The sequence below is a fragment of the Wenyingzhuangia sp. 2_MG-2023 genome, assembly GCF_030548295.1.
In the GTDB taxonomy this organism is placed as follows: domain Bacteria; phylum Bacteroidota; class Bacteroidia; order Flavobacteriales; family Flavobacteriaceae; genus Wenyingzhuangia.
Genome location: NZ_JAUOSB010000011.1, coordinates 57,672 through 115,342, shown reverse-complemented (window position 1 = coordinate 115,342; position 57,671 = coordinate 57,672). Strand labels below are relative to the sequence as shown.

General features: G+C 32.8%; 54 protein-coding genes and 1 riboswitch (2 of these 55 cut by a window edge). Of the genes, 33 read left to right on the top strand and 21 right to left on the bottom strand.

The features are described 5' to 3' along the window. The 4 genes from Q4548_RS12480 to Q4548_RS12465 form a co-directional block, all read left to right on the top strand. On the top strand, positions 1-238 hold the 3' portion of the coding sequence (locus Q4548_RS12480) for a hypothetical protein (RefSeq protein ID WP_303455551.1). It extends 614 nt beyond the left edge of the window; the window shows 238 of its 852 coding nt (coding positions 615-852); the start codon falls outside the window, past its left edge; it ends in the stop codon at positions 236-238. A 106-nt stretch (positions 239-344) separates the two neighbouring features. After that, positions 345-1,751, top strand: coding sequence for a pyridoxal-dependent decarboxylase (locus tag Q4548_RS12475; RefSeq protein WP_303455550.1), 1,407 nt, complete (start codon positions 345-347; stop codon positions 1,749-1,751). Positions 1,752-1,912: 161 nt separating this feature from the next. Beyond that, the gene (locus Q4548_RS12470; protein ID WP_303455549.1) at positions 1,913-3,541 is read left to right on the top strand and encodes a M1 family metallopeptidase; all 1,629 of its coding nucleotides are present in this window, start codon (positions 1,913-1,915) and stop codon (positions 3,539-3,541) included. Between the two features lie 210 nt (positions 3,542-3,751). Continuing rightward, a complete protein-coding gene (locus Q4548_RS12465; RefSeq protein ID WP_303455547.1) occupies positions 3,752-5,035 on the top strand; it encodes a family 16 glycosylhydrolase in 1,284 nt (427 codons plus the stop codon). Positions 5,036-5,148: 113 nt separating this feature from the next. On the opposite strand, the gene Q4548_RS12460 is transcribed toward Q4548_RS12465, so the two are convergent. The 5 genes from Q4548_RS12460 to Q4548_RS12440 form a co-directional block, all read right to left on the bottom strand. After that, positions 5,149-7,185: a glycoside hydrolase family 127 protein gene (locus Q4548_RS12460; RefSeq protein WP_303455546.1), complete on the bottom strand. Its 2,037-nt coding sequence runs from the start codon at positions 7,183-7,185 to the stop codon at positions 5,149-5,151. 36 nt (positions 7,186-7,221) lie between these two features. Beyond that, on the bottom strand, positions 7,222-8,202 hold the full coding sequence (locus Q4548_RS12455) for a family 16 glycosylhydrolase (protein WP_303455545.1): 981 nt from the start codon (positions 8,200-8,202) through the stop codon (positions 7,222-7,224). A 10-nt stretch (positions 8,203-8,212) separates the two neighbouring features. Then, on the bottom strand, positions 8,213-9,601 hold the full coding sequence (locus Q4548_RS12450) for a sulfatase-like hydrolase/transferase (RefSeq protein ID WP_303455544.1): 1,389 nt from the start codon (positions 9,599-9,601) through the stop codon (positions 8,213-8,215). A 256-nt stretch (positions 9,602-9,857) separates the two neighbouring features. After that, on the bottom strand, positions 9,858-11,765 hold the full coding sequence (locus Q4548_RS12445) for an FAD-dependent oxidoreductase (protein ID WP_303455543.1): 1,908 nt from the start codon (positions 11,763-11,765) through the stop codon (positions 9,858-9,860). An 11-nt stretch (positions 11,766-11,776) separates the two neighbouring features. Then, the gene (locus tag Q4548_RS12440) at positions 11,777-13,399 is read right to left on the bottom strand and encodes a sulfatase (protein WP_303455541.1); all 1,623 of its coding nucleotides are present in this window, start codon (positions 13,397-13,399) and stop codon (positions 11,777-11,779) included. Positions 13,400-13,566: 167 nt separating this feature from the next. On the opposite strand from Q4548_RS12440, the gene Q4548_RS12435 reads away from it, so the two are divergent. Further along, entirely contained in the window at positions 13,567-15,114 is a 1,548-nt protein-coding gene (locus Q4548_RS12435; RefSeq protein ID WP_303455539.1) for a hypothetical protein, read from the top strand. Between the two features lie 80 nt (positions 15,115-15,194). Here the strand turns inward: Q4548_RS12435 and Q4548_RS12430 are convergent, their stop codons facing one another. From Q4548_RS12430 to Q4548_RS12420, 3 genes are read right to left on the bottom strand one after another with little or no spacing between them, the layout of a single operon-like run. Continuing rightward, on the bottom strand, positions 15,195-15,515 hold the full coding sequence (locus Q4548_RS12430) for a hypothetical protein (RefSeq protein WP_303455537.1): 321 nt from the start codon (positions 15,513-15,515) through the stop codon (positions 15,195-15,197). Between the two features lie 14 nt (positions 15,516-15,529). Next, a complete protein-coding gene (locus Q4548_RS12425) occupies positions 15,530-18,763 on the bottom strand; it encodes a glycoside hydrolase family 2 TIM barrel-domain containing protein (protein WP_303455535.1) in 3,234 nt (1,077 codons plus the stop codon). A 54-nt stretch (positions 18,764-18,817) separates the two neighbouring features. Further along, on the bottom strand, positions 18,818-19,684 hold the full coding sequence (locus Q4548_RS12420) for an AraC family transcriptional regulator (protein WP_303455534.1): 867 nt from the start codon (positions 19,682-19,684) through the stop codon (positions 18,818-18,820). A gap of 163 nt (positions 19,685-19,847) precedes the next feature. On the opposite strand from Q4548_RS12420, the gene Q4548_RS12415 reads away from it, so the two are divergent. The 5 genes from Q4548_RS12415 (at position 19,848) to Q4548_RS12395 (ending at position 25,117) form a co-directional block, all read left to right on the top strand. After that, entirely contained in the window at positions 19,848-20,876 is a 1,029-nt protein-coding gene (locus Q4548_RS12415; protein ID WP_303455532.1) for an L-rhamnose/proton symporter RhaT, read from the top strand. A 69-nt stretch (positions 20,877-20,945) separates the two neighbouring features. Further along, positions 20,946-22,100: a mandelate racemase/muconate lactonizing enzyme family protein gene (locus tag Q4548_RS12410; protein WP_303455531.1), complete on the top strand. Its 1,155-nt coding sequence runs from the start codon at positions 20,946-20,948 to the stop codon at positions 22,098-22,100. Positions 22,101-22,105: 5 nt separating this feature from the next. Further along, complete coding sequence (locus tag Q4548_RS12405) at positions 22,106-23,548, top strand: aldehyde dehydrogenase family protein (protein WP_303455530.1); 1,443 nt, start codon at positions 22,106-22,108, stop codon at positions 23,546-23,548. Between the two features lie 5 nt (positions 23,549-23,553). After that, complete coding sequence (locus tag Q4548_RS12400; protein ID WP_303455529.1) at positions 23,554-24,495, top strand: 2-dehydro-3-deoxygalactonokinase; 942 nt, start codon at positions 23,554-23,556, stop codon at positions 24,493-24,495. After that, positions 24,488-25,117, top strand: a complete 630-nt coding sequence (locus Q4548_RS12395; protein ID WP_303455528.1) for a bifunctional 4-hydroxy-2-oxoglutarate aldolase/2-dehydro-3-deoxy-phosphogluconate aldolase — start codon at positions 24,488-24,490, stop codon at positions 25,115-25,117. The genes Q4548_RS12400 and Q4548_RS12395 overlap by 8 nt, the downstream gene beginning before the upstream one ends. A 75-nt stretch (positions 25,118-25,192) precedes the next feature. On the opposite strand, the gene recR is transcribed toward Q4548_RS12395, so the two are convergent. Next, a complete protein-coding gene (recR, locus tag Q4548_RS12390; protein WP_303455527.1) occupies positions 25,193-25,810 on the bottom strand; it encodes a recombination mediator RecR in 618 nt (205 codons plus the stop codon). 73 nt (positions 25,811-25,883) lie between these two features. Between recR and Q4548_RS12385 the strand changes: the two genes are divergently transcribed. The 18 genes from Q4548_RS12385 to Q4548_RS12300 all read left to right on the top strand — a co-directional run bounded on the left by Q4548_RS12385 (position 25,884) and on the right by Q4548_RS12300 (position 41,173). Then, positions 25,884-27,347, top strand: coding sequence for a sodium:solute symporter (locus tag Q4548_RS12385; protein WP_303455525.1), 1,464 nt, complete (start codon positions 25,884-25,886; stop codon positions 27,345-27,347). Further along, a complete protein-coding gene (gene pdxH, locus Q4548_RS12380; RefSeq protein ID WP_303455524.1) occupies positions 27,340-27,987 on the top strand; it encodes a pyridoxamine 5'-phosphate oxidase in 648 nt (215 codons plus the stop codon). The genes Q4548_RS12385 and pdxH overlap by 8 nt, the downstream gene beginning before the upstream one ends. 14 nt (positions 27,988-28,001) lie before the next feature. Continuing rightward, positions 28,002-28,493: a histidine phosphatase family protein gene (locus Q4548_RS12375; RefSeq protein WP_303455523.1), complete on the top strand. Its 492-nt coding sequence runs from the start codon at positions 28,002-28,004 to the stop codon at positions 28,491-28,493. Between the two features lie 23 nt (positions 28,494-28,516). Further along, positions 28,517-29,416, top strand: a complete 900-nt coding sequence (locus tag Q4548_RS12370) for a Ppx/GppA phosphatase family protein (protein ID WP_303455521.1) — start codon at positions 28,517-28,519, stop codon at positions 29,414-29,416. 136 nt (positions 29,417-29,552) lie between these two features. Beyond that, a complete protein-coding gene (locus Q4548_RS12365; protein ID WP_303455519.1) occupies positions 29,553-30,188 on the top strand; it encodes a peptidylprolyl isomerase in 636 nt (211 codons plus the stop codon). Positions 30,189-30,632: 444 nt separating this feature from the next. Beyond that, a complete protein-coding gene (locus Q4548_RS12360; RefSeq protein WP_303455517.1) occupies positions 30,633-31,052 on the top strand; it encodes a BLUF domain-containing protein in 420 nt (139 codons plus the stop codon). Between the two features lie 195 nt (positions 31,053-31,247). Further along, a complete protein-coding gene (locus Q4548_RS12355) occupies positions 31,248-32,090 on the top strand; it encodes a hypothetical protein (protein ID WP_303455515.1) in 843 nt (280 codons plus the stop codon). Positions 32,091-32,180: 90 nt separating this feature from the next. Next, on the top strand, positions 32,181-32,981 hold the full coding sequence (locus Q4548_RS12350; RefSeq protein WP_303455513.1) for a hypothetical protein: 801 nt from the start codon (positions 32,181-32,183) through the stop codon (positions 32,979-32,981). Between the two features lie 225 nt (positions 32,982-33,206). After that, on the top strand, positions 33,207-33,446 hold the full coding sequence (locus tag Q4548_RS12345; RefSeq protein WP_303455511.1) for a thioredoxin family protein: 240 nt from the start codon (positions 33,207-33,209) through the stop codon (positions 33,444-33,446). Positions 33,447-33,451: 5 nt separating this feature from the next. Continuing rightward, on the top strand, positions 33,452-33,862 hold the full coding sequence (locus tag Q4548_RS12340) for an OsmC family protein (protein ID WP_303455509.1): 411 nt from the start codon (positions 33,452-33,454) through the stop codon (positions 33,860-33,862). Then, positions 33,855-34,832 (top strand): permease, encoded by a 978-nt coding sequence (locus tag Q4548_RS12335; RefSeq protein WP_303455507.1) that lies wholly within the window; start codon positions 33,855-33,857, stop codon positions 34,830-34,832. The genes Q4548_RS12340 and Q4548_RS12335 overlap by 8 nt, the downstream gene beginning before the upstream one ends. Before the next feature lie 205 nt (positions 34,833-35,037). Beyond that, the gene (locus Q4548_RS12330) at positions 35,038-35,565 is read left to right on the top strand and encodes a TlpA disulfide reductase family protein (protein ID WP_303455505.1); all 528 of its coding nucleotides are present in this window, start codon (positions 35,038-35,040) and stop codon (positions 35,563-35,565) included. An 11-nt stretch (positions 35,566-35,576) separates the two neighbouring features. Continuing rightward, entirely contained in the window at positions 35,577-36,320 is a 744-nt protein-coding gene (locus Q4548_RS12325) for a thioredoxin family protein (RefSeq protein WP_303455502.1), read from the top strand. 325 nt (positions 36,321-36,645) lie between these two features. Further along, the gene (locus Q4548_RS12320; protein ID WP_303455500.1) at positions 36,646-38,697 is read left to right on the top strand and encodes a hypothetical protein; all 2,052 of its coding nucleotides are present in this window, start codon (positions 36,646-36,648) and stop codon (positions 38,695-38,697) included. Between the two features lie 48 nt (positions 38,698-38,745). Beyond that, positions 38,746-39,219 (top strand): DUF6265 family protein, encoded by a 474-nt coding sequence (locus tag Q4548_RS12315; RefSeq protein WP_303455498.1) that lies wholly within the window; start codon positions 38,746-38,748, stop codon positions 39,217-39,219. Positions 39,220-39,333: 114 nt separating this feature from the next. Continuing rightward, the gene (locus tag Q4548_RS12310; RefSeq protein WP_303455496.1) at positions 39,334-39,744 is read left to right on the top strand and encodes an Rrf2 family transcriptional regulator; all 411 of its coding nucleotides are present in this window, start codon (positions 39,334-39,336) and stop codon (positions 39,742-39,744) included. Between the two features lie 305 nt (positions 39,745-40,049). Further along, positions 40,050-40,427 carry a VOC family protein gene (locus tag Q4548_RS12305; RefSeq protein ID WP_303455494.1) on the top strand — a complete coding sequence of 126 codons (378 nt, stop codon included), beginning with the start codon at positions 40,050-40,052 and terminating at the stop codon, positions 40,425-40,427. Between the two features lie 47 nt (positions 40,428-40,474). Further along, positions 40,475-41,173 (top strand): YafY family protein, encoded by a 699-nt coding sequence (locus Q4548_RS12300; protein WP_303455491.1) that lies wholly within the window; start codon positions 40,475-40,477, stop codon positions 41,171-41,173. A gap of 17 nt (positions 41,174-41,190) precedes the next feature. On the opposite strand, the gene Q4548_RS12295 is transcribed toward Q4548_RS12300, so the two are convergent. Together Q4548_RS12295 and Q4548_RS12290 are read right to left on the bottom strand one after the other, a co-directional pair. Next, a complete protein-coding gene (locus Q4548_RS12295; protein WP_303455488.1) occupies positions 41,191-41,802 on the bottom strand; it encodes a hypothetical protein in 612 nt (203 codons plus the stop codon). Between the two features lie 9 nt (positions 41,803-41,811). Then, entirely contained in the window at positions 41,812-42,786 is a 975-nt protein-coding gene (locus tag Q4548_RS12290; protein WP_303455486.1) for a YHYH protein, read from the bottom strand. 230 nt (positions 42,787-43,016) lie between these two features. On the opposite strand from Q4548_RS12290, the gene Q4548_RS12285 reads away from it, so the two are divergent. After that, a complete protein-coding gene (locus Q4548_RS12285; RefSeq protein WP_303455484.1) occupies positions 43,017-43,523 on the top strand; it encodes a cupin domain-containing protein in 507 nt (168 codons plus the stop codon). A 45-nt stretch (positions 43,524-43,568) separates the two neighbouring features. Further along, positions 43,569-43,778: riboswitch (cobalamin riboswitch) on the top strand. 109 nt (positions 43,779-43,887) lie between these two features. After that, complete coding sequence (locus tag Q4548_RS12280; RefSeq protein WP_303455481.1) at positions 43,888-44,787, top strand: PKD domain-containing protein; 900 nt, start codon at positions 43,888-43,890, stop codon at positions 44,785-44,787. A gap of 75 nt (positions 44,788-44,862) precedes the next feature. Here Q4548_RS12280 and Q4548_RS12275 read toward each other — a convergent pair whose 3' ends face one another. Beyond that, a complete protein-coding gene (locus tag Q4548_RS12275) occupies positions 44,863-46,482 on the bottom strand; it encodes an ABC-F family ATP-binding cassette domain-containing protein (protein WP_303455479.1) in 1,620 nt (539 codons plus the stop codon). Positions 46,483-46,578: 96 nt separating this feature from the next. Here Q4548_RS12275 and Q4548_RS12270 point away from each other — a divergent pair, with 96 nt between their 5' ends. Together Q4548_RS12270 and Q4548_RS12265 are read left to right on the top strand one after the other, a co-directional pair. Beyond that, positions 46,579-47,247, top strand: coding sequence for a LysE family translocator (locus tag Q4548_RS12270; RefSeq protein WP_303455476.1), 669 nt, complete (start codon positions 46,579-46,581; stop codon positions 47,245-47,247). Between the two features lie 89 nt (positions 47,248-47,336). Then, positions 47,337-47,579 carry a VF530 family DNA-binding protein gene (locus Q4548_RS12265; protein WP_303455474.1) on the top strand — a complete coding sequence of 81 codons (243 nt, stop codon included), beginning with the start codon at positions 47,337-47,339 and terminating at the stop codon, positions 47,577-47,579. Between the two features lie 106 nt (positions 47,580-47,685). On the opposite strand, the gene Q4548_RS12260 is transcribed toward Q4548_RS12265, so the two are convergent. The 7 genes from Q4548_RS12260 to Q4548_RS12230 form a co-directional block, all read right to left on the bottom strand. Continuing rightward, a complete protein-coding gene (locus Q4548_RS12260; RefSeq protein WP_303455472.1) occupies positions 47,686-48,171 on the bottom strand; it encodes a hypothetical protein in 486 nt (161 codons plus the stop codon). Positions 48,172-48,262: 91 nt separating this feature from the next. Next, positions 48,263-48,625 (bottom strand): hypothetical protein, encoded by a 363-nt coding sequence (locus tag Q4548_RS12255; protein ID WP_303455470.1) that lies wholly within the window; start codon positions 48,623-48,625, stop codon positions 48,263-48,265. Between the two features lie 14 nt (positions 48,626-48,639). After that, positions 48,640-49,194, bottom strand: coding sequence for an RNA polymerase sigma factor (locus Q4548_RS12250; protein ID WP_303455467.1), 555 nt, complete (start codon positions 49,192-49,194; stop codon positions 48,640-48,642). Between the two features lie 302 nt (positions 49,195-49,496). Continuing rightward, on the bottom strand, positions 49,497-52,856 hold the full coding sequence (gene secA / locus Q4548_RS12245; protein ID WP_303455463.1) for a preprotein translocase subunit SecA: 3,360 nt from the start codon (positions 52,854-52,856) through the stop codon (positions 49,497-49,499). 81 nt (positions 52,857-52,937) lie between these two features. After that, positions 52,938-53,159, bottom strand: a complete 222-nt coding sequence (locus Q4548_RS12240) for a DUF2795 domain-containing protein (RefSeq protein WP_010136401.1) — start codon at positions 53,157-53,159, stop codon at positions 52,938-52,940. A 78-nt stretch (positions 53,160-53,237) separates the two neighbouring features. Next, positions 53,238-53,813: a cob(I)yrinic acid a,c-diamide adenosyltransferase gene (locus Q4548_RS12235; protein WP_303455460.1), complete on the bottom strand. Its 576-nt coding sequence runs from the start codon at positions 53,811-53,813 to the stop codon at positions 53,238-53,240. 2 nt (positions 53,814-53,815) lie between these two features. Next, positions 53,816-54,352 (bottom strand): hypothetical protein, encoded by a 537-nt coding sequence (locus Q4548_RS12230; RefSeq protein WP_303455458.1) that lies wholly within the window; start codon positions 54,350-54,352, stop codon positions 53,816-53,818. A 103-nt stretch (positions 54,353-54,455) separates the two neighbouring features. Here Q4548_RS12230 and Q4548_RS12225 point away from each other — a divergent pair, with 103 nt between their 5' ends. Further along, positions 54,456-54,752 carry a septum formation initiator family protein gene (locus Q4548_RS12225; protein ID WP_303455456.1) on the top strand — a complete coding sequence of 99 codons (297 nt, stop codon included), beginning with the start codon at positions 54,456-54,458 and terminating at the stop codon, positions 54,750-54,752. Positions 54,753-54,971: 219 nt separating this feature from the next. On the opposite strand, the gene Q4548_RS12220 is transcribed toward Q4548_RS12225, so the two are convergent. Both Q4548_RS12220 and Q4548_RS12215 read right to left on the bottom strand, forming a co-directional pair. Next, entirely contained in the window at positions 54,972-56,450 is a 1,479-nt protein-coding gene (locus tag Q4548_RS12220) for a RagB/SusD family nutrient uptake outer membrane protein (protein WP_303455454.1), read from the bottom strand. Between the two features lie 11 nt (positions 56,451-56,461). Beyond that, positions 56,462-57,671: the 3' portion of a TonB-dependent receptor gene (locus tag Q4548_RS12215; RefSeq protein ID WP_303455452.1), read on the bottom strand. It continues 2,081 nt past the right edge of the window; the window shows 1,210 of its 3,291 coding nt (coding positions 2,082-3,291); its start codon lies beyond the right edge, outside the window; its stop codon occupies positions 56,462-56,464.

Below are 57,671 nucleotides of genomic sequence, written 5' to 3'. Positions count from 1 at the left end.
ACAAGAGGAATCCATGGAATTAGAATATTTAAAAAATGAATATCAAGAAGGAGGTACTCACCCTACAATAAGGACCTATTACAACGAAATATATGGAGGTCAAGTAAACGGAGTATATAAAACTATTCATTCTGGCAATTGGGATTATGTAGAATATACCAGAGGAAAAGATAACAAAGTATTCAAATTTACAATTGAACACAAGTTGAATCCATATGGAAGTAAACCTTGTTTTTAAGAAAACGTGTCACAACACAACTAAACTTAATATGGATTTTGGTGCTTGCTCAAAGTTTTGTGTATATTTACTAAGTCGCCAAAGCACGTTAGCTATACGCTTAAAAATGAACAAAACCTTACAAACAGATTTATTAGAAATAGAATCTCTTCTAGAGCAAGCAAAAAAACAAGGCCTAAATTATTTAAACAAAATAGATGAGAGACAAACTTCAGCAAATGTTCACAAAGCTGAATTAGTTGATCTAGACTCAAAAGGTCTTGGTGCTCGTGCTACTTTGCAACTATTCAATAAAAAGTTTGAACCAACAATAGTATCCTCTTCTGGACCTAGATTTTGGGGTTATGTGATTGGTGGTTCTACACCAGCATCTATTATGGGAGATTGGCTGGCAACAATCTACGACCAAAATCCGCAAGCAATAAATGGTGAAGGAGACATCTCTGCAAATATTGAATTAGAAACCATTCATTTAATTTTAGACCTATTTAATTTACCTAAATCTTTTATTGGTGGTTTTGTTACCGGTGCTACTATGTCAAATTTCACTTGTTTAGCAGTTGCTAAACAGTGGTTTGGAAAAAACTATGGTAAAGATTTTGCAAAAGAAGGCATTACAGAAAAAATAAATATCCTAACAGCTACACCTCATTCATCTGCTTTAAAATCACTTGCTTTATTAGGTATTGGTAGCAATAATGTTATAAAAGTAAACACGATAAAAGGAAATAGAGAAGCCATTTCTATAGACGATTTAGAATCGAAAATTAAAATATTAAACGGACAACCTTTTATTCTTATATCAAGTGCAGGAACTGTTAATACAGTTGATTTTGATAATTTTAATGCCATAAAAAAACTAAAGAAGAAGTATAATTTTTGGTGGCACACGGATGCTGCTTTTGGTGGTTTTGCAGCTTGTTCAGATATCTATAATCACTTTGTAAAAGACTGGGAATATTCTGATAGCATAACCATTGACTGTCATAAATGGCTAAATGTACCATACGAAAGTGCTGTTTTTTTAGTAAAGAAAGAACACAGTTCTTTACAAGTTGAAAGTTTTCAAAATTCTAATGCACCCTATCTTGGAAACCTAATGGAAAATTTTAATTACCTCAATTTTCTTCCTGAAAATTCAAGACGACTAAAGGCATTACCCGCTTGGTTTTCATTAAGAGCATACGGAAAGGAAGGTTACAAGGATATTGTAGAAAATGCAATTGGTTTAGCTAAATATTTTGGTAGTAAAATAGAGAAATCCGAGAACTTCAAATTACTAGCACCTGTAAGATTGAATAATATTGTTTTTAATTTAAACAGCAATCTAAACGAAGAAAAAATAGATACGTTTTTAACCCAATTAAACAAAACGGGACTAGTATTTATGACACCTACATACTACAATCATCAAAAAGGAATTAGAGCATCTTTTGTAAACTGGAGAACAACTAAAAAGGATGTTGAACTAGTATTTAAACAAATGAATCTAATAATAAATGCAATTGAATAAAACCAGTTGACAACACCAACTAAAATGAATAAAGGTTTCGGTGCTTGTTCAAAAGTTTTGTGTATTAAAAACAGTTCCACTCCCCTTTTCTCAAAACTCAACAAGGATTGGTTTAGTTAGTAGAAGTCAGTACCTTTAAGCCAACAAATCTTAAAAACCAAATGACTTTTAACAAACCCCTTATTTTTATTTTCTTTTTAAGCCTACTCAACCTTAAAGCACAAACACAGTTTACCCAACAAGATAGCCTTAGAGGAAGCGTTACACCCGAGAGAGCTTGGTGGGATGTAACGAAAAATACTTTAGACGTTACCATATTCCCCAATAACAAAAGTATTTCTGGTAGTAATACCATTACTTATAAAGTAATACAATCCTATCAAACATTACAACTAGAATTACAAGCTCCCCTAGTGATAGATTCTATTCTTCAAGACAAAAAAACGTTGAAATACAACCAAAAAGGCTACAGTTATTTTGTTGATTTGCAAAAAAAACAAATTCCAAACGCCTTAGAAAACCTAACTATTTTTTACCACGGAAAACCACAAGAGGCCAAAAAAGCTCCTTGGGATGGTGGTCTTGTTTGGCAAAAAGACCCTAAAGGAAACCATTTTATAGCCAGTGCCAATCAACAAATTGGTGCCAGTGTTTGGTGGCCGTGTAAAGACCATCCTGCAGATGAAATGGAAAGTGCTAAAATTACCATTACTTGCCCAAATCCATTAATGAATGTTTCCAACGGTAGAAGTACTTCCATCCATAAAAACAACAACAATACAACTTCTTATACTTGGGAAGTTACAAATCCTATCAACAATTACGGAATCAGTATCAATATTGCCAATTACGCTAATTTTAGCGAAACTTACAAAGGCTTGAAAGGTGATTTGGATTGCAATTATTTTGTATTGAAAGAAAACGTAAACAAAGCAAAAAAGCAATTCAAAGACGTACCAAAAATGTTGACTGCTTTTGAATATTGGTTTGGGGCCTATCCTTTTTACAAAGACAGTTACAAAATGGTAGAAACTCCTTATTTAGGAATGGAACACCAAAGTTGTGTGGCTTATGGTAACAATTACGAAAATGGTTATTTGGGAAAACCTATGGGAGATTCTAAATGGGGATCTAAATTTGATTTTATCATTATACACGAATCTGGCCACGAATGGTTTGCCAACAGTATCAGTTGCCAAGATGTAGCTGATATGTGGATTCACGAAGCTTTTACTACGTACTCAGAAAGTTTGTTTTTAGATTATCACTACGGAACACAAGCCGCAAATGAATACGTACAAGGTATTCAAAGCTTGGTCAGAAATGACAAACCCATTATTGGTGCATACAATGTTCACAATCACGGAAGTTCTGACATGTATTTTAAAGGAAGTTTGATGTTACACACGCTAAGACAAATTGTAAACGATGATGACAAATGGCGAAACATTTTATTAGGCATCAACAAAACATTTTACCACAAAGCTATTACAGGTCAACAAATGATTGACTACATCAACCAACAAATAGAAAAAGTAGATCTAGAAGGATTTTTTAATCAATATTTAAAAACAACTAAAATTCCTCAATTGTCCGTAAAACAAGTAAAAGGAAACATCTATTACAAGTGGACAAATGTAGTAGTGAATTTTAACATTCCTATTAAAATTTATCTGAACGAAAAAGAAATTTGGTTGCAACCAAAAGCTAAAAACTGGAAAAAAATAAAAGGAAATCTTAACGATTTAAAAGTGGATAAAAACTTTTACGTCCAAAAACAAAATTTATGATAACTAGACAACATCCATTTTAAAGTTCATATCTATTCTATGCCTTCTTCAGTTGCCATGGATTTCTAACTTCTTATTTATAGAATTCAATTCTTTTGTTGTGTTATTGTCTAGTCTTTATTATTGATAAAACTAGAGGATACGCAGATCTTTACGCTTTAGAGAAAAAACATTATTCACAAAAATCAAACAAACTCTTTAACGTTACTTATGGAATTAAAAAACTATACTGCTAATTCAATAGCAAAAAGACTATTACTTTATAGTACAATGTCTTTTTTTACCACAACACTGTTGTCTTGTAGTAAAAAAGAATCGTCTGACATAGAAACAATCGCAACTAGAATCGTAACCAAATCAGTCTCAAAAACAGAAACTTTTTCTACCATCAACGGAGGAGGAATTGTTTATGTGGAACAAGATAATTTTACGGTAGCGGAAAAAGGATTGACTTGGAGCGAAACTGAACTTCCTAAAATAGAAGAAAACAAAGAAATAGCTACTTCTGCAGGAAACGATTTTACTTTAAGTGTTACCCATTTAAAAGCTAGTACAACCTACTACGTTAGAGCGTATGCCAGAAGTAGTAACAATGCTGTTATATACGGATCGCAAAAAACCATTACCACAGACGTAGACAATACTCCTACAGAACCTTTGAGTTATTTGCCTTCTGCTGGAAAAGGGAAAATTTGGACTTTACAACCTGATTTTACAAACGAGTTTAATTACGCAGATTTAACCTCTACTGAATTTACAAACAATTGGCAAAATAGATTTTTTAACGGATGGACGGGACCTCAGAAATTAGCTGCTACGGGAGATAAATCAGCCACAAACACCTCTACAATTTATTCTCCAGAACAAGCCTCTATTGTTAATGGAGAATTAACTTACAAAGCAACCATTGTTGGACAAGATGTAAAAACAGGATGTATTAGTACAAAAACAAAAATTGGATATCCTATGTACATGGAAGCTAGAGTAAAAATTAGCGAATCTTCTCTTGCTACTGCTGTTTGGATGTTGAGCGATGATTCTAGTCAAGAAATTGACAACTTAGAAGCTTATGGAGACAAAACTCATAGTTATTATTCCGAGAGATTGCATTTGAGTCATCACACATTTGACAGGTCTGGTGGAACTATTAGCGGAGATTACCAACCTAGTGGACAAGAAACCTATTATTACGACAACAAAGGTACACAGTGGGCAGATGACTATCATGATTATGGAGTTTTATGGCTAGATCCTTGGACTTTAAAATATTATGTAGATGGAGAATTGGTAAGAGAAACTCCAACCAATCAAATAGATCCTTTAAACTACACAAACGGTACCGGATTAAACAAAGACATGTACATTATTATCAGTGCTGCTGCTCAACCTTGGAGAGAAAGACAAGGAATTACCTACCTTACAGACCCGTCAGTATTAAGTGCTACAAGATCTACATCCAAATTTGATTGGATTCGCGTTTACAAACCTGAATAGTTTAAATAACAAAGTAAAAAAGCCAGACAACAATTAAGTTCGTCTGGCTTTTCAATTTTAAATTCTGTTTGTATAGATTGGTTATATCTACATAAAAACTACAATCTTTTCCTTTATTTTCCCCATACTATAGGTAAGAAAACAGACATTTCACTTTCTTTACCACCATTTCTGTTAGACCAAGCGTAGTAAGGAACAAATGTTGTTTTATACGTTTCCCATTTAGGTTTAGTTACTGTATGATACATGTGTTTATTTGGTGAATCTTTACGTAATAAAACATCTCCAGTAATTGCAGAAACACCTCCTAAGAAATCAGCTTTGTATTCTGCTTTTAGAGCAGTTACATCTCCTTTGATGTATGCATCAATAATTTTAACATCTTTAGGCAAGTCAGCAGACTCTAAACAATAAACAACCGGACCTCTTTTAATAGCTACTTGGTTTCTTACTTCTTCAATTCTAGAGTTCCCCTCTACAAATTTAATATCCATAGGAAAATCAATAGTCACTACATCTCCTTTTTTCCATTTACGGTTGATAGTAGCAAATTCTCCTGCAGCAACCTTAACTCCAGCATCTTTTCCATTCACCATCACTTTAGAACCTACAGCCCAGTTAGGAATTCTTAACATCATATCAAAAGCAGCTTTTTTAGCTTTGTTTACTGTTATTTTAACAGTTCCATCCCAAGGATACTGTGTTTCTTGTGTCAATTCTAATTTAGATCCATCTTCTAATTTTGTCTTTAATTCGTTACCTCCATACAAGTTGACAGCTACACCATTTTGAGACAAACTATACGCCCATCCAGAAACTTTAGCAATGGTTCTTACCAAGTTAGGAGGACAACAAAAACAGTTTAAATAAGGTTGACGAGTTGCAAACTCAGTATTCATTTTACTATAATCTCTAGCTCCTTTGATTACTCTAAGCGGATTTGAATAATAATATTTATCTCCTTCTAAATTAATTCCAGACAAAGCACTGTTGTACAACACCAACTCCATCACATCTGCATATTTAGATTCTCCGTGAAGCCCTAACATACGGTAACTAAACATTGAATTACAAACATTTGCACAAGTTTCATTATAAGCAGTCATGTTTGGCATCATGTATTGATCAATAAAACCTTCTTCAATTTTATCTCTGTTGGTAGAGGCTCCGTAGTGTGTTTGTCCCACAGCTCCAGTTACATACATTTTTTGATCTGTTACATTGTACCACAATTTATCCAAAGCATCAATCAAAGCCTGTTCACCAGTCTCTGCATATACATCAGCAGCACCAGCGTAGTAATACAATGCCAATACAGCATGCCCTACAGCTTCTGTAGATTTACGCAACGCAGTACGTTCTTGTACCATATCTCCAATAGGATATCCAATAGTAGTAGACACTTCTTCTACTTTATATTTTCCTCTATTGTTGATAAATTTCTCTGCCAATACTAAATATTTTTTCTCTCCTGTAGTTCTGTATAATTCTACCAACCCCATAATTTGAGTTTGATTGAAACCAAAACGTCCCATTAATTTGCTGTCTGGCATAAACAAAGTATATAGCAAATCTGCTTGTTTGATTGCTAAATTTAAAAAGTTTTTTTGCCCTGTAGTTCTGTAGTGAATACAGGCAGCCGTAAACAAGTGACCACTGTTGTACATTTCATGATACTTTCTATTCTCGTATCTATCTGCTTTTTTGTTCAACTGAATTTGGGTTTCAATATAACCATCTTCCTCTTGAGCTTTAGCAATAATAGCTATATATCCATCCAATTCTGTTAACAAAGCTTTGTCTTTGTTTTGAGCATACAAATAACACTCAGCCTCCATAAACTTATAAAAATCACCATCATGCCAAGCAAAACCTTTGTGCTCTCCTTCTTTTAAGCCCGCAGCAATTTTAAAGTTGTTAAGACCATGACCAATATCTCCTGTTAACACTGTACGCATATAAGGAATCATAGACTTTTCTGCAACTTTAAACTTGTCAGCCCAAAATCCTTCTGTCCAATGACAATCTCCCATGTCAATGCTTTTTAACTTTACATTTTTACTGTTAGAATTGTTGATAATTCCATTCTTTTGAGCAAAACCAGTACTCAATACGATTACACTAAGTGCACCTGTTATTAATTTTTTCATTTTGATACTTATTTATCTAAAGCCTATTTTTAATTTTTATTTCTGCCAAACTCTTACATAATCAATTTCAAATTCAACTTTTCCAGAAGGATGTAAATCTTCTTTAGAATCTGGAACTCCATGCCAAGGAAACGTTTCTTGATCTAACCAAATTTTAATAGGGTTTGTTATTACATAATTTTCTGCAGCTCCGTTTCCTCCTTTGCTTAATTTTACATCGTCCCATTCGTTGATTTGTTTTCTAGACACATCTCTAAATAGTTTTCCATCTACATAAATTTTAACTCCGTTTTCACTCCAGTCATATCCATAAACATGAAAATCATCAGCTACTCTAAAATCATAAAACTTATGTTCTGTGTACGTTGTTTTTCCTCTTCCTGTTTTACTCCAATCGTGTATAGACCACCATAGTTCTTTATCTTTTCCTTCTGCTTCTTTTTTAGGTTGTCTGTGATCTCCAAAAAATTCAAACATATCAAATTCTGTTTGCCCTCCTGTAGCCCAAAATGCACTAGAAACCTCAGCATCTGCAGCTTTACATTTAATTTCCATATAACCATATAAAAATTCTCTTCTACCAATAATACAAGCGGTGGTAATATTCTCATGCTTTACATCTTTACCCGCTACCTTGTCTGGTTTATCACTAAACGCAAAATCAGGTTCCCATCTAGTTTCTAACTTTAACATTCCGTTCTCAAATCGGTAATTATCTCCAGAAAACTGAGATGGAGCTCTACCATCCCAATCCAATCTATTAGGTCTATCTGGGTTTTTATAACTAGGAACTCCATTCACTAATTCTCCAACTACGTGCCACTTATCACGATCTAAATTAGCTTCATTAAACTCATCACTAACTTGTGTATTTAAAATCCAGTTTCCTGTATTTTCAGGATCCGAAAAAGGAACTACAACTTTTGTTTTTCCCTTACTTACAGTTGGATTTGTTTTTTTACTACACGCTGTAACAGCAAACAATGTTGCTACTATTAAAATACTTATTTTTTTCATTTTGATTATTTTAGTCTTTTGCAGGTATCCACCCTTCTCTATATTGATTCATTCTATCTACATCATATTGTTCGTACTTTCTTTTAAGTAACCATAGCGGACGTTCCAAAGTCATTTCCCAATCAAATAACTTTTTGTACATACTTTTAACTTTCTCTGGATATTGATTAGCTAAATTGTATCGCTCAGAAATATCGTTAGGTACGTTATACAACTCTGCTGGCCTATCAGGAAAACGGATCAACTTGTAATCTCCTTCTCTAACTACAGCTCTTGTTTCTTTTTTCCAAAACAAAATATCATGAGGTCTTCCTTCTTTTTCTTTTGCAACAAAAGGAAGAATATTTACTCCATTAATATCTTTCAAATCCTCTATATTTCCCCCTGCCGCTGCATAAAAAGTAGGCAACAAATCTAAGGTGATGATTGGGTAATTATATCTCGATTTCTTTTTAATTTTTTCTGGCCAACTCATTAAAAAAGGAACTCTAATTCCTCCTTCTAAGTGATTAGATTTGGTCCCGCTTAAGGGTTTATTGGTTGAAGCATTTTTATCTGATGGTCCTCCGTTATCATTGCTAAAAACAACAATGGTATTCTTGTCTATCCCTAACTCTTTTAATTTGTTAAGTACGGTACCACAAGCTCTATCTAAAGCTAAAGTCATTGCAGCTAACGTTTTCTTTTTACCTGTTAAATGTGGAAATTGTTTTAAGTCTTCTTCTGTAGCTTCCATAGGAGTATGAACCGCATTAAAAGATAAGTAAACAAAGAAAGGATTGTCTTTATTTCTTTCTATAAAGTCTGCTGCTTTTTCTGCAAATACATCCGTGGCATAATGGTCTGGTTCTTCATACTTACCAAAATTGGTTTCCATTTTGTGATCTCCTTTAGGATTTTTGTAAGCAAAATAACTTCTTGCTCCTCCTCTAAATCCATAAAACTCATCAAAACCTCTGTTCAAAGGATGGAAACGATCTGCATTTCCCAAATGCCATTTTCCGTATGCAGCAGTTTTGTAACCTTGTTTTTGTAAGTAATTCCCTATGGTTTGTTGATCTAATGGTAACCCCATTTCGTCTCCTTTTAAGGCAGAATGAGAACTCATAAAACCAGGAACGTTAATTTCTTCGTATCCAAATCTTGCTTGGTATTTTCCTGTCATTAATCCAGCTCTTGAAGGTCCACAAGTAGGATCTGAAACATATCCTTGTGTAAAAGTAACACCAGAATTTGCCAATTTGTCTAAGTTTGGAGTTTTCATCACCTTACTTCCCTGAAAACCAAAATCTATATAACCCGCATCATCAGCAAATAACAATACAATATTGGGTTTATTTTGAGCATAAAACGATTGTTGTCCCAACAACAACAACAAAAGCATTTGATATAATTTCATTTTTAGTAATATTTTAATTAAAACGTATTAATTATGAGTATTTCAAAACATTCATCTTATTAATTTACAAATTAACTAAAAGATTACAGTAATTCATCAATCAATTTTACCATCTAGTAGTATTATATTGACTTTAATCATCTATTTAACCAATAAAAACAATTCATATTAAACATTTAATAGTTAAGTTCTTATTTATAAACAAATAAGGCCTTAGGTATTAAATTTCATTAAAAAGCATTGCTTTTCTATTTATTTAAGCTTGGTAGCACCTAACCTCGTACAATCTAATATTTTTAGCTCCATAAGTATCTTTCACGTTGATTCTAATGGCTGTGGTTTTAACTTTATCAAAATTAAATTTAATCAACCTCTTTCTGTTTTTATTCTCTTCACCCACTTTTATCCATTGTCCGTTAACTCTTACTTCTAAGTCTAAAGATTTTAACAATTCAACTGGAACAGTATTTGTAAATTTATCATCGTTTCTAGAATCTTTACGCATCATTAGATTACGTCTTACATTGGTATCACATTTGATAAGTACTTGAGATAATTTAATAGGTTTATCCCACTCTAATTGCACATTGGCATTTTTACCTTCAGACTCCCAATGATGAACAACATCTGCTACATCTCTAGAATATCCATCTATTAACAACTTAGCATTTCCTGATGCTGTAGAAGATGCAAATACATAACTTGCTTTTTTAGCCAAATCAGAAGTATCTTTAGAAGGCCTATTAGGAATATAAGCATCATCTTTTAACAATTGCTCCTGTAAATCATTCATATAGTTCTTGTAAATATCACGTGGTAAAACATTTTTATCAATACACATAGCCGCTGCAGTTCCCACAGCTTGCCCCATAGTAGCACAAGTTCCCATTAATCTTGATGATGACAAAGCAATATGAGTCTGACTAATATTACGACCTGCAAACAACAGATTTTCTATATTTTTAGAATACAAACTTCTGTATGGAATTTCGTACACTTTGGTAAAATGTTCATGAAAATAACTTGGTGGTTCTGATGGGTTTTCAATACCTCCAGGATTGTGTTCATCTAAAGACCAACCTCCATATCCTACGGCATCGTCAAAATGTTTGTATCCTAACATATCAGGTTCACACAAAATATAATCTCCCATAAAACGTCTAGACTCACGTTTTCCAGGTAAAGAACACACCCAATCTAAAGCATAATTTTCTGCTTCTGGATTTGTTTTTTTTATGTAATCCCAAACTCCATAAGCATAGCCCATTAATTTTTCTCTATTTTCTTCAAATTCAGCAATAATATCTTTATCACTCCCCACTTCTACCCACCAAATTCCTTCAGAAAAATGCTTTAACTTTCTTTTTTTATGAGCTTCTTTGTAATTGTAAGGAATGGTAAAATGTGGTGCTTCATAGGGCATTGGTTTTCCCATATCTTTTGAACTTAACAATATAGTAGCTCCCATTTGCCAACCATCTGCTACCTTAGGTGCATATTTCTCATTAAATTCAGAAGATGCCTCTCTACCTGTTCTAAACAAAGCTCCAGCTGTAGCAGCCACCAAACCGTCACCAGAACAATCCACAAAAACATTTGCATGAATTGTTAATTCTGTTTCAGTAGTTAATTGCCAACAACGAACCGACTTAATTTTGTCACCATCCATTTTAGCCTCAATAGCCTGAGTATTTAAAATCACCTTTAAATTAGGAGTCTGTGTAACATAATCATACAAAATATGATCCCAAACAGGATAAGACTCTTGCGGATTGTGAAATCTATTATGCAATAAAATCTCTTCTACCACTCCAGTTTCTCTTTCTGGCATTCCTCCTTTTAATTGTGTAACACCATTTAAATGTACTCTAACTTCACTAGAAGCATTTCCACCAAGAACAGGTCTATCTTGTACCAAAACCGTCTTTGCACCATTACGAGCCGATGAAACAGCCGCACAAACTCCAGCAACTCCCCCTCCAATAACAGCTACCTCATAATCCAATGTTTTTTTACGAATTACACTAGATGCTCTTTCTGAATTTAATTTTGTTTCTCCCTGCTCATCAAAGTACAAATTAGCTGCACTCATGCCTGTTACAGGAATAATACTTGCCGCTACGGCACCTTGTACTCCTTTTTTAAAAAAATCTCTTCTTTTCATTTCTTATGTTTTTATTTCGGAAGGTTTCCAACCCATCCTTTGTTAAATTGTTTCAGTAATTTTTCAACCAACTTTGGGTTCTGATCTGCTATGTTTACCGTTTCCGCAGGGTCTTTTTTATGATTGTACAATTCATAATAAAGGGGTTCTGTTTTAGGATGCTCTCTATCTTTCCACACAATAAAACGATAGTTTTTTGTACGCATAGCATAGCCCATTAAATGATTTTCAAACAGGTCTCTATTCCATTTTTCTTTTTGTTGATTTTTAATCTTTTCTTCTACTTCCTTTAACAAAGGGCCAAAATAAGTTTCTCTCATAGCAGGTCTAATAGGGTATGCTCCCCATTCTCTTAATGCAGGTGTTGGAAACTGACTAAAAGCTGCTGATTTCCATTTTTGATTAGGCTTTTTTAATAAAGGAGTAAAACTTGTTCCTTCTACGTGTTTAGGAGTTTCTATTTGAGCTAAATCGCATAATGTAGGATAGATATCTACTAGTTCAACCAAAGCATTTGTAACACTACCTCTATTCTTTTTTAACATATCAGGAGTCCAAATCATCATAGGAACTCTAGTTGCTATTTCATAATTAGTAGCTTTTCCCCAAATTCCTTTATCTCCCAAATGCCATCCATGATCACTCCAAAAAACAATAATAGTATTATCTCTTACTCCAGATTTTTCTAAAGCGGTAATCATTTTACCTATTTGCGCATCTACATAACTTACACAAGCCAAATAGGCATGCTTTAATGTTCTTGCTAATTCATCATCTATCTCTCCTTTTTTGGGAATTCCACTACGAACTCTTAATTCAAAAGAAGGGTGTAACCCCATAGTTGCTCCATTTTCTGGACTATTGATATCTGTTGTTAATGGAATATTAGCTTCTTTATATAAATCCCAATATTTTTTAGGAGATGTCCAATTTAAATGAGGTTTATTAAATCCTAATGCTAAAAAGAAAGGTTGGTTACTTTTGCTAATCATATCTTTCATAGTTGCAATGGCTAACTCTGTATTGTAACCATCACTATATGTATAATCAGGAACATCTGCACACTCATAAGCTTGTCCCATTGCCAAACCATACTTTGCTACTTTTCCATATTTAGCAAACATTTCTTTTCTTGCAGCTGTTCTTTCTTTTGTATTTTTTTCTAATGCAAAACCCACAGGATTTGGAATTCCTTTCACTTTTAAACTATCGTAAGAAGGTTGCCTACTCCAAGACATTTCATCATCTAAATCTCCGTGATGAAATATTTTTCCAGCATACACAGTTTCGTAACCGTTATTTTTAAAATGTTGTGGCAACGTAACTACATTAGGATTCACTTCTCTAAACTTTATATAGTTATGAAAAACTCCACTTGTTTCTGGTCTAATTCCTGTTAGTAAACTAGCTCTAGAAGGTCCACAAATTGCTTGCTGACAATAAGCTTTATTAAACAACAAACCTTGACTTGCTAACTTGTCTATATTTGGCGTAATGGCTATATCTGACCCGTAGCAACCTAACTCAGGTCTTAAATCATCAACTGCAATAAACAACACATTAGGTTTTGGTTTGTTACTAGCAAAAACAACACTAAAAAACAAAAGAGTTCCTATTTTTAAATACTTTGTCATTTATGAAATTTTAAAAATTATTTAAGATTAAATTCGTTTGTCTAATTTAGCTGCAATTGAATTTGAAATCACTAATTTTAGGGTTACATAAAATTAACATCGGTAAAAAAAAGTCTAAAAACCAATTAACATTTAGCTCTTTAAAAAAACTTAAAACACTGTAAACAATGAGTTTATCAATACAAACAAAATTAACATATATACTTTTGTTCATAAACATGACTTTACATGCACAACAGTTTGACTTATTTAAAATTGAGTCTAAAACGATCTTAAATGATGTGAAAAAAATTGAAAAAGACTATCAATATGCTTTACAAAAGCAAGACACTACATTAGTAGTTAAAAATTTAATCCTGTTAAGTCGATATCACCGTAAAGATTTGAACTACGGAACTGCTTTTAACCTTGCTGGAGAGGCTCTATTTTTATCATATCAGATTAATAATAAATTACAATTAGCACAAGCCCATAGAGAGCAAGGGATTTTAAACTACATATTTAAACAAGATGATAATGCTGGTGATAATTTTAAAAAGTCTAACCTATATTTTAAAGAATACTACAAAGACTATCACCCCGACTTATTAAACTCTTACTTTAACCTAGCATTATACTACCAACGCATAGAAAACAAAGAACTACTTCTAAAATATGTAGATACTTGCAAAACAATCGCTACCAAGCAACAATTAAATTTTGATTATCAGATTTACCTAAAAGAGAAAATAGCCTGCACTTATATTTGGGACAAAAACTACAAAAAAGCCATACAATTACTAAAGAAATCTATTCAACAAATAGAAAAAACAACCAAAAACAATCATTTTCTAGTCATTCTATATGCTGATTTAGGTAAAGTATACAGTAATATCAATCAATTAGACCTCTCGGAAAAATACTTTAAAAAATCTATTGACACTAAAGGAACACATGAAGAATATCTCTTTTTTAAAGCTTATGTATATGCCAAGTACGCAAACTTATTATATAGAAAAGGAAATGCTACAGAAGCATATAAATACCTTCAAAAATCTAGAAACATTAATGATAAATACCTGAATCCCAGAAATGAAGCTACACAAAGTTTTTTAACCCTAAAAGATCATTACAGGGATCAATTGATTAAATCTAACCAGCAAATTAGTTTTCAAAAATTAAAAAATGCTCAGATAGAACAAAAAATACTGAACTATAAGATTTGCTTGATTGTTGTCGTTTTTGCTTTTGTGTTAATAGGTATATTTATTTGGATAAAAGTTCGTTCTAAAAAACATCAACTAGAGCAAGAAGAAGCAGAAAAAAAGATAGAAGCAAATAATAAAGAACTAACCGTTAATACCCTAAAACTAATTGAAAAAGAAGAAATTATCAACACCTTAAAAGCTCAACTGCTAGAAACTGATAAAAGTTCTAACACTAAAACCTTGATAAAATCCATTGATAAAAACTCCGGAAATCTTTGGGAAGATTTTAATCAACGTTTTACAGCTCTAAACAAAGGTTTTTACGAGCGTTTGCAAAAAAAGGTTCCAAATTTAAGTGCTGCAGAACTAAAATTATGCGCATTGATTAAATTAAATTTTACAGGTAAAGAAATGGCTTATTTACTTGGGATTTCTTTAGGAAGTGTAAATGTGGCTAGGCACAGACTTAGAAAAAAAATAAAATTAGATAGGAAAACAAATTTAACGGCATTTATAGGTAGCATATAATTATCTAAATCAATAATCACAAAAAAACAGGATTGAAACATATTTCAATCCTGTTTTAAGAATGTATACTAATCTGAGATTTACTCTTTCACCTCCATAAATTCAACAGGAGATCCGTTATGAGCAATAAACACTACTCTAACTCCTTCTGCAGGGCTAAAAGTTTCTACAATTACTTCTTTTCCTTGAATAGCTACTTCAATATCATCTACTAAATACGCTACGTGTGGTTTAGTAGTTACCAACTCGTGCCAAGGACTATCAGCATCAAACTTTACCCATTCTACCAAAAACTCATCTTTGTCAAACTCTGTAAAATGTACTTTTCCTGGTTCAAAAAAACCATCCCATTCTTTTTCTTCTGTTGTTGGGATTCCTATGTGACTAAATTTGTATTCCATTTTCTATTTTTTAATTATTTTAAGATAAATTCAAAACTGTACTTTCCTGAAGGAATGATAAATTTAGGTAGCGTTTCTGATAAAGTTCCCCCCACACTCATTTGCATCAAATCAATATTTAAAGTATAAAAACCTTGTTTTTTTAATTCGTAAGGATGTGTTGCTTCTTGAATGTTTTTAGCTGAGTATGGCCAAATAGAAAAGTTAAATTCTGGAGAACCTTCTACAGTTAAATTCATCTTTTTAGGTTCAGATAATTTTACCCATCTTACGTCTGATCTGTTAGAATTTTCTTGTGGAAAAATATAATTGTAAAACAAATCATCCGTTTTAAACGTAAACTCATCTACCTCCGTTCCTCTTTTTCTATCTACATAATTTTCCCAAGGCCCTTTTCCATAAAAAGTTGTGGTTTGGTAACTATTAGACACACCCATAGTCATACCATACTTAATAAGTCCTGGTAAAGTTTCCTTAGCATCCATGTCCATGTTAACTACTACACGACCATCACTTAAAAAACGATAACCTATTGTTAAATTCACCTCATTTTTAAATTCTTTGTGAACGGTTACAACAACTTCAGAATCTTTTGAGGTTGTTGTAACCGATGTAGTTTTTAATTCATCTGCCAAAAACTCCCAATATTTTCTAGAAGCTCTAAACGTTCTTGAACTTGCTCCTCTTAAATCGTTATCAATTGGAGGACGGAAAAAACTTGGTTTTAATGGAGTTACCAATTGCTCTACTTTGTTAGACACAAAAGAGATTAATTCTCCATTGGTTTTAGACACTTTTGCAGAAAAACGTTTTCCTGTTACAACTACCTCATTTACTCCTTCTTTTACGGTAACTGATGCTTTTGATGTTGATGCATAATTGTTAGAAAAATCTCTTTCTTTTAACTGAATTTGTTCTTTAGCAACCTCAAATCCTTTAGTAGCCCAAAATTGATTATTTTTCTCATGCACACTCACTTTAATCCAATATTCTGCATTGTCTTTAAACCTTACTTTTTTATAAGGAATGATTAATATTGATGATGTTTTTGGAGCAACATTTACATCTTTTAAAATTCCAGATTGTAATTCTTTTCCATTTTCTGATAAAGTCCATCTTACCTCATATTGATTTAGATTGGTAAATGCTAAATGGTTGATAGCAGTTATTTTTCCTTTTTTTACATCAGCAGCTTTAAAATTAAACGGTTGAAAAATGTATTTACATTCCCAAGCATGCGGATTTGGTTTTTTGTCTGGAGAAAATACTCCATTGATACAGAAGTTTTTATCATTAGGTTTATCACCAAAATCACCTCCATAAGCATAATATTTTACACCATCTGCTGTAGTAGTTTCTAAACCTTGATCTATCATATCCCAAATAAACCCACCTATTAAATTCTTTTTAGCATGTATTAAATCCCAATATTCCCCTAAGTTTCCTATAGAATTCCCCATAGCATGTGCATATTCACACATTACAATAGGTCTATCAATGTGCTTGCTTTCAGACATGGCTTTTAATTGATAAATCTCTGGGTACATTCTACTCAACACATCTACATAATAAGGATCATCTGGATTGGCATGTGCAGGACCTCTAAATACTGCTTGTCCTTCCTCACCTTCTTTGTAATCAGGATCTGTTGGATCCCCCTGCGCTCCTTCGTAATGTACAAAACGAGAAGGATCGTAATCTTTTATCCAAGCGGCAGCAGCTGCAAAAGCAGGACCTGTTCCAGACTCGTTCCCCATAGACCAAGAAATAATAGATGCGTGGTTTTTATCTCTATCTACCATACGCATCACTCTACTTAAAATTGGAATGGCCAAACTTGGTTGTTGTGGTACATAACTTCCTAAATGATGTGATTCTATGTTTGCTTCATCCATTACATACAAACCATATTTGTCACACAATTCATAAAAATAAGGATCGTTAGGATAGTGAGATGTACGTACAGCGTTAAAATTAAATTGTTTTAACAATTTAATATCATCTTCCATGTCTTTTCTAGTCAATGCTTTTCCTCTTACCGGATGATGATCGTGTCTATTAACTCCCATTATTTTAACAGGTTGTCCGTTAACTAACAATTCATTATCATCACTAAAAGCAACTTTTCTAAATCCTATTTTTTGACTTCTAGATTCTACTAATTTTCCATTAGCATCTACCACATCAAAAACCAAAGTGTACAAATACGGACTTTCTACAGACCATTTTTTAGGATTTTTAATAGTGGCTTCTAAAAAAGCAAATTTGGTAATATCTCTTTGTGGCCATCTTTCAAAATGAATAGCTTCAATAGAACTAGAGATTGGAGTGGCTAGTACTTTTTTATTTTCTGCATCGTACAACTGAGCTTTTAACTCCCATCCTTTTAATTTTTCTTCATCACCTTTCATCCACATATGCGGACGAACTTCTAATTTGGCGTTTTTTAAATCTTTGTCAAACTTTGTTCTTACAAAACAATCATTTAGAGCTATTTTAGGTTGTGCTAACAGCAATACTTCCCTGTGAATTCCACTCAACCTCCACATATCTTGGTCTTCTAAGTAACTTCCATCACTCCATCTGAATACCTGAACAGCCACTCTGTTTTTACCTGTGGCTACAAAATCAGTAACATCAAATTCAGCTGCCAATCTACTTCCTTGACTGTATCCTACTTTTTTTCCGTTTACCCAAACATAAAAAGCTGAGGAAACTCCACCAAAATGTAAAATAACAGATTCGTTTTTCCAATCTTCAGACACCGTAAAATCTCTATAATAACTTCCTACAGGATTGTCTCTATACTTTTCAATAAAAGGGAACTGAGGAGGATGAGGCCCCATATAACTATAGTTTCGTTTTCCTCCGTTTAAAATATCGGGAGTAAAAGGGTAAATGATATTGGTATAAATTGGCTGACCGTAACCTTCCAATTCCCAGTTAGAAGGCACAGTAATATCTTTCCAATCTTTAGAATTTCCTTGAAAATCTTTGGCTATAAAATCACTAGGTCTGTCATCAGACTTTCCTACATAATTAAATTTCCAAGTTCCTTCTAAGGATTGCATTCTTGATTTTTCTCTAATTCCCTCTAAAGCATCGTTATGATTTTTAAAAGAATAACTAGGCACTCTAGACCTAAGCTTATTTTGTTCAAACATTAACTCGTTTTCCCAATCTTTTTGAGCAAAAACAAAATTTGTTGTTACAAGAAGTAACCAAATAACACCTTTTTTTAAATTCATTGTGATTTTAATATAATTGTGAGTGATTCTAAAACTAATTATGAGATTCTACCATTAATTTCCTAAATACATTTTTTGGAATGCCTTAGGATTGATTCCTTTTATTTTTTTAAACTGTCTGTTAAAATTTGTTTGTGAGTTGTAACCACAGCTATAAGTTACTTCCGAAATAGAAAGTTTATTTTCTATCAGCAGTTTACAGGCATGCCCTACCCTAACTTCGTTCAAAAACTGAGAAAATGTTTTGTGCATTCTTTTTTTAAAAAATCTACAAAAAGGAGAAACTCCCAAATGTGCAATTTCAGCTACTTCGTCTAAATGAATTTCTCTACCTAGGTTTTCCAACACAAATTGATACACTTTTTCCAATCTCTGAGAATCTTTTACGTATATTTTTTCGGTATAACCATTACTAGCAAATTCCTTAATATCTTTTGTAGAAGCCAAGGCATCTAAAATTCCTAACAAACATGCAATACTCTTAAAACCTGTTAAAGTCAATAACCTACTCATTTCTTGAGCTACAAAACTTTTTACATCGTCCGCTAAAAAAGCAATACCATTACTTGCCTTAGAAATTAAGTTTTTGATCAAAACCATTTCTGTTTTTTCAAAAAAATCTTTCCCTAAAAAATCTTCATTAAAATGCAAAACAATCACTTCTGCTTTTAAGTTGATATCCTTATGGTACTCATCTGAATTTCTCCACAAATGAGGCATATTGCTACCTATTAAAGACAATTCACCCGCTTTAAACTCGTGAACATTGTCTCCTATAAAACAAGTCCCCTCACCTTCTATAATATAAATCAACTCAAGCTCTTGGTGCAAATGCCATGATTCATCCAAATAAGGTTTGTTGTTTTTATATACAGAAAAGCTCTTGTTTGATGGAGTTATTTTTTTTTGTAAAATCTTCAATGTTAGTTAATTGTTTTAATTAGCAATGGTTAAAATTAACATATTTTATCAAAATAATACTCATTATTTACGCATATATCAACAAAGTACTTGTTTTAGTATATCTATGTTAAAATTTTCTGCTTTTATTAACGAAATTTGTTAAAACTCAATACACGATTATATGGATACATATTTATTTGCAATTGTACTGATACTAATTGCTAGTTTATTTCAAGGAAGCTTTGGTTTAGGAATGAAATACATTGCACCACTTAAATGGGAAGCTTGGTGGATTGTTCATGCTACTGTTGCCATGGTAATTTTCCCTTTGTTGTGGGCTTTTTTGGTAGTTCCAAACTTATTTGGTGTAATTGCTCAAGCTCCTACAAATGAAATAATCTCTGGTGCCACACTAGGTTTTGGTTGGGGAATTGGTGGAATTATGTTTGGAGTTTCTGTAGGATACATTGGTATGTCTTTGACTTATGGAATTGTGATGGGATTGTGTTCTATTGCAGGTGCTTTGATTCCAATGTTTTTAAAATACGATTCTATAAACCCTGCTAGTATACCTTATATATTAATTGGTTTGGTCTTGTTAGCAATTGCCGTAATTGTTGTTACCATTGCTGGTTTAAAAAGAGATAAATTATTGGCTAAACAAGGTATTGAAATTGAAGGAATTAAAAAAGGAGCAGCTTTTAAAAAAGGATTGTTGATTGCTTCTGCAAGTGGTATTTTATCTGCTATGCTTGCCGTTGGTTTTGACAACACATCTAAAATAGGAGAAATTGCAGAAAAGGCAGGAGCTTTGCAAAGAAATACAGCTTTGGCCAGATGGGTTGTTGTTTTGGCTGGTGCTTATGTAATGAACTTAGGGTACAGTCTCTTCTTGTTGATTAAAAACAAATCATTCAACTCTTTTAAAACTCCACAAATGGGAAAAGCGTTAAAATGGTCTGTAATTGCTGGTCTTTTATGGTTTGCTGCTTTGGGAACTTACGGACAAGGAGTTGCATTGATGGGAGAAATAGGAACCATGATTGCTTGGCCAATGATGTTAGGTATTTCATTAATCATCAGTAACATTTGGGCTTACAGGGCTGGAGAATGGAAAAACGCTGTCAAACCTTTTCAAACACTTTTATTAGGAATTGGAATTATCATTGTGGCTACCTGCGTTTTAGCCTACTCAAATACCTTAGCATAAAACATAAAGACACAAGGAAAAGACTAATCTACTTAGCTTATTCCTTTTTATAAAACTATATACGATTAAATGATGAGGATTAAAGAAATTAAACCCTACGTACTTACCAGCAAACTAGATGAGCCATTTTATTTTTCACAATGGCAATACGATACTAGAAAAATATGTCTTGTAAAAATTACCTTAGAAGACGGAACTTATGGCTGGGGTGAAGGTTATGGACCAGCAGATGTCATTAAGGCGGGAATTGAATATTTCACACCTTTTATTATAGGGCGATCAGCGTTAGAGCACGAAACTATTTGGCAAGAAATGTATTTACGTTCTTTAGATTTTGGTAGAAGTGGTATTTTTCAAGCGGCAGTAAGCGCTATTGATGTTGCTTTGTGGGATTTGAAAGGAAAAATTCTAAACCAACCTGTATCGGTACTTTTAGGAGGAGTCAAAAATCCAGAAATACATCCTTATGCAACAGGATTGTATTTTGAAAGAGTTGACGATTTAGAGAAAAAATTGGTCGATGAAGCTTTGGAATACAAAAAAGAAGGATTCAAAGCCATCAAAATGAAAGTCGGGTTGGGTATTGAACTTGATACACAATATGTAAAAGCGGTGAGAAATGCTATTGGTGACGATATCAAATTAATGATTGATGCCAATCATGCATATTCTTACAAAGAAGCTTTAGAATTGGCTTTAAAAGTAGAAAAATATAGCATTTCTTGGTTTGAAGAACCCGTTTCTCCTGAAGACTATGACGGATATAAAAAATTAAGATTGCGAACTTCAATTCCTATTGCAGGAGGAGAATGTGAATATTTAAAACACGGTTTCAAAAGATTGTTTGACAACGACTCTGTAGACATTGCTCAACCTGATATTTGTGCTACAGGTGGTCTTACAGAAGCTAAAAGAATTGCTTCTTTGGCTCAAATTTATTCTAAAGATGTGGTTCCTCATACTTGGGGTACTTGGATTGCAATTAGTGCAGCCGTACACTTTGTAGCCAACTTAGACAAAAACCCAGGAAGAATGTATTCAGACAAACCTGTAATGGAATTAGATAGAACTGAAAACCCTTTAAGAGACGAAGTTGTAAGACACAGTATTGTCATCAAAAACGGAGTGCTTACAGTTCCTAAAACTCCTGGTCTAGGGGTCGATATCAACGAAGAAGCTTTGTTAAAATACTCTTGTGACAACGTCAAACATTTTATAAAATAACTACTATGAGTAATCTAATTTTTGGACATAAAGACTTATACATTAACGGAGCATTAACTCCAGCATCTAACAACAGTACGTTTGAAGTTATATGTCCAGGTACAGAAAAAGCAATTGCCACTATTAGTTGGGCAACCAAAGAAGATACGCTAGCAACATTACAAGCTGCTCAGGCAGGTTTTGAATATTGGTCTCAGTTGCCAGTTAGCGAAAGAGTCTCTTGGATGCACAAACTAAGAAACAAAATTTTAGAAAAATCTGAAGATTTGCGTACTGCAATTGTACATGAAATGGGAAAAGTTTGGGGTGGCTCTGAAGAAGATATCACAAGCATTACCAACTCTTTGCAATTTTATGCAGAGGAAATATTAAAAATTGAAGATTTAGACATCAAAGACAGAGAAGGAACTCATTCTCACACTGTCATCAAACAACCTTTAGGAGTTGCTGTGGCTTTTTTAGCCTACAACTTTCCATTGCTAAATCTTGGTTTCAAATTGGGACCTGCATTGGCAGCTGGGTGTAGTATTATATTAAAACCCTCTGAATTCTCTCCTATTTCTGCTTATATGATTGGTGAAATTTGTGAAGAAATTAACTTTCCTAAAGGAGTGGTAAATGTGATATGTGGGGATTTAGAAAATGTTGGAATTCCATTGTGCGAAAGCACCATTCCACAACTAATCACGATGATCGGTTCTACCAAAACAGCTCAAAAATTAATTGAGCAAAGCAGCAAAACATCTATCAAACAATACAGTATGGAATGTGGTGGAAATGCTCCATTCATTGTTTGTGAAGATGCAAATATGGAACAGGCCATCAACATTGGTTCTATTTTAAAAACTGCAAATACAGGTCAAATCTGTGTAGCACCAAATAGATTTTATATACACGAATCTGTATTGGATCAATTTGTTGCTGGAATGAAAGAAAAGTTTGAAAACACCAAAGTTGGTTTTGGAAACGAGAACAATCCTGATATGGGACCTTTGGCTAATAAAATATCTGTAACTAGAGTTCAGAATATCGTAAATCAAGCGGTGAGCGAAGGAGGTAAAATCATCACAGGAGGAAATGCTTTAGACATTCCTGGTTACTTTTTTGAACCTACAGCTGTTGTCTTAGACAATCCAAAGGCAGAAGTTTTAGATCACGAAGTTTTTGGACCTGTTGCTTTAATTGTTCCTTTTAAAACCAAAGAAGAGGTGATAGAATGGGCAAACAATACAGATGCTGGTTTGGCTTCTTATGTTTTTTCTGAAGACAAGGAAACACAAGCTTTTTTCTCTAAGAAATTAGCTTTTGGCGAAGTTCAAATAAATGGTGTTAAATATGATATTTATTTACCACACGGTGGAATTAAAAATAGTGGTATTGGAGTAGATTGTTCTGAATTTGCTTTAGAAGATTACTTAATCAGAAAAAGAATCAGTGTACAACTGTAACTAATATGTCATTACCTAAAACATTTATAAGTTGCGATTGGGGAACTTCAAATTTTAGATTGCGATTGGTAAATTCCGAAAATTTGGAAGTTATTGCTGAGCATAGCACTGATATTGGTGTTAAAAAACGATATCTGGCATATCAAGAAAGTGACAAGTCTATCAGTCAAACTTCTTTTTTTGTTCGTTATTTAAAAGAACAAATTAACGTTTTTTCAGCCTTTGAAAACACGTCTAAAGTTGTTGCTTCTGGAATGACGACCGCTAGCATAGGAATGTTTGAATTGCCTTATGTGGATATGCCTATCTACTTTGACGGAAGTAACTTACATAGCAAAGTAATTACCGAAAGTAACTTAGATATTATTTTGGTGTCTGGGGCAAAAACAGCTACCGATGTAATGAGAGGTGAAGAAATTCAAGCCATTGGACTTTCAAAACAAATTCCTAACAACAAAGAAGGTGTTTTGTTATTACCTGGAACACACAGCAAGCATGTGGAATTTAAGAATGGAAAATTCACGTCTTTTACCACGCACATGACTGGAGAGTTGTTTGATGTTCTTCGAAAAAACACCCTTTTGTCTAATTCCCTAACAAAAGCAGATTGGGATCCAAAATTTGAACCTTCGTTTTTAGAAGGTGTTGCCAAAGGATTGAACAACCAACATTTGTCTTCTTTATTTTCTATTAGAGCCAATGATTTGTTAGGAAACAAAACCAAAGAAGAAAATTTTTACTTTTTATCGGGGCTTTTAATTGGAGGAGAACTAGCATATTTAACAAACAGCAAACAGCAAGTATACATTGCCACCACAGGTATTTTATACAAATTATACAACCTAGCATTGCAGCAACTTGCGCAAGACATTGTTTGTTTTGATGCAGATGTGATTGACAAAGCTTTATTAATAGGACACAAAAAAACATTAGAATTATATGTCTAACTCAACTTTTTCATGGGAGCAGTTCAACCAAACTCCTGTTGTAGGAATTCTTAGAGGATTTTCTATGGAACAAATTAGAGAAATCATGCCTGTTTATATAGAAAGTGGTTTTTTTACTATAGAAATTACCATGAATTCTCCTAACGCAGAAGCATCTATTCATCAATTGGCCAAAGAATACCCTAACCTAAATGTAGGTGCTGGTACTGTTTGCAATATGGATGATTTGAAAAAAGCATTGGATGCAGGAGCTCAATTCATTGTAACTCCAGTGATTGACGAAGCCGTAATCACACATTGTGTAAAAACTGGAATTCCAGTTTTCCCTGGAGGATACACCCCTACAGAAATTCACAAAGCTTGGTCTTTGGGAGCAAATGCCGTAAAAATTTTCCCAGCTACACAATTGGGTACAAAATACATCAAAGACATTTTAGGTCCTTTAAACACTATTAAGTTATTACCTACAGGTGGAGTCTCTAAAGACAATATTTCTGACTTTTTTAACGTTGGATGTGTAGGTGTAGGAATGGGAGGTTCTTTGTTTGACAAGAACATTATTTTATCGGGTGATAAAGTAGCCTTAAAAGCTCATTTTGATGCTATCAAACAAGCTATTTAAGTTTTAAATACAACAAAAAGATGCTTTATAACTAGATTTAGAAAGCATCTTTTTTTATTTTATCTTCTAAACTATTTACTGTCTTAAACTGTTTTCAAACGGAATTCTGTTCAAAATACTTCGTCCTAAAGTCACTTCATCAGCATACTCCAACTCATCACCTACGGAGATTCCTCTTGCAATGGCAGAAATTTCAACCTCTAAATCTTTTACCTGCTTGTAAATATAAAAGTTGGTTGTGTCTCCTTCCATGGTAGAACTCAATGCAAACACCAACTCTTTCACTTTTCCACTTTTCACTTTATTTATCAAACTATCAATCTGTAAGTTGTTGGGTCCTATTCCCTCCATCGGAGATATTTTTCCACCCAATACGTGGTACATTCCCTGAAACTGTGCTGTGTTTTCAATGGCCATCACATCTCTTACGTCTTCTACCACACAAATTGTAGTTTCGTCTCTTTTGGGACTAGCACATATTTCACACAAATCTACATCGGAAATATTGTAACAATTTTTACACAATTTAATTTCGTTGACCAAATTATCCAAAGCACGAGTCAAATAAGTAGTTTGCTCTTTGGGTTGTCTTAACAAATGCAACACCAAACGCAATGCTGTTCTTTTACCAATTCCGGGCAATTGAGACACTTCGTTTACTGCTTTTTCTAAAAGTTTTGATGAAAAATCCATAGGCGACAAATGTACACATATAGCCTATAGAATAAAAAATTTATTTACTTTGTATCGTCTTAAACAAAACCGAATGACTCCAACGAACATCGCTATCATAATAGGATTGTATTTTATTGTTTTGTACCTTATTTCTGTCTTTACAGGAAAAGAAAATAACAACGAAACTTTTTTTAAAGCCAATAAAAAAGCCCCTTGGTATGTTGTTGCTTTTGGAATGATTGGAGCTTCCTTGTCTGGAGTTACTTTTATCTCCGTTCCGGGTTGGGTTGGCAGCAGTCAATTTAGCTATATGCAAGTAGTATTTGGTTATTTTTTAGGTTATGTAGTAATTGCCTATGTACTAATTCCACTTTATTACAAACACAACATCACCTCTATTTATAGTTATTTAGAACAACGTTTTGGTAAAAACAGTCACAAAGTTGGAGCTACCTCATTCTTAATTTCTAGAATTTTAGGAGCCTCTTTCCGTTTGTTTTTAGTTGCTTCTGTTTTTCAGTATTTTATGTTTGATGCTTGGGGAATACCGTTTGAATTCACCGTTATTTTTTCTGTGTTGCTAATCTGGATCTACACTTCTAAAGGAGGAATTAAAACCATTATTTGGACAGACACACTACAAACCTTATTTATGTTGATAGCCTTGGTGTTTATTGGTTACATTCTTTTGCAAAAACTAGACACCTCTTTTCTGGCATTTCTTGACTCAACAGAGTACAACAACTATAGCAAAGTATTTTTTACCGAAAATTTTAACGATAAAAACCATTGGATCAAGTCCATTATAGGGGGTGCTTTTATTGCCATTTCTATGACTGGTTTGGATCAGGACATGATGCAAAAAAACTTGACTTGTAAAAACACCAAAGAAGCCAAATGGAATGTGCTCTCTTTAGCCCCATCACTTATTGTCATCAACTTTTTATTTTTGGTTTTGGGAGCTTTGTTGTTTACCTACGCGCAAAAAGAAAACATTTCTATACCTATGGTAGATGGAAAAAGCAAAACCGATTTGCTGTTTCCAGAAATTGCTTTGAACGGAAATTTAGGATTGACCGCTGCAACTCTATTTGTATTGGGATTGATTGCTGCAGCATATTCTAGTGCAGACAGTGCTTTGACCTCTTTAACAACTTCTTTTTGTATTGATTTTTTAAACATTGAAAAAAAAGAAAATTCATCACAAGAAAAAATAAGAAAACAAACACATATTGTAATGTCTCTTGTTTTAATCATCACCATTATCTCTTTTAAGTATTTACTAACAGACAATGTTATTAGCAATCTTTTAAAAGTAGCATCCTTTACCTACGGACCATTGCTCGGCTTGTTTACTTTTGGTATTTTTACCCAACATAAGATTAAAGATAAGTGGGTGTTATTTATAGCTGTTATTGCAATTATTTTCACTTATTTTATAAACGAATACAGTACAGAGCTTTTGTATGGATATCAGTTTGGTTACGAGCTTTTAGTTCTAAACGGAACATTCACATACTTAGGTCTTTATATGATACGAAACAAACATGAATAACGATTTAAGCAATTATCGTAAAAGTTATCAGAAGGCAGAATTGTTAGAAACCAATGTGCCCCAAGCACCTATTGAACTTTTTCAACAGTGGTTTTACGATGCTGAGTCTTCTGAATCAGGCTTAGAAACCAATGCAATGAATGTTGCTACCATCGGTTTAGATGGTTTTCCGAAAAGCAGAATTGTATTGCTAAAAAAATATACTTGGGAAGGATTTATATTCTACACCAATTATCACAGTGAAAAAGGAAAAGCCATAGCCCAAAACCCTAACGTTTGTGCTTCTTTTTTTTGGGAACAACAAGAACGACAAGTCATCATTAAAGGAATCGCTGAAAAAATTTCAGAAAATTTATCCGATGGATATTTTGATAGTAGACCTGAGGGAAGTAAATTAGGGGCATGGTCATCTCCTCAAAGCGAAGTGGTAACATCTAAAGAAACATTAAACAATCAATTAGCTAGTTATACACAAAAATTTAAGGGAAGCGAAATTCCTAGACCAGAACACTGGGGTGGATACATTATAAAACCTATATCTATGGAGTTTTGGCAAGGAAGACCTAATAGAATGCATGACAGAATAAGATATACGTTATTAGAAAATTTTGAGTGGAAAATTGAAAGACTAGCCCCATAACCATTGCCTATTTTATGAAAACAATATACATAGTAAGACACGCAAAATCTTCATGGGAGTATGAAGGTATACAAGACATTGACAGGCCTTTAAAAAGAAGAGGAATAAAAGATGCTTATTTGGTAGCAAACGTATTAAAAAACCAAATAGCCAAACCCGATGCATTTATTTCTAGCTGTGCCAACAGAGCGTTGCACACTGGAATTATTTTTTGCAACATATTAGGTTTTCCCATGGCCAATTTAAAAATAAGCAAATCGCTGTACAGTTTTAGTGATGGATATTTGGTAAAAACCATCAAAGCACTAGACGATGCTTACGATTCTGCCATTGTTTTTAGTCATGATCACGGAATCAATACTTTTGTAAACACCTTTGGTAACAAACCTATTTCTCACGTTCCTACTTGTGGAGTGATTGGAATTCAGTTTGACACAGACCACTGGAAAAGTATCAAACCCGGAAAAACGATTTTAAAGGTATTTCCTAAAAATCACAAAGACTAAAGTAATCTGAAAAACATATTATTTTGATTGAAATAAAAAAATACGCAGCCATCGATATCGGTTCCAATGCCGTAAGACTTTTAATTACAGATGTGATTGAAAAAGACGGAGGTGCAAGCGTAAAATTTAAAAAATCTGCGTTGGTTCGTGTTCCAATTCGTTTGGGAGAAGACACTTTTGTGCACGGAGAAATATCAGAAAAAAAAATAATTAGACTTACCGATGCCATGAATGCTTTTCAACTTTTGATGAGCATTCACGGTGTAGAAAAATACAAAGCTTGTGCAACTTCTGCCATGCGAGATGCTTCTAACGGTGACTATGTAATTGATAGAATTTTAAAGAAAACTGGTGTTAAAATAGACATCATAGACGGAAAAATTGAAGCGCAGATTATTGCAACTACAGACTTAGGAGAGTTGTTAGACAAAACCAAATCTTATTTGTACGTAGATGTTGGTGGTGGTAGTACCGAAATGACCATTTACAAAAATGGGGAAATTAACAAATCCAAATCTTTTAAAATGGGTACGGTAAGAATGTTAAACCAAAAAGACAACCTAAGAGAGGAATGGGCTCAAATGAAAAATTGGGTAAAAACCAATACCAAAGGCATTAAAAACATGTCATTGATTGGTTCTGGTGGTAACATCAATAAAATATACAAAATGTCTGGAAGAACAGACGGTTCTCCCCTATCTTACATTTACATGAGAGCCAATTATAAGTATTTAAAAGCCATGACTTATGACGAGCGTATTTCTGAGTTGGACTTAAACCAAGATAGAGCCGATGTAATTATTCCGGCAACTAAAATTTATGTCTCTGCCATGAAATGGTCGGAAGCTAGAAAAATATACGTTCCAAAAATTGGACTTTCTGATGGAATTGTAAAAAGTTTGTATGCTGGAATTATTGAATAAATACAGGTTTCGTTTTTCATTCCCCGTAGTATGGGTTAGTATGTTTCTTTTGCTATGTTTACACAGTTGTGGCTCTAAAGAAAATAAACCTGCACCTGCAATAAAACCATCCAAACAAATAGAACAACCTAAAAAAGTGGAACCCCCCAAGGTTGTTGAAAAAAAACAAAAAACGCCACCAAAAACTGTTACCGTTTCTGAAAATGAAATTTTAATAAAAGACATTATTTCTCAGAAAAATGTACGTCAGTTCTTTCTAAATTACGGAAGAAAAAACCCAGAAACCAAACTCTTACTAAAAACAAGACATGGAAACATGAACATAACACTGTACAAAGAAACACCTTTGCACAGAGCTAGTTTTATCTACCTAATTAAAAATGGATATTACAACAAGACTTGTTTTCATAGAATTGTAAAAGACTTTATTATACAAGGAGGTTGGTCTGAACAAACCATTGTATCTACCTACAGAACACAATTAAATAATTATCGAATTCCAGCTGAATTTAGAAAAAATGTAGTTCACAAAAGAGGTGCTCTTTCTGCAACAAGAAGATGGGTAGAAAACCCTTACAAAATGTCCAACCCTTTTGAGTTTTTTATTGTACAAACCAATGTAGACTGCTCTCATTTGAATGGAGAACACACCGTATTTGGACAAGTAACCAAAGGCTTTGATGTGATTGACAAAATAGCCAATGAAACATTAGACGGTAATTCCGAATGGCCAGAAGTAGATGTTAATATTGAGTTTGAAATTTTAGAATAGTCATTCGATAACGTTTATATTTCTTATTATTTTATATCAAATACCCTCTATTTATCACAACAACTCTCTGCTAAACAACATTGCCATTCTTTCTTATTATATGCTTTTTAGGGTCTTTATTTAACCAATAAAAATGGAAATAGTAGAATTGTATTCGTTGTAATCGGAATTTTATGTTTTCTATTTTATCCTAAATATTCCAAATGGAAGTACAAAAACATTTTAAAAGAATACCTCTTTCATCTTATTTTCAATAAAACAAAACAACGTAAATATTTTAAATCAAACTTTATGACTTCTTTAACGTGTTCTCTTAAAGTTATTTACTATTTTGTAATAAATTACACCTAGTCAGTAGACTTATCCATTAAAATACTCACACGCTCTTTTACTCTAAAATATTGTGAAGTGTACTGTAAATAAAAATTAAAAAATACAACACGTATGTATGAACTAGTTTATGAATCATTTGCAAGCTTAAATTTAAACAACGAGAAAATTTCGGAAATTTTAGAAACAGCACGAAAATTTAACAAAGAAAATAATGTATCAGGATGTCTTATTTACCATAATGATAAATTTATTCAGATACTAGAAGGTGATCAAAAAACGATAGAAACTCTTTTTTCATCCATAAAAAAAGACATACGCCATCATAATATTCTACTCTTTCACAAAGGTCCTATAAAAGAAAGGAATTTTAATTTGTGGAACATGGCTTACATAGATCTTAGCACGGCAAAAGAAGATAAAATAGAACGTGAACTATTCAAAACCAATTTGCTTGCTTATTCAGAAATTATTGAAAAAACTAGCCAAGCATCTGCTATATTTTGGGACGAAGTAAAAAGTATTTTAAAATAAAATAATCGAATAATAAAATAACATTTCTCAGGGTTTATTTTTAAAAAAACATTAAGAACTCCCTAAAAAACAATACTTTTAGTACTGACAAAAAAGCACAAAGTAATGTAATGTTGTCTGTGAATGTTGATTGATAATATTACTCGAAGTAAGTATATAACACAATTTGACTAATCATTAAACCCAGAGAATAAATTGACAATTTTTTACATAATATTAGCATTAGTCGGATTTTTTGTGCTTTTCGGAGTAATTGGAACTATTCAAGAAAAGAATAACCCAAAATTGAAAGAGTCCAAATCAACAAAAAAACCTCAAAGTCGAACAAATAAAACTTTACCGACTGTTCAACAATTAGTCGACGAAGTAAAAACAATCGAGGATTTTAAAAAATTACGAACAGCTTTCTATCGAGCGGAAAAAAGTTATAAGAACAGTCAAACTGACAATCCACAAATTGAGAAAAAATACAGAATTTACGATGATGCTTTTTGGAAAACGAGTGACAAAACTCTTTATCGACAGTTCGTTCCTCATTTGGATTTGAATATGTCAAAAGACAAAATCGAAAATGCGTATAAAATCATTCCTATTTCGGAATATGAAACTATACGAAATGAAATTGGCGGGACTGAATACGAATGGACTGAAATATCTGCAAACGACTTTATAGAAAAAGAATTTGAGAAAAAACCAATGTATTTTGACAGTTTGTCAAAGTTTCAGAATATAACAAACAACGACGAAAAAACATATGAGGAAAAAATAGAGTTGATAAACGAGTTTGCAAAATCTAATAAACCATTTGTTGACGAATTTTTTCACGGACTTAAACCAAATGAACTCGGAATCGAATGGATTAAGGAAAGATTACAGGAGTTTGGAATTCCTATGGTGGACAAAGTTTATGAACTTGGTTACACAACACCAAAAAAAGTTTTGGAAATTGATATTGTGGAAATGAAAAATATCAGCGGATTTGGACCAAAGAAAATTGAGCAATTGAAACAAGCAATCGAACGAATAAAAACTGCGTAGAACAACGTGTATAATTAATAGCTAGTTCTAGCCTATTTATAATCGATTTTTATTTACTAAATAATTTATTCAAACTAAACACAAAAATTTATGATATCAAGATACGGTGATAAAAATAAATTTGGAAGTTACACTTGGCACATCAAGTTAAACTCACTTTTTCATATTTTCATTGAAGCTACAGTAGACAATTCATTTGTAGTTAATTTTAAAGAATGGAGGTGGATTAATTACAAAACTCATTCTTCATTTATTTCCAATAATGACTTTAAGAGTACAATAGAGAATGCCTTTGAAAAAGCCTTTGAATTTTTCAAAGGCAATTTAAATTACCAATGGAATTATCTACAAAAGAACAATCAATTAAATAAAGTTCTTGAACTAATTGAAAACTCTAAAGACCAAATAACAATTGAATATTCAAAAACTAATGGAAATATGTATTCAGCCTCAAAAACCATTAGTTTGATTAGAGGTCTCGGAATTGATGGCAATATTGTTAACATAACTTTAGCTGAAATGATTATTGAAAAATATGGAAATCCTGAAAAATCTGTCAACCATAATAATTTTTCAATTGAATTGAAATATACTAAAAAAGGTATGTCTTTCTACTACAAACTAAATGATCCATTTAAGATAATTTATTTTATGATGGCAACAGGTGAAATAGCAGGTGAAACGGAAACAGGATTAATCTTTAACAAAGATCTTACAATAGATAAAGTTAGCGAAAAATATGGAATAGGAGAACAATATGAGAATTCTAAATCCGTGGAACGTATAGTATGTTATTCTGGAATTCAATTTTATGCTAATCTAGCAGAAATAATATATAAAGACGACGATGACCCAATTTTTATTAGGAAAATTGGAATAATTGAGTTTTAAACACAAAATTGTCAATATTTATTCTAAGTCTTCATTCTCTAAACTTCGTCTTTTTTCAGACTGTTTTATATGATTATTATCAAATCACTTAAAGTATGCATAATAATTAATAAATTAAAATTTAATCCTAAAACAAAAATAAACTTAAAAAAATAAAGCTTGTGTGACAAAAGTCACATTAATATCCACGCCCCTATCGTAACTTTACGATATATAAAAAACACCATGATCAAAACAATTAAAATATTAGGAACAGGTTGCCCTAAATGTCAGGCAATGACTCGTGTTGTAACAGAAGTAGTTTCCGAAAACAATATAAATGCAACCATTCAAAAAATAGAAGATGTACTACAAATAATGGAATATAATGTAATGACCACTCCTGCTCTAGTCATAGACAACGTTGTTACTATTAAAGGTAGAATTCCTTCTAAAGAAGAAATATTGAATCTTTTAAATGAGTAATATCAATGATAGATTATCAGATCAAAGCTTCATCCATTACAAACCAAGAGGCAGTTGTAAAGATAAAGCAATCATATACAAATTTTGGAATCACTGCAGAAACAGCTAAAACCTTACCCAATCCTGCCGAATTATTTTTGAGTTCTTTTGCTGCCTGTATACTTAAAAATGTTGAACGGTTTTCTGTAATGATGAAGTTTACCTATACAAAGGCAACGCTAACCGTCAATGCAACACGTTTAGAAAAACCGCCAAAAATGGATAACATTATTTACAACTTAATCATTTGCAGTAACGATAAAAAACTCAACTTAAAGTTATTAAAAAAGAATATTGAACAGTACGGCACCATCTACAATACCGTAAAACTAATTTGTGCCGTTTCTGGAACTATAAACATACTTAAAAATGTTTGATTGGATACAATACATAGCCGATTGGTTGGTTTATCAGCTACTTCATCTAAACAAAGAACAACACATTGCTAAAGCTTTAAATTTCTTTATTTATGATTCTGTAAAAATTCTGATACTCCTTTTTGTTGTCATCTTTTTTATGGGAATTGTAAACAGTTATTTTCCCATAGACAAGGTTAAAAACTACCTTTCCAGAAAAAAACTGTACGGACTAGAATACCTTATGGCAAGTCTTTTTGGTGTCGTCACACCTTTTTGTTCTTGTTCTTCCGTTCCTTTATTTATTGGCTTTGTAAGAGGTGGAATTCCACTAGGTGTTACCTTTTCCTTTTTAATTACTTCTCCTTTGGTAAACGAGGTGGCTATTGGACTTTTTATAGGTTTATTTGGCTTAAAAACAACAATTATTTACGTGATTAGTGGAATATTGTTGGGAACTATTTCGGGTAGTATTCTACAAAAATTAAATTTAGAACGCTTCTTAACACCGTGGGTACAACAAGTTTTGGCAAATGCACAAAAAGATCAAGATTTGTTTCAAGCAGAAAAACAATCTCTCAAACAACGTTTGCCTGTTATATGGTCTGAGGTTCTAAAAATAGTAAAAGGTATTGTTCCTTATGTATTGATTGGAATTGCCATTGGCGGATGGATGCACGGATACGTACCTGAAGGTTTTTTTGAAAAATACATGGACAAGAGCAATCTTTTTGCAGTGCCCATTGCTACCCTTTTGGCTGTTCCTATGTATGCAAACGCTTCAGGTATACTTCCTGTAGTCCAAGTTTTGGTTGCTAAAGGAATTCCACTAGGAACCGCCATTGCTTTTATGATGGGAGTTGTAGGTTTGTCCTTGCCAGAAGCAATGCTCCTAAAAAAAGTGATGACACTAAAACTTATTGCTATCTTTTTTAGTGTCGTAACAATTTGTATCATTATATCTGGTTATTTGTTTAACATGCTGTTGTAAATTCTAAAGTAGCTGTAACGTTTGCAATTGCAACTTGTCAAACCTCAGTAAAAAACAAACTACACTAAACAATAAACACATCCAAATAGAGTTTACTTTGTACAGTCTCTAAAGTTTATCATTTACAATTACTGCTTAAACTTATTTGATTATTTTTAAGTCTATTTTGATAAATAACAAATCCAAGACTGTCTAAAGTAATTTTATGATACACCCCAAAAGCATTCCCTTTATTTTAATCTGTTTTGCAATCTTTTTAGCAGGATGTAAACACAAAAAAGCAACAGTAGAGGAACATTCAATAGCTACTGATACCATCGTTGTTCACAATTTTAATTCTTTAGAACCTTTATTACACACGGATTCTGAAACAACTCACATTGTTAATTTTTGGGCTATGTGGTGTGCTCCTTGCGTTCAAGAATTGCCTACTTTTGTGGCCTATGCAAAAAACAATCCCAATACAGAAGTTTTATTGGTCAGTCTTGATTTTCCAAAAGACATAGAAACAAAACTAAAACCTTTTTTAAAAGAGAAAGGAATAACTCCCAAAGTAGTACTTTTAGACGATGCTGATGCCAATAGTTGGATAGATAAAATTGACCCTAATTGGTCAGGAGCATTGCCTTTTACCATAATATTTAACAACAAATCTCGTTCTTACCATGAACGCACTTTTGAAAGTCTTAAAGATTTAGAAAATGAAGTCAAAAAAACAATTAATAATCAATAGCTAATTAAAAAATGAAGAATTTCAATAAACTTTTAATGCTTGTTGTTTTAGTAGCAGGAACCATAATTTCTTGTAAAAACAATGCAAAAAATCAAGATCAGACTACTACCGCTATCAATCAGGATAAAGACAATCACGAACATCCTCCAAAACATCCAGACGATAGAAAAGGACCACCACGTGGAAATCACAGTCCAGAACAGACAAAAACGCTTGAAGAAATTGGAGGGTACAATTTTGATGATGTTGCTACTGATTTTGAGCTTAAAAACGTAGACGGAACAATGGTATCATTATCTAATTATAGTGATGCTAAAGGCTATGTCGTAGTTTTTACTTGTAACGAATGTCCATTTGCAAAAATGTACGAAGATCGTTTGATTGCTCTACACAATACCTATGCTCCAAAAGGATACCCAGTAATAGCGATCAATCCAAATGTAACAGAGAATAATGATAGAGAAAGTTTTGAAGCTATGCAAAAAAGAGCCACCGATAAAAACTTCCCGTTTGTGTATTTGGCTGATGAAAAGCATGAAATTTCTCCAAAATATGGAGCTGTAAGAACTCCACATGTGTTTTTATTGAACAAAGAACGCAAAGTTAAATACATTGGTACTATAGATGACAATGCCAAATCTGCAAAAGATGTTAAGGTAAAATTTTTAGAAAACGCTATTGAAGCATTAGAAAACGGAACCAAACCAAATCCTAATTTTACCAAAGCAATTGGATGTCCTGTAAAAATTGGTTAATCTACCCAAAACATACTTTTTAAACACTAAAAAATCGGTTTGAGTTCGCGCTTAAACCGATTTTTTAGTGTTCTGAAATTGTTTAAGTCTTTTTTCATCTAAGTGAAAAAGTAAATAATTGTGAATCAATCACCAAAACTAAACATGTGTAATACATAAAGCCCGAAAACTGTTTTTAGATATATTTTCTTTGCTTTTAAATACCTAATTTTAGATTAGAAAGTTAAAGCCCTTTGTTTTGTCTTTTTTATATTTGGAATCAAAAAAACTCAAAACAAATCTTCACAAAAACATCTTTTGTAGTAGATTGACTAAAATTACGCTTATGAATTTGTTGAGAAAAAGGCATTATTTAAAATCAATTGCTTTTACCTTTTTTTTCACTTTGCTGTCCTGTGAAAAAGAAGATGATAGTTTTAATGGTTATTCTATTCAAACCAATGCCAAAGAAGAAGATTTGTTAGGGAGTTGGTCTATTGCTCTGGTAGAAAACGAAGGTATAAAAGCAGAAGTCCCTGCTACTACTGAATCTTGTGGTCTTGATTTTTTTATTTACAACGAGAACAATATATATGAGGAATACCTTTTTCAAAATAGCGAAACTTGTATTCCCGTACAAAGCTCACTCAATTGGACCTTAAAAGAGGGAATCATCACCATGAAAGACTCCGAAAATCAGGAATCGGAAACATTAAAAATCAACAGTCTGACAAAAGATAAATTTGTTTTTTCTGTAAATATAGATGTGTTTGATGATAGTAAAACCGAACTATTCACTTTTACAGCCTACAAATACACTCCTCCGATGGAAAAAGACATTTACGCATCTTCTTTCAATAGACGAAATGATGAACCTTTTTCTGAACGTTTGGAATTTGAATGGGATATTTACAAGGGTTTCAATACTTTTGAAAAATATGAAATCTACAGAAGTGGTGCCGATTGTACTATTGAAAATGCAGAATTAATCCAAACAATTACCGATATAAACACCGTTACTTTTATAGATGAAAATCCACCTGTATCAGATAGCTTTTGTTACTTTTTTAAAATATACACAGACAAAGGCTTGTTGGGAACTAGCAATGCTAGATATGTTAATTTAGAATTTTTAACACCTAAAAATGTGGCTTTTACAAATGCAGTTGCTACAGATAAAAGTGTTACTGTAAATTGGGAAAAATACACAGGATACTATTTCTCTCATTATGAAATAAAAGTTAAAGAAAAAAACTCTACACTACACTTAGAAACAGTTAAAATTATAGAGGATATCAATACAACGTCTTTTACAGATTTAGCTCCTCCTTACCTTAACAATCCCGCGTACACTATTTATGTTCACAACATATTTGGAAACGTTAGTACCTATAATTGGGAAAAAAATAAAATAGATACAGATTTTACCAGGCCTGAAATTTTTGATTTTAAAAAAATCACTTTTTTAAGTGTTGACTATGAGGAACAGTCGATATTTTTCTATGGACAAAATTTTGAGAATAAATCCCGATTGATCAAATACAATTATGTAACCAAGCAGATAACAGCCGAAGGATTCAAACTCCCTACTTACCAAACAAATGTAGAAATGAAATTGATTACTTCTGATTATGGTAAAGAATTGATTTTTTATCAAGCAGGAAATTTTTGGGTTTACAACGCAAGCAATTTGACCTACAAATACAGTCTAAATTTTGATTCCGAAGATTATATGTCTGTGAATAGTTTTGGTTATTTAGGAGATAACAAATGGATTTTTTCTGATTACGACAATGTTTTTACATTCACTAGACAAGAAAATGTATTGAAAAAAATTGATCAAAAAGCTCATTTCTCGGATCATCAAGGAAGCATGCTTTACGACGTAACAATTCTAAGTAAAAATGACATTCTTTTAAGTCATAATAACGAAGGTAGATCTATTCATTACAACATCAACAGTTTAGGTGAATTGACAAACAAAGGCATTGTAGAAATTCCACTTTTGGCAAATTTAAACAGTGATATTTCTGTTGACTACAATCATTCTTTATTACTCAACAAAAAAAGAAACACACTCTACAACTCGTTAGATTTTACTTTGTTAAAAAACTATACGAATCCTGTAGTTACCCATAATTTAAACAGGGCTGGAACAAAAATTTTAGGAACTAACAATGAATCTAATGTTTCTATTTACAATGATAATTTTAAAAAGGAAATTGTAATCTATGACCTAGAAACAAATAGTATTGCTACAAAAACAACCAAAGGATATCCTCTCATGATTTTTGAGGATACTATGGGTAATTTGGTCAGCCTTTCTTCTGGATATCCACAAAACAGCTACAGATCCCCTTATAGCACAGCTTATTTTTTCATGGAAATTGTAGAGTAATTACATCCAAAACAACAGTTGTACATCAATCACCAAACCTAAAAAACAATGAAAAAACTAACCATATTATGCCTTCTCCTTTTAGCAATAGCTTGCAACCAAAAACAATCTAAAAAAGAAAATACAACCCGTCTAAAAACTGAAAATTTTGATTGGTTGTTAGGTAAATGGCAGCGTTTGAATGAAAGCGAAGGCAAAGAAACCTATGAAAACTGGCATAAAGTAAACGAAAACACATATGCCGGAATTGGTTTTACGTTACAGAATGGAGATACTATAAAACAAGAAAACATGCGTTTGTTCAAAACAAATGGAAAATGGAATTTGGCTGTAAAAACGCTTGATGAATCTGAAGAAACGTACTTTAATGGTGTTCAACACAATGCAAATCAATTTTCTTGTGAAAACAAAGAAATTGAATTTCCTAACGAAATAAAATACTGGAAAAATGGAGACAACATAAATGCTTCTGTTTCGGGTAGTGGAATGGAAATCAATTTTGAATTTGTTAAAATAGAATAATCCTAATCAGAATAAAGCAAGATTGTTGTTTAAAAAATAAAATTGTCATAGCAATTGTTATTTAAAAATCTTCGTTAAGTTTGTCTTTAGTTTTTTAATACCGTTAAATTTCTAATGATTAAAAGCAAATTTTCCATATCGTTACACATTTTAACCCTACTGGCACATCAGAAAGGGCAATGGTTGAGTTCTTCTTATATAGCAAAAAGCCTAAATGTAAATCCGGTATTGGTAAGAAAGGAAATTGCCAATCTAAAAGCTGGAGGATTTATAGAAAGTAAAGAAGGAAAAAACGGAGGGGTAAAATTGCTGAAAAAAGCAACTAAAATAGCACTCTCAGATATTTTTAAATTGGCAAAAGGTGATGACAATGTATTGTCTTTATCTAGAAACACTCCCAATGCTGATTGTCCAATTGGAAAAAAGATAAACAAACAATTAGAATTGGTATTGAATCAAGTAGACGATTCTATACTTTCTGTACTAAAACAACAGACTTTAGAAGATTTTAAAAATAAATTTTAACATTCAATTAAAGAGCATCACTCCCTCACCTACTTTATTTTATATGCAAATTAATTTTGCTTGATACATAGAAAATAGATAAAATCATTCTAGCATCCAAAACTGCAAAACCTACTATGATATTGTTCTGAATTAGAGAAGTTTACTGTAAAAATGCTATTTAAAAACGGAGCAAAGCAATTGTAAACTTTCGTAGATTTTGTATACTCTAGACAATTTTTTTAAATTTAAAAACACCCCTGACATCTTTCGACACATTGACTTTTAAATTTGCAGATATATTTAACTTCTAAATTTAAATTCTTATGAAAAGTATTATCAGCTGGTTTGAAATTCCCGTAATCAACTACGAAAGAGCCAAAAAATTTTATGCGAGCCTTCTAGATATTGAAATTCTAGATTACCACATGCCAGAACAAAATATAAAGTACGGAATGTTGCCTTACGACAAAGAAAATAACGGAATTGGTGGTGGTCTTGTAGAAATGGACGGACAAAAACCAACCACCGATGGCCCTACAATTTATTTAAACGGAGGTGAAGATTTGAGTATTTCCTTAGCTAGAGTAGAACCCGCAGGTGGAAAAATAATCATGCCCAAAACAAATATTGGAGAGAATGGTTTTATGGCTCAGTTTGTAGATACTGAAGGAAACAGAATGGCTTTACATTCCCCAAATTAAAAAAATCAAGATAGCGAATTGTAGTACGGTTCGCTATCTTTGTTAACATGGCACAACTCTCTAGACTCATTTCCATACTAACGCTATTAAGAGCCAAACGGCTTTTGACAGCCACCGAACTTGCAGAAAAATACGAGGTGAGTGTTCGTACCATTTACAGAGATATTCGAAAATTAGAAGAAGCTGGAATTCCAGTTGTTACAATTGACGGTAAAGGTTATTCTTTAATGGAAGGCTACCAAATTGCTCCCGTTCAGTTTACTGAAAAAGAAGCCAATGCTTTGATTACCGCTCAACATTTGGTAAAACAAACCAAAGACACTTCTTTTATGAGGGATTTTGGCGAAGCATTGACCAAAATAAAATCTGTGTTTAGGACTTCTGTATTAGAAAAAAGTGAAAGATTGGAACGTCAAATTCACGTGTTTGACCCCAATTATTTTGAAAACATTTCTAGCAATGCACTTTCAGAAATTCAATTGGCGATTACCAATCTAAACTACGTGGAAATTAATTATCAAAAAGCAAACGACCCTATCATTTCCTATCGAAAAATAGAGCCTTATGCATTTTATTCCACCAATCACAAATGGATTTTGATTGCTTGGTGTTATTTGCGCAACGAATACAGAGCTTTTAGAATTGATAGAATTCAACAATTCAAAATATTACCCGATACTTTTGATGATCGAAAATTCAACCTTCAATCTTATTTTCAGAACTGCATTGCTGAACACAAAAAATAATGTTCTCTGGATTCCAATTATTGCAAACGCCTAACCGTAAACGTAACTATAAAATAAGCTAATGGAATTCCTAAAAGAAGAATGTACGGTAAATTCTTCCTTATAAAATCAGATGGTTTTTCTACAGCAGCTTCCCACGTTCCATTTACAATTTCTAAATCAATAGTGTGTTTGTTTTCTTTATTCAACAAATATTGTTTTTTTGGAAACCCATCTACAATCATAATTGCTGAGGACTTGTTGTGATGTACATTTTGAAACATTTGAGACTGTAAGTAAAGAGAATGAACTTCTTTGGGTATTCCTACAACCTCTGCCACCAGCTTGGTTTCATGTCCTAAAATAACAATGGGATGCATTAATTGAAGTGCATCATCTCCATTGATGTTAAAAGTAAAATTTTCAAGAAAATGTGCTACAACCAACTTCTTAAATTCCTCAGGAGTTTTATAAGCATCCTTTGTATATTGCAAATCAATTTCTCCTTCAAAAGCAGCTAATGAACTCGTAATTTGCAATACATATTTACCATCATTTGTTTGTGAAAAAACGACTGTAGACAAATTAGATTGATGGGCATAAGAATTCATCCCCATCAATACTGATAAAATTAAAATTATGTTTCTCATCGTCAATTTTTAATTTGCGTAAATTCCACGTAGACTGTTGATAAAATTGTTTGTACCTGCATAATCTACATGATAATGATAGCCTCTAGTTTCATCATAATGTCCTAGAGAAGCATCCAAATCGTCCAATACCGAACTATCGTAATTGTACATTCCATAACCATCTAGTGCATATCCAATCATACCTGTATGACCATCATCTTGTGCAATCTGTGTACTTACTCCTGTTGCAGCATGATAGTGATATCCTGCTGCCAAATTGATGTGACCTCCTGCATCATCAAAAGGTGCCAATGTATACGCTCCTAATATATTACTGACTGGAGCTGGAGCATCAAAAACTACCGAATTGAAGGCAATTCCTCTTACACTTGGTCCGCTTGACATAGGTCCGCTTCCAAATGCTGTAGCGCTAGAAGCTTTTACAGGTGTAACAGGAATGTAATAAGTGTTGGTTAAAGTTTCTAAATAAGAAGGCAAACATTCTACACAGTAATTTTCATAATCATCTCCAACATCTGGAATTGCAGCATTTGCACAATCATATAAGGATTCTGTTTTGGTAATTTTACGAGTATCAACATCGTACATCATCCAAGTATTGTCATTGTAAAAAGTAGCCAAATTTTTAACAAAAGCTCCATCAACATCATAAACCTCTCCTCCTTCTAACCAAATTCCACCTGCAGAATCATCGTCATCAATGGTGGAAGGACACCAAGGTCCCATATCGTGGTCAGTTGCCAAACCCGTGGTTACTATTTTGTAACAATCTGCTGTAGAACCGTCAGACATTGTTCTTGACACAATGGTAATAGACTCTGACAATCCTGCTTCTAAAAACAAAGATGCATCCACATCTATAACAACCAAATCATCTGTGATGTCTGTATCTTCTAACACTTCATTTGTATCATCGCTTCCACATGCAAACATTGATAAGGATAAAACTATGAACCCTATGTAATACGTTACTTTTTTCATATTTATAAAATTTATTTGTTCAACTTTATTATTTTTCGAAATCTATACACCTAATAACCAAACCTACCGAACTTTGATGTTGGCTATCTATCTTTCTATAAAAACAAAATATACCTGCAAAACCCTACCCTAAAAATGTATTTAGTTTGAAAATAAAATCCAAACCATGTGTATTGACTAGGAAATCATACTTTAGTAGTTAGTTAACATTAGAGAACTCTTAAAAAATTATGAAAATGGAAATTCAAACCATCATTAAGCAACTGAATTTACAACCGCATCCTGAAGGTGGTTATTTTAAAGAAACCTATAGAAGCCAAGGAAGTATTTCTAAAGAAAATTTAACCATTGAATTTTCTGGAGATAGAAACTACAGTACAGCTATCTATTTTATGTTGACATCAGATACTTTTTCTGCCTTTCATAAGATAAATCAAGATGAATTTTGGCATTTCTACAAAGGATCTCCCATCAAACTACATATGATTTCTCCTGAAGGGATGTACACAAATGTCTGGATAGGAAACAATTTTGAAAAAGGGGAAGTGCCTCAATTTGTAGTTCCTGCGCAATATTGGTTTGCTGCCGAAGTAATAGCTAACAATTCCTACGCATTGGTAGGTTGTACCGTTGCTCCTGGTTTTGATTTTGACGATTTTGTACTTGCTGAAAGAATAAAAATACTTAGCCTATTCCCTGAACATGAGAACATTATTAAAAGACTGACAAGAGTCTAGAAGTATATTCGTCATTTTATTCCTACATCACCTTAAAATAAACTACTTTTGCAACCGATTTTTGGTTTGCTATTTCTATACTAGAAATAACAATTAAAAGGGAATCAGGTGTAAATCCTGAACAGTTCCCGCTGCTGTAAGTTTCTCTGTAATTCACAGAAACCGTTTTTTAACAAGACCACTGTCTATTTATAGATGGGAAGGGTTAAACAAATGAAACGAGTCAGAATACCTGCCAATAATTACAAAAACAAAGCTTTCGGGAGTTATAGCTTTGGGTAAATTTTATTGGATTTATCCTATTATTCCTTGGTGTTTTGTTTTTAAAATAATGTGAATTATCAACTATTTTAAATACAAACAAATGAAAAACAAACATGTATTGGCAGCCATTTTAGGACTGTCTCTTTTTACCTTCACAGCTTGTGAAAAAGACGAAAACATTGAACCTATAGATGTTTTTGAAGAGTATGCACGACCGATTACTACAGAAAGTAACAAGTACATTTCCAAAATTTTATCTTACAGACCAGGACCAGGACAATACACCAATAAAAATTTAGGTGATGTTGCATCTGCTGAAAAAATTGTAGGAAACAAAACTGCTCTTGTTTCTTTAGGTGCTTGGGGAGGTTCTATTATTTTTACTTTTGACCACACTATTTACAACAGAGAAAATGACAAAGACTTTATCATTTACGGAAATGCTTTTTCATCGTTTTCAGAGCCTGGAATTGTGCAAGTTTCTTTTGATGAAAACGGAAACGGATTGGCAGACGATACTTGGTACGAGATTGCAGGAAGTGCACATACAAAAACAGCAACACTACACCAATACACTACCACGTATACCAATCCTAAAAGCGATACCGAAGCTGTTACTTGGACAGATAACAATGGAAATTCTGGAAGCATAGCAGCAGGAACAACTAATAAATATCCTCTTTTTATAGAAGAACAAGATGAAGTAACTTATACAGGTACTCGAGTTTTCCCTACTGTAAATACTTCTGGTTTTACATCTACTGAACCTTTAGAATGGGGGTATGTTGACAATTACGATGCTGATTACAGTGCAAACGGAAACGGAAATGCTTTTGATATTGATTGGGCAGTAGATACAGACATGAATCCTGTTAGTTTAGAAGGAGTCGATTTTATCAAGGTTTATACAGGAGCACAATTAAATTTAGGATTTTTAGGAGAATTGTCTACGGAAATAAAAGGAGCCGAAGACCTATCCATTGTTGATGTTGTAGAATAATCAACAAATTTTTTAACTTAAAAAGGCGAATCCTAAAGTAGGATTCGCCTTTTTTATGTTATAACAAACTAATTTTTATTGATACATTTTAGCTCTCAATTCTTTGATTTTTGGATCGTCCAAATACTCATCAAACGTAGCGTATTTATCAATCACTCCATTAGGTGTAATTTCTATAATTCTGTTCGCCACTGTTTGTGCAAATTCGTGGTCATGTGTAGAAAACAATACGGTTCCTTTAAAGTTTTTCAAGGAGTTGTTTAAAGCTTGAATCGATTCCAAATCTAAGTGATTGGTAGGTTCATCTAACACCAAAACATTCGCTCTAGTCATCATCATTCTAGACAACATACAACGTACTTTTTCTCCTCCAGACAATACATTACATCCTTTTAATGCTTCTTCTCCACTAAAAATCATCTTTCCTAAGAAACCTCTCAAATGTACTTCTTCTCTTTCTTCTTCTGTTTTTGCATATTGACGTAACCAATCTACCAAGTTCAATTTTTCATCCACAAAGAAAGAAGAATTGTCCGATGGCAAATATGACTGATTGGTAGTAATTCCCCATTGATATTCTCCTGTATCGGCAGATTCATTTCCCATAATAATTTGGTAAAAAGAAGTCACCGCTTTAGATTTTTTAGAAACTACCAACACCTTATCACCTTTGGTCAAGTTGATGTCAATTCCACTAAACAAACTCTCTCCTTCAAAAGATTTGGATAAATTCTCAATATTTAAAATTTGATCTCCTGCTTCACGATCTCTATCAAAAATAATTGCAGGATATCTTCTGCTTGATGGTTTGATTTCATCTACATTCAACTTCTCAATCATTTTCTTACGAGAAGTAGCTTGTTTGGATTTGGCAACATTGGCAGAAAAACGACGGATAAAATCTTCCAATTCTTTTTTCTTATCCTCTGCTTTTTTATTGGCTTGCTGGCGTTGCTTAGATGCCAATTGTGAAGACTCATACCAGAAAGAATAGTTTCCTGAAAAATGGTTGATTTTACCATAATCAATATCTGAAATATGAGTACAAACAGCATCTAAAAAGTGACGGTCATGCGATACAACAATCACTGTGTTTTCATAGTTTGCTAAAAAGTTTTCCAACCAAGAAATGGTTTCAAAATCCAAATCGTTGGTAGGCTCATCCATAATCAACACATCCGGATTTCCAAACAAACACTGTGCTAACAATACTCGTACTTTGGTTTTACCATCCAAATCTGCCAACAAAGTATAATGCAAATCGTCTTTAATTCCTAAGTTAGATAACATGGTAGCTGCTGCTGCATCGGCATTCCAACCGTCCATTTCTTCAAAACGAACTTGCAATTCTCCAATTTTCTCAGCATTTTCATCTGTATAGTCTGCATACAAAGCATCTATTTCAGATTTTATTTTGTACAACTCTTTGTTTCCCATCAATACAGTCTCCAAAACCGTATGCTCATCATAAGCATAATGATCTTGAGTCAATACAGACATACGTTTTCCTGGATCTAAAGTAACATGCCCAGAGGTAGGATCCATTTTTCCTGATAAAATCTTTAAAAAAGTAGACTTTCCCGCTCCATTCGCACCTATAATACCGTAGCAATTCCCTTGCGTAAATTTTGTATTCACTTCATCGAACAAAATTCTTTTTCCGAATTGCACCGATAAATTTGAAACTGTTAACATAACTCTATATTTTAATTTGGTGCAAAAGTACAAAATTGCTTATGAAAAAGCTTATAGTTTCCACTTTGCTTTGCCAACAAATTATATCTTTATGTTATGAACTTTTACGAGCTTAAAAACGCCATTTTTCTAGGGATCTTTCTTTCTTTTATGATTGGACCTGTTTTTTTTATGTTGCTACAAACAAGCATTCTTAGAGGAGCTAAAGTTGCTTTGGCTTTTAATACAGGCGTCATTTTAGGAGACATCACTTTTATTTTAATTTCTTATTATGGAAGTAGACCTATCCTAGAAAAAATTAAAGACGATCCTAGACTGTTTCTTTTAGGAGGAATTATTTTAATTCTTTATGGATTGGTTACGGTATTTACCCAAAATAAAAAAAATGATTTAGAAAAGACTTCTATAACCATTCCTGAAAAGAACAATTATTTCAGATTAATTCTACACGGGTTTTTTCTAAATTGTATCAATGTAGGTGTATTGGCTTTTTGGCTAGGATTGATTGTGGTGGTGATTCCAACTTTAGAGATGAATCCCACACAAATATTTTGGTATTTTGCAACCATTGTAAGTAGTTATTTTGTCACAGATGTGGTTAAAATTATATTGGCCAAACAATTAAAAAGCAAACTAACCTCTAAAAATATTTTGGTTATCAAAAAAATAATGGGGATTGTTTTAATCTTATTTGGTACCGTTATGGTTTTAAAAGGAGTTCTCTCCAAAGAACACTTTAACATTGGAAAGTTCTTACATTTTTAAATCCTTTTGTCTGTACTTAAATAATTTCTTCTTGTTATACGCTATTTTTAAAAAAAGTTCCATTTTTGCATTCTAAAAATCATCTACTTATGTCTCAAAACCCACAACTCAACAATCCTCTTCATGGTATCAAACTTGCAGACATCCTAACAGAACTTATTGAGAATTTGGGTTGGGAAGAAATGGAAAAAGAAACGGGAATCAAATGTTTTGGAAACAACCCAACATATAAAAGTAGTTTAAAATTTTTAAGGACAACAGCTTGGGCAAGAACCAAAACCGAAAAATTGTATTTAGAATGGTTGGAATACAAAGCTTTCCATAAACTATAAGTAAGCTTTCTATTTTTTAAACAACAAGAAAGAAAAAAGGTTGCCTTTTTAGACAACCTTTTTGTTTATCAACATCAACAACTTCTATGTATCCATAGAAATTATTTTACTCAACATTCATCATTTCTGCATCTCTTTTTTCTTTTAAAATTTCGTGAAGCAATTCTCCTCTTTTTTGAGGACCTCCTCTACCTCCTTTATGAATCGCTTTCATTTTTTCCTTCATCAATTTTTTCTGTTCTTCAGTAACCGTTGCTCTAAAAACATCTTTAGCTTTTTTAATACTTTTAGCATTGTCTCTCAATATTTTCTTTTGAGCATCTGTAAAACTAGCTACCAAAGCATCTCGTCGTTCTTTTCTGGTCAGCTCCCTATTTTTTATAATGTTTAGCTGTTCTTTGGTAAATGTTTTTTTAAAAATTTCTTTACTTTCTCTTACTTCTTCTCGTTGGGCTTGAATCATCTTTCTTTGAGCATCTGTTAATATACTTTGTTTAACATCTTCTACGCTTTCTATATTTTGAGCATGTAACTGAATCACATTAACCAACAAACCTAAAACGACAACAATTGTTTTTATAAAACTTTTCATGTATTTCTATTTTTATCAAATTAGCCTTAGTTCTTCTTTTATTATTAGAACCCCAAAATCTAATAAGTTTTTTGGTATGTAATTTTTAAAGTTAAAAATCATTTTCATCTATCAACCCCTCTAACATATATACATCCGTAAGTGTATCTACCTTTTTATTACTCACAAAAAGAGACGAAATTAAAACATCATTATCAAATTCATTCAAAATCTGATTTTCATCTGATACCTTGTTAGTTCCAGTTTTTAAAAACACAAAAATGACAATTGCCGCAGCTACACTCATAGATGCTCCCATCCATTTTATGACTCTAGTTCTTTTACTTTGATAGATTGTCTTTGACAAAATATCTTTTTTTGAAGATGAAAAATACCCTTCAGGAACATCCATTCCTAATTCTTTTTGATGCAACCTTTTTAATTCGGAAGCATTATGTGTTGTTTTAAAATCCATAATGTCTAATTTTCTTAACGTATAATTTCTACTTCCAACATTTTCTTTTCTATGTGTTTTACTGCACCGTAATAACACGTTTTTACTGAATTTTCTTTGATATCTAAAATATCTGAAATTTCTCTAAATTTTAAATCGTCGTAATATTTCATCTGAAAAACGATTCGCTGCTTCTCTGACAGCATTGACAATGCCTTTTTAAGTTTGATTTGAATTTCACTTCCATCTAAATAGTCACTATCAAATAAACTCTCTAAATGTTTTTCTTGAACATCTTCTAAAGAAATAGCATTTCTATTTTTATTTTTTTCCAGCAATCGTAACGACTCATTATAAGCTATTCGATACATCCAGGTATGTAAAGAACTTTGTTGCTTAAAGCTGAATAAACTTTTATAAACCCTCACAAACGTATTTTGAAGCACGTCATTTGCGTTTTCATGACTCACCACCAATTTGCGTATATGCCAATACAAACGCTCTTGATACAAGTCTACTAAACGAACAAAAGCTTTTTCTTTGTGTTTTGGGCTTAGTAGTTGTTGGATAAAATCTTTTTCGTCTTTCAAAAAATGTTGATTTTAATATATCAAAGTTTAAACTTTGATGCTTATGTACCTTAGACCCGTAACTTTTTAAAAAGTTTTATACTAGTAACTATTTTATTCTAAAAAATGATTTATTTTAAAATTTATCATAGATTTTTCTTAAAAGTTGTATCTAATAAAAGATCATTTTTTTATGATTATTCACTTATTATTGAGCAACTATCCAGGTTTTTACTTTGATTTAAATAGTAAGTACTGTTTTTACAAAAATAAAAAAGCCAGCTAAACTAGCTGGCTTTTTTATTTTTGACTTAAATTCTACTTTATGCCAAACCTGTCAATACCCATTGACCAGATTCTAACAAAGGAATGGCTTGTTTGAACTTTGTTTCCTTTTTTTCTCCCGTTTGCACGTTCTGAATTGTTACTTTATCGTTTCTACCAATTTTTGGTTGTTCTCTTACAATAGTTTCCTGTATAGGTTGCTGTTGTGGTTGAGAGTTTTCAATAGCTCGTCTATTTGCATCTTCTGATGAATTCAACACTTCTTGCTTAGAAGCTTGAATGTTTTGAGGTTTGTGTTGTGTTGTTTTCGCTTCAGAAATTTCTTGATTGCTTTCTGGCAATTCTCCCTTAAACAAGAAAGACAATACTTCTTTATTTACTTTCTCTAACATCTTTTTAAACAATTCAAAAGCTTCAAACTTATAAATCAACAACGGATCTTTTTGTTCATAAGAAGCATTTTGTACCGATTGCTTTAAATCATCCATTTTACGTAAATGATCTTTCCACTCATCGTCTATAATTGCCAATGTAATGTTCTTTTCAAAGTCATAAATTAACTCTGCACCTTCTGTTTCGTATGATTTTCTCAAATCTGTAACTACACGTAGCGTTTTTACACCATCGCTAAAAGGCACTACAATACGCTCGTATTTGTCTCCTTCATTTTCAAAAACATTTTTAATGATAGGAAAAGCAGTATTGGCATTTCTAGCCATTTTATTTTGATAATGTTTCATCACTACCTCGTACAACTTGTCTGAAAGTTCTTGTGGTTGTGCTGTGTTGAATTCCTCTTCAGTAAAAGGAGAACTCATAGATGTATTCACTATCAATTCAAACTCAAAATTCTTATAGTCATTGGTTGCTTTGTTATCATCTACAATAGCAGCACAAGCATCGTAAATCATGTTGGCTATATCTACTTGCAAACGCTTTCCATCCAATGCGTGACGTCTACGTTTGTAAACCACTTCACGTTGTGCATTCATAATATCATCATATTCCAACAAACGCTTACGAATTCCAAAGTTATTCTCTTCTACTTTTTTCTGTGCACGTTCTATAGATTTGGTAATCATGGAATGTTGAATCACTTCTCCTTCTTCCAATCCCATTCTATCCATCATTTTTGCAATTCTATCAGAACCAAACAAACGCATCAAATTATCTTCCAAAGAAACATAAAACTGAGAAGAACCAACATCTCCCTGACGACCTGCACGACCACGTAACTGACGGTCTACACGACGAGAATCATGACGTTCTGTACCAATAATTGCCAAACCTCCTGATGCTTTTACTTGATCAGACAACTTAATATCTGTACCACGACCAGCCATGTTGGTTGCAATAGTTACTATTCCTGGTTTTCCAGCTTCGGCAACAATATCTGCTTCTTTTTTATGCAATTTTGCATTCAGTACATTGTGTTTAATTTTTCTGATAGACAACATTCTTCCTAGTAATTCAGAAATTTCAACAGAAGTTGTACCTACCAAAACAGGTCTTCCTGCTTCTACCAACTTCACAATATCATCAATCACAGCATTGTATTTTTCACGCTGTGTTTTGTAAATCATATCTTCTTTATCCTCTCTAGCAATTGGTCTATTCGTTGGAATTTCTACCACATCCAGTTCATAAATTTGCCAAAATTCTCCAGCCTCTGTAATCGCTGTACCTGTCATACCAGACAGCTTACGATACATTCTAAAGTAATTCTGTAAAGTTACCGTTGCATAGGTTTGAGAAGCTGCTTCAATTTTTACATTTTCTTTAGCTTCAATCGCTTGGTGCAAACCATCAGAATAACGACGACCATCCATGATACGTCCTGTTTGCTCATCCACAATTTTCACTTTGTTTTCCATCACCACATACTCAACGTCTTTTTCAAACAAAGTATAAGCTTTCAACAACTGGTTCAACGTATGAATTCTTTCACTCTTGATACTAAAATCTCTGTACAATTCTTCTTTTTGCGCTACCTTTTCTTCATCAGAAATTTCTGATTTTTCTATTGCCCCAATCTTCACTCCAATATCTGGCAACACAAAAAAGTCTCCTCCTTCTTCTCCAGACAAGGCTGCAATTCCTTTTTCTGTCAATTCAATAGAATTGCTTTTCTCTTCAATCACAAAATACAACTCGTTGTCTACCTGAGGCATTTCCTTGTTGTTATCTGCCATGTAATGATTTTCCGTTTTTTGCAACAATTGTCTAATTCCTTCCTGAGATAAGAATTTGATCAATGCTTTATTTTTAGGCAAACCTCTATGAACTCTCAACAATTGAAAACCTCCTTCTTTGGTATCTCCTTCTTTGATTAATTTTTTAGCATTTGCCAAAACTTGCACCAAATATTGGCTTTGTAATTGAACAATATCAGCAACTTTAGGCTTTAATTCATTAAACTCATGTCTATCTCCATCTTGTACTTGTCCTGAAATAATCAACGGAGTACGAGCATCGTCAATCAAAACAGAATCCACCTCATCTACAATAGCATAGTTTGGTTTACGTTGTACCAAATCTTCCATGGTACTAGCCATGTTATCACGCAAATAATCAAAACCAAACTCATTGTTAGTTCCGTAAGTAATATCTGCATTGTATGCTTTTCTTCTAGCTGCTGAATTTGATGGATGAAGATCGATACAATCAATTGTCAAGCCATGAAATTGAAATACAGGAGCCATCCAAGCGCTATCACGCTTTGCCAAATAATCGTTTACCGTTACTACATGCACACCTTTTCCTGCTAATGCATTTAAGTAAAGAGGCAACGTAGCCACTAAAGTTTTTCCTTCCCCAGTCATCATCTCTGCAATCTTTCCTTGATGCAAAACTGCTCCACCAATCAACTGCACATCGTAGTGAATCATGTTCCAAGTAACTTCTGTACCAGAGGCATCCCATGAGTTGTACCAAACAGCTTTGTCTTCTCCTACCAAGTCTACATATTCTTTCTCTCCTGCCAACTCTCTATCGTAAGCTGTTGCTAAAACCTCAATTTCCTTATTTTCGGTAAATCGTCTAGCGGTTTCTTTGATGACTGCAAAAGCCTCTGCTTGAATATTGTTCAGTACTTTTTCTGAAGCTTCATAAGCTTGATCTTTCAAAACATCTATCTCATTATAAATAGCTTCTTTATCATCAATAGCTGCCGTTTTTGCTTTTTCTTCTAAGCTAAGAATCTCGTTTTCAAAAGACTGAGTAGCTTCTTTTATTTGATTCTTAAACGCAACGGTTTTAGCTCTTAATTCATCAATGCTTATTTTTTTCAAAGCATCTTCAAATGCTCTTACTTGCCCTACAATAGGCTGTAGTGTTTTTAAATCCTTTTGTTGTTTGTCTCCAACAAATATTTTAATTACTGAGTCTAATATCCCCATGTTGTATTTATTTATATCTCAAAATTAAATAAAAAAAAAGCCTCTAGTGAGACTTTTTTTTTATTTAATTCTAATGTGTTTCTAATATTCCTCTTCATTCCAAAGGTAATCCTCTTCCGTAGGATAATCAGGCCAAATCTCTACGATATCATCATAAATCTCCCCCTCATCTTCTAAACTTTGCAAGTTCTCTACAACTTCTAATGGAGCTCCAGTTCTAATTGCGAAATCTATCAATTCATCCTTTGTAGCTGGCCAAGGTGCATCTGCTAAATAGTTAGCTAATTCTAAAGTCCAATACATTCTCTATAAAATTTATAATTACTGCAAAAATAATTTTTTAATTAAAAAAGTCAAGTGTTTTTTTGATTTTTAAAGAACTTATTTTTCAGAGGCCGAAATCCACTTAATTTCTTCCACCTGTAACTCTTTAGTCAACATTCGTGCCAACACAAATAAGTAATCTGACAGTCTGTTCAAATACCCTATAATATCAGCACTCACAAACTCATTTTTTTGCAATTGCACACAAACACGCTCTGCCCTTCTGCAAATAGTTCTTGCAATATGACAATGTGACACCGTTGTATGTCCTCCTGGCAAAATAAAATGTGTCATCGTTGGCAATTGTGCTTCCAAAGCATCTATCTCATCTTCTAACTTTTTAAGAGTCTCTTCGTTGATATTGTCAATTTTCAGTCTATTTTCTCCATTTTTTTTGATTTGACTCTCTGGAGGAGTTGCCAAAAAAGCTCCAACAACAAATAAATTGTTCTGAATTTCTAAAAGAAAATCCTGATGTCTAGAAGACATAACCGAATCTCTTAGCAAACCTACATAAGCATTCAACTCATCTATGGTTCCGTAAGCATCTATTCTTAAGTCCGATTTGGAAACTCGTTTTCCTCCAAACAAAGAAGTTTCCCCTGAATCTCCCGTTTTTGTATATATTTTCATTTTTAAAATCTTATGATAAAATGTTGTTTCACCTGCTCTCTTCTAAAAAAAACCAACCCTAAACCAAATAAATCTACTGTTACTTTTACTTGATCATGCTGTTTTATTTCTTCCCATCCTTTTAATCCTTTGGAAGTTTGATTTTTTGCAACAATCCAAAGTGAATCGTTATGGATGTGGTTGAATAAATGAGAAAAAGTATCTGGATTGGATTGAAAAAAATTTACATCTGTGTATATCAAATCATACGTTTCAGAAACCGTGGTGTTTTTGGATATTTTTAAATGTTGACTAGCCAATTCATTAAAAAAAGAATCTTTTCCTAAGTCTAAAATCTTATGGATATTTAGATAGGGAATCAACCTAGCAATTAACAAAACATATTTTTTATTAAGAGAAGAAGTCGAATTTTTAAAAGTAGAAGCTATTTGTATTGTCTTTTTTCTGTAGATACATTCTGTAACCAACTTGAACACAAATGGAGAATGTACCCCATGTTCATTGGTAGATGTTAAAATATATTTTATATAATTTCTCATTCTCTATCACTCCTAAATACCGCAGCAAAAGTAATAGAAATTAAAATGGGAAACTCTAAATTTATAGTTTTATCTTTGTCCTCTAAGACTAGTATTTGCCACTATGAAGCTTAATTTCATCAAAAATAAAAAGATCATCACTCCTCTAATTTTAGGAATTTTTGTTATTTGGATGTTGTTTTTTGATGCGAATTCATACTTGTATCAAAGGGAGAACAACAAAGAAATAGAAAAATTAGAAAAATCTATTGAGTTTTACGAAACTGAAATTCAAAAAAACACACAAACACTAAAAGACTTTTCCATTCAAAAGAATTTGAACAATTACGCTAGAGAAAAATACCATTACAAAAAAGAAAACGAGTTTTTGTACTTGATTGAATATGATACGTTGGATTAAATTTGTTATTCATTATTTTTTGAGACTCCTTTCCTACTTTTCTCTATACAATTTATTCCACTTAGTCACACAAATCACTTAAAGTGACAACCAAAATTGTAATCTTTTCTACATTCAAAATTTCTAATAAAATTAATACATTATAAAAAATAGCCCAATCAAAAATTATTTTTGACTGGGCTAGAAACTAAATTAACCTACATACTAACTAAAAATTCACTAATAATTATTCTGAGTTAACACACCTTGCGATAGCAATACTTGAGATAATGGAATAGGCATTATTTCATATTTGTTAGTTACAAAACCTGACGAACCTAACACAGCTTCTGCCCTACCTGTTCTAATCAAATCATGATATCTAAATCCTTCTCCCGCCAATTCCAAACGTCTTTCTTTGTAAATAGCATCACGCAAGTCATCACCTGTTAATGTTGTAGGTAAATCTGCAGGAATTCCCACAGTAGAACCACCCGATTCTCTGGCACGTTTTCTTACTTTATTTACGTACTCTATAGCAGTTGTTGGATCTGTGCTGTAAACCGCTTCTGCATACATTAAATACACATCTGCCAATCTTAATACGCGTACGTTATTGGCACTATTTCCAAAACCTCCTGTTGTAGGTATTTCATAATCACTATATGGAGCCCATGCATATTTTCTATTGTACCATGTAGTTCCGTAACCACCATCTGCTAACTGATAAAAAGAAGCTTCTAATCGTGGGTCATTAGGCTCGTAAGCATCTATCAATTCTTGTTTTATTTGTCCAAATCCAATTCCACCTATACTTCTCGGAGTCATCATTCTTGGCATTAAAGTTCCTAATTTATTAGCGTTAGAAGAAAAATTGATTTCAAAAACAGAACCTGAATTCCATTCCCCCACATTGTTAAAAAGAGTGCTATAATCTTGTAAAACATACGGCATTGCTAACAATTGATCTCCATAGGTTTTTACTTGCCCCATTTTGTTTTGATACAAAGAAACACGCATCATCATTCCTAACGCAGCACCTTTGTCTGCATGTCCTAAATAAGCTGTACCCTGGTCAAATCTAGAAGGTAAATCTTCTATAGCTACTTTTAAATCATCTTCTATAAAAGTATAAATCTCTTCTTGAGTTGATCTTGGCACCACATATTCTCCTGTTTCTAAAGGCTTGTCAACCAAAGGAACTCCTCCAAAAGAATTTACCAAATCAAAATAATAGTATGCTCTTAAAAAACGAGCTTCTGCCAATATTTGTTTTTGATAATCTGCATCCGTAAACTCAATATCTGGAACTTTATCTAACACTAAATTTGCGTACAAAATTCCTTTATAACATACTTTCCAAACTGCCTCTATAGCTGTATTAGAAGTTGTCATGTTAAATATTTCTTTATCAAACAATTGAGGTCCATCGTTTGACCTAGCCCCCCCTTTTAAAATATCATCCGTACCAATATCACCAAACAATAAGTCATTAGAAGTAGAAGCCAAGAAATTCTCGGTTCCATACATTTCTCTCAAAGGAGAATAAGCAGCAATCAAACCTTGTTCTGCATCTGTTTCTGTTTGGTAAAAATTACTTAAAACGGGGGTTCCATAAGCTCCAACATCTAAATAATCATCGCTACAAGAAACCAACGACACACCTAAAACAAGTGAAAAATATTTTATATTCTTTTTAAATCTATTGTATAATTTCATCATTAATGCTTTTAAAAGTTAATATCCAATCCTAAAGAAATAGTTCTTGTTGAAGGGTATCTCCCTCTATCAACTCCCATATCCAAAGGATTATTAAACGTTTGATCCACACCAACTTCAGGATCCAAACCATCGTATTTGGTAAATGTTAACAAATTTTGAGCGGCTACGTAAATCCTAACTTTATTCATTAATATTTTATCTAACAAACTATCAGGAAGTGAGTACCCTATCTGAATGTTTTTCAATCTTAAATATGATCCATCTTTTACATATCTACTAGATTGTTGAGTATTTACCCCATTGTTATCAAACGTAACTCTAGGTACAGAATTAGAAGTTCCTTCTCCAGTCCATCTATCCATCATGCTAGATTTAAAGTTGGTTCCTAAATCTCCTTCTAAATAATAATTACTGGCATTAAATATTTTGTTTCCTTGACTTCCTTGAAAAAATGCTGTAAAGTCAAACTGTTTGTAATTCATATCAATGTTAATTCCGTAAGTAAATTTTGGAAATGGAGAACCTATAAAAGTCATGTCATCGGCATTAATCACTCCATCATCATTCAAATCCTGATACTTTACGTCTCCTGGTTTTGTATTTGGCAAACTTGCGTAATTGTCAATTTCATTCTGATTTTGAAACAATCCAAGCATCTGGTATCCGTAAAAAGACGCTAACGAATGTCCTGCTTCTGTTCTACCAATATTGTTAAAACCTTGTGCTGGTCCTGACTGAATGATACTACCTTCTTCTGCCAATCTGATGACTTTGTTTCGGATAAAAGAAATGTTTCCTCCTACATTGAAAGAAAAATCGTTGATGACCTTTTTATAATTTGCCGTCAATTCAACTCCTTTATTTTCAATATCTCCTGCATTGGTAAAAGGATTATTTTTATATCCTGCATTTTGCATGATGGGAGTTGACATCAACATATCTGTTGTATTTTTTACAAAATATTCTGCTGTGAACGTAATAGAATTATTGAACAATGACATGTCTACACCTACATTGGTGGTTCTTGTAGTTTCCCATTTTAACTCATCATTACCAGGCATTAAAGGAGCCACACCTGTTGCTGTGTTTTCATCAGTACCAAACATATAATTGGTTCCAATATTTAACGTATTATAAATTGCCGTGTTAGGAATGTTCTGATTTCCTGTTTCTCCCCAACCAGCTCTAAATTTTAATTGATTGATGGCTTCAATACTG

What these genes read in the sequence shown, in the direction of transcription:
- Q4548_RS12415 (WP_303455532.1), top strand. Translation starts at nt 19,848, where the DNA reads ATGGATACATATTTATTTGCAATTGTACTGATACTAATTGCTAGTTTA.
- Q4548_RS12455 (WP_303455545.1), bottom strand. Translation starts at nt 8,202, where the DNA reads ATGAAAAAAATAAGTATTTTAATAGTAGCAACATTGTTTGCTGTTACA.
- Q4548_RS12295 (WP_303455488.1), bottom strand. Translation starts at nt 41,802, where the DNA reads ATGAGAAACATAATTTTAATTTTATCAGTATTGATGGGGATGAATTCT.
- pdxH (WP_303455524.1), top strand. Translation starts at nt 27,340, where the DNA reads ATGAATAACGATTTAAGCAATTATCGTAAAAGTTATCAGAAGGCAGAA.
- Q4548_RS12435 (WP_303455539.1), top strand. Translation starts at nt 13,567, where the DNA reads ATGAGTTTATCAATACAAACAAAATTAACATATATACTTTTGTTCATA.
- Q4548_RS12240 (WP_010136401.1), bottom strand. Translation starts at nt 53,159, where the DNA reads ATGTATTGGACTTTAGAATTAGCTAACTATTTAGCAGATGCACCTTGG.
- Q4548_RS12400 (WP_303455529.1), top strand. Translation starts at nt 23,554, where the DNA reads ATGTCATTACCTAAAACATTTATAAGTTGCGATTGGGGAACTTCAAAT.
- Q4548_RS12290 (WP_303455486.1), bottom strand. Translation starts at nt 42,786, where the DNA reads ATGAAAAAAGTAACGTATTACATAGGGTTCATAGTTTTATCCTTATCA.
- Q4548_RS12260 (WP_303455472.1), bottom strand. Translation starts at nt 48,171, where the DNA reads ATGAAAAGTTTTATAAAAACAATTGTTGTCGTTTTAGGTTTGTTGGTT.
- Q4548_RS12450 (WP_303455544.1), bottom strand. Translation starts at nt 9,601, where the DNA reads ATGAAATTATATCAAATGCTTTTGTTGTTGTTGTTGGGACAACAATCG.
- Q4548_RS12395 (WP_303455528.1), top strand. Translation starts at nt 24,488, where the DNA reads ATGTCTAACTCAACTTTTTCATGGGAGCAGTTCAACCAAACTCCTGTT.
- Q4548_RS12275 (WP_303455479.1), bottom strand. Translation starts at nt 46,482, where the DNA reads ATGTTAACAGTTTCAAATTTATCGGTGCAATTCGGAAAAAGAATTTTG.
- Q4548_RS12350 (WP_303455513.1), top strand. Translation starts at nt 32,181, where the DNA reads ATGATATCAAGATACGGTGATAAAAATAAATTTGGAAGTTACACTTGG.
- Q4548_RS12230 (WP_303455458.1), bottom strand. Translation starts at nt 54,352, where the DNA reads ATGAGAAATTATATAAAATATATTTTAACATCTACCAATGAACATGGG.
- Q4548_RS12360 (WP_303455517.1), top strand. Translation starts at nt 30,633, where the DNA reads ATGTATGAACTAGTTTATGAATCATTTGCAAGCTTAAATTTAAACAAC.
- Q4548_RS12335 (WP_303455507.1), top strand. Translation starts at nt 33,855, where the DNA reads ATGTTTGATTGGATACAATACATAGCCGATTGGTTGGTTTATCAGCTA.
- Q4548_RS12265 (WP_303455474.1), top strand. Translation starts at nt 47,337, where the DNA reads ATGTCTCAAAACCCACAACTCAACAATCCTCTTCATGGTATCAAACTT.
- Q4548_RS12255 (WP_303455470.1), bottom strand. Translation starts at nt 48,625, where the DNA reads ATGGATTTTAAAACAACACATAATGCTTCCGAATTAAAAAGGTTGCAT.
- Q4548_RS12425 (WP_303455535.1), bottom strand. Translation starts at nt 18,763, where the DNA reads ATGAATTTAAAAAAAGGTGTTATTTGGTTACTTCTTGTAACAACAAAT.
- recR (WP_303455527.1), bottom strand. Translation starts at nt 25,810, where the DNA reads ATGGATTTTTCATCAAAACTTTTAGAAAAAGCAGTAAACGAAGTGTCT.
- Q4548_RS12385 (WP_303455525.1), top strand. Translation starts at nt 25,884, where the DNA reads ATGACTCCAACGAACATCGCTATCATAATAGGATTGTATTTTATTGTT.
- Q4548_RS12300 (WP_303455491.1), top strand. Translation starts at nt 40,475, where the DNA reads ATGGCACAACTCTCTAGACTCATTTCCATACTAACGCTATTAAGAGCC.
- Q4548_RS12410 (WP_303455531.1), top strand. Translation starts at nt 20,946, where the DNA reads ATGATGAGGATTAAAGAAATTAAACCCTACGTACTTACCAGCAAACTA.
- Q4548_RS12470 (WP_303455549.1), top strand. Translation starts at nt 1,913, where the DNA reads ATGACTTTTAACAAACCCCTTATTTTTATTTTCTTTTTAAGCCTACTC.
- Q4548_RS12305 (WP_303455494.1), top strand. Translation starts at nt 40,050, where the DNA reads ATGAAAAGTATTATCAGCTGGTTTGAAATTCCCGTAATCAACTACGAA.
- Q4548_RS12405 (WP_303455530.1), top strand. Translation starts at nt 22,106, where the DNA reads ATGAGTAATCTAATTTTTGGACATAAAGACTTATACATTAACGGAGCA.
- Q4548_RS12320 (WP_303455500.1), top strand. Translation starts at nt 36,646, where the DNA reads ATGAATTTGTTGAGAAAAAGGCATTATTTAAAATCAATTGCTTTTACC.
- Q4548_RS12285 (WP_303455484.1), top strand. Translation starts at nt 43,017, where the DNA reads ATGAAAATGGAAATTCAAACCATCATTAAGCAACTGAATTTACAACCG.
- Q4548_RS12270 (WP_303455476.1), top strand. Translation starts at nt 46,579, where the DNA reads ATGAACTTTTACGAGCTTAAAAACGCCATTTTTCTAGGGATCTTTCTT.
- Q4548_RS12340 (WP_303455509.1), top strand. Translation starts at nt 33,452, where the DNA reads ATGATAGATTATCAGATCAAAGCTTCATCCATTACAAACCAAGAGGCA.
- Q4548_RS12465 (WP_303455547.1), top strand. Translation starts at nt 3,752, where the DNA reads ATGGAATTAAAAAACTATACTGCTAATTCAATAGCAAAAAGACTATTA.
- Q4548_RS12225 (WP_303455456.1), top strand. Translation starts at nt 54,456, where the DNA reads ATGAAGCTTAATTTCATCAAAAATAAAAAGATCATCACTCCTCTAATT.
- Q4548_RS12345 (WP_303455511.1), top strand. Translation starts at nt 33,207, where the DNA reads ATGATCAAAACAATTAAAATATTAGGAACAGGTTGCCCTAAATGTCAG.
- Q4548_RS12325 (WP_303455502.1), top strand. Translation starts at nt 35,577, where the DNA reads ATGAAGAATTTCAATAAACTTTTAATGCTTGTTGTTTTAGTAGCAGGA.
- Q4548_RS12310 (WP_303455496.1), top strand. Translation starts at nt 39,334, where the DNA reads ATGATTAAAAGCAAATTTTCCATATCGTTACACATTTTAACCCTACTG.
- Q4548_RS12220 (WP_303455454.1), bottom strand. Translation starts at nt 56,450, where the DNA reads ATGAAATTATACAATAGATTTAAAAAGAATATAAAATATTTTTCACTT.
- Q4548_RS12315 (WP_303455498.1), top strand. Translation starts at nt 38,746, where the DNA reads ATGAAAAAACTAACCATATTATGCCTTCTCCTTTTAGCAATAGCTTGC.
- Q4548_RS12440 (WP_303455541.1), bottom strand. Translation starts at nt 13,399, where the DNA reads ATGACAAAGTATTTAAAAATAGGAACTCTTTTGTTTTTTAGTGTTGTT.
- secA (WP_303455463.1), bottom strand. Translation starts at nt 52,856, where the DNA reads ATGGGGATATTAGACTCAGTAATTAAAATATTTGTTGGAGACAAACAA.
- Q4548_RS12475 (WP_303455550.1), top strand. Translation starts at nt 345, where the DNA reads ATGAACAAAACCTTACAAACAGATTTATTAGAAATAGAATCTCTTCTA.
- Q4548_RS12280 (WP_303455481.1), top strand. Translation starts at nt 43,888, where the DNA reads ATGAAAAACAAACATGTATTGGCAGCCATTTTAGGACTGTCTCTTTTT.
- Q4548_RS12375 (WP_303455523.1), top strand. Translation starts at nt 28,002, where the DNA reads ATGAAAACAATATACATAGTAAGACACGCAAAATCTTCATGGGAGTAT.
- Q4548_RS12235 (WP_303455460.1), bottom strand. Translation starts at nt 53,813, where the DNA reads ATGAAAATATATACAAAAACGGGAGATTCAGGGGAAACTTCTTTGTTT.
- Q4548_RS12460 (WP_303455546.1), bottom strand. Translation starts at nt 7,185, where the DNA reads ATGAAAAAATTAATAACAGGTGCACTTAGTGTAATCGTATTGAGTACT.
- Q4548_RS12330 (WP_303455505.1), top strand. Translation starts at nt 35,038, where the DNA reads ATGATACACCCCAAAAGCATTCCCTTTATTTTAATCTGTTTTGCAATC.
- Q4548_RS12430 (WP_303455537.1), bottom strand. Translation starts at nt 15,515, where the DNA reads ATGGAATACAAATTTAGTCACATAGGAATCCCAACAACAGAAGAAAAA.
- Q4548_RS12445 (WP_303455543.1), bottom strand. Translation starts at nt 11,765, where the DNA reads ATGAAAAGAAGAGATTTTTTTAAAAAAGGAGTACAAGGTGCCGTAGCG.